Source organism: Stenotrophomonas sp. 05N423, assembly GCF_056397145.1.
On sequence record NZ_JBFTMV010000009.1, the window covers coordinates 56,325 to 112,664 of the forward strand.

At 68.7% G+C, this 56,340-nt stretch carries 48 protein-coding genes (1 of these 48 cut by a window edge); 28 read left to right on the top strand and 20 right to left on the bottom strand.

Going from position 1 to position 56,340, the window contains the following annotated elements; genetic code table 11:
• Nucleotides 1-911: the 3' portion of a hypothetical protein gene (locus AC1DGW_RS13860; protein ID WP_478023956.1), read on the top strand. It extends 568 nt beyond the left edge of the window; the window shows 911 of its 1,479 coding nt (coding positions 569-1,479); the start codon falls outside the window, past its left edge; its stop codon occupies nt 909-911.
• Nucleotides 912-1,104: 193 nt separating this feature from the next.
• Nucleotides 1,105-2,190: an acyltransferase family protein gene (locus AC1DGW_RS13865; protein ID WP_478023959.1), complete on the top strand. Its 1,086-nt coding sequence runs from the start codon at nt 1,105-1,107 to the stop codon at nt 2,188-2,190.
• A 112-nt stretch (nt 2,191-2,302) separates the two neighbouring features.
• On the opposite strand, the gene AC1DGW_RS13870 is transcribed toward AC1DGW_RS13865, so the two are convergent.
• Together AC1DGW_RS13870 and AC1DGW_RS13875 are read right to left on the bottom strand one after the other, a co-directional pair.
• Nucleotides 2,303-3,706: a mannose-1-phosphate guanylyltransferase/mannose-6-phosphate isomerase gene (locus AC1DGW_RS13870; RefSeq protein ID WP_478023961.1), complete on the bottom strand. Its 1,404-nt coding sequence runs from the start codon at nt 3,704-3,706 to the stop codon at nt 2,303-2,305.
• Nucleotides 3,707-3,714: 8 nt separating this feature from the next.
• On the bottom strand, nt 3,715-5,061 hold the full coding sequence (locus AC1DGW_RS13875) for a phosphohexomutase domain-containing protein (protein ID WP_478023963.1): 1,347 nt from the start codon (nt 5,059-5,061) through the stop codon (nt 3,715-3,717).
• A gap of 145 nt (nt 5,062-5,206) precedes the next feature.
• Between AC1DGW_RS13875 and AC1DGW_RS13880 the strand changes: the two genes are divergently transcribed.
• The 7 genes from AC1DGW_RS13880 (at nt 5,207) to hemC (ending at nt 12,567) form a co-directional block, all read left to right on the top strand.
• Entirely contained in the window at nt 5,207-5,941 is a 735-nt protein-coding gene (locus AC1DGW_RS13880; RefSeq protein ID WP_478023965.1) for a CoA transferase subunit A, read from the top strand.
• 1 nt (nt 5,942) lies between these two features.
• On the top strand, nt 5,943-6,569 hold the full coding sequence (locus AC1DGW_RS13885) for a CoA transferase subunit B (RefSeq protein ID WP_478023967.1): 627 nt from the start codon (nt 5,943-5,945) through the stop codon (nt 6,567-6,569).
• Between the two features lie 206 nt (nt 6,570-6,775).
• A complete protein-coding gene (locus tag AC1DGW_RS13890; RefSeq protein WP_478023969.1) occupies nt 6,776-7,081 on the top strand; it encodes a DUF3817 domain-containing protein in 306 nt (101 codons plus the stop codon).
• A 283-nt stretch (nt 7,082-7,364) separates the two neighbouring features.
• Entirely contained in the window at nt 7,365-9,275 is a 1,911-nt protein-coding gene (gene mdoH, locus AC1DGW_RS13895) for a glucans biosynthesis glucosyltransferase MdoH (protein ID WP_478023971.1), read from the top strand.
• An 870-nt stretch (nt 9,276-10,145) separates the two neighbouring features.
• Complete coding sequence (locus AC1DGW_RS13900) at nt 10,146-10,811, top strand: alpha/beta hydrolase (protein WP_478023973.1); 666 nt, start codon at nt 10,146-10,148, stop codon at nt 10,809-10,811.
• Between the two features lie 99 nt (nt 10,812-10,910).
• Entirely contained in the window at nt 10,911-11,636 is a 726-nt protein-coding gene (locus AC1DGW_RS13905; protein WP_478023975.1) for a LytR/AlgR family response regulator transcription factor, read from the top strand.
• Nucleotides 11,637-11,658: 22 nt separating this feature from the next.
• Nucleotides 11,659-12,567, top strand: a complete 909-nt coding sequence (hemC, locus tag AC1DGW_RS13910; RefSeq protein ID WP_478023977.1) for a hydroxymethylbilane synthase — start codon at nt 11,659-11,661, stop codon at nt 12,565-12,567.
• Between the two features lie 68 nt (nt 12,568-12,635).
• On the opposite strand, the gene AC1DGW_RS13915 is transcribed toward hemC, so the two are convergent.
• Complete coding sequence (locus AC1DGW_RS13915) at nt 12,636-13,412, bottom strand: DUF481 domain-containing protein (RefSeq protein WP_478023979.1); 777 nt, start codon at nt 13,410-13,412, stop codon at nt 12,636-12,638.
• A gap of 157 nt (nt 13,413-13,569) precedes the next feature.
• Here AC1DGW_RS13915 and AC1DGW_RS13920 point away from each other — a divergent pair, with 157 nt between their 5' ends.
• Together AC1DGW_RS13920 and AC1DGW_RS13925 are read left to right on the top strand one after the other, a co-directional pair.
• Nucleotides 13,570-14,535: a helix-turn-helix transcriptional regulator gene (locus tag AC1DGW_RS13920; RefSeq protein WP_478023981.1), complete on the top strand. Its 966-nt coding sequence runs from the start codon at nt 13,570-13,572 to the stop codon at nt 14,533-14,535.
• Between the two features lie 99 nt (nt 14,536-14,634).
• Nucleotides 14,635-16,101 carry a UbiD family decarboxylase gene (locus AC1DGW_RS13925; RefSeq protein ID WP_478023984.1) on the top strand — a complete coding sequence of 489 codons (1,467 nt, stop codon included), beginning with the start codon at nt 14,635-14,637 and terminating at the stop codon, nt 16,099-16,101.
• Here the strand turns inward: AC1DGW_RS13925 and AC1DGW_RS13930 are convergent, their stop codons facing one another.
• Nucleotides 16,102-16,584: a DnrO protein gene (locus AC1DGW_RS13930; RefSeq protein ID WP_478023987.1), complete on the bottom strand. Its 483-nt coding sequence runs from the start codon at nt 16,582-16,584 to the stop codon at nt 16,102-16,104.
• A gap of 172 nt (nt 16,585-16,756) precedes the next feature.
• Between AC1DGW_RS13930 and ubiU the strand changes: the two genes are divergently transcribed.
• Nucleotides 16,757-17,755: a ubiquinone anaerobic biosynthesis protein UbiU gene (ubiU, locus tag AC1DGW_RS13935; protein ID WP_478023989.1), complete on the top strand. Its 999-nt coding sequence runs from the start codon at nt 16,757-16,759 to the stop codon at nt 17,753-17,755.
• Between the two features lie 10 nt (nt 17,756-17,765).
• Complete coding sequence (locus AC1DGW_RS13940; protein WP_478023991.1) at nt 17,766-18,638, top strand: U32 family peptidase; 873 nt, start codon at nt 17,766-17,768, stop codon at nt 18,636-18,638.
• Between the two features lie 39 nt (nt 18,639-18,677).
• Here the strand turns inward: AC1DGW_RS13940 and ubiT are convergent, their stop codons facing one another.
• Together ubiT and AC1DGW_RS13950 are read right to left on the bottom strand one after the other, a co-directional pair.
• Nucleotides 18,678-19,508 (bottom strand): ubiquinone anaerobic biosynthesis accessory factor UbiT, encoded by an 831-nt coding sequence (gene ubiT / locus AC1DGW_RS13945; RefSeq protein ID WP_478023993.1) that lies wholly within the window; start codon nt 19,506-19,508, stop codon nt 18,678-18,680.
• A gap of 147 nt (nt 19,509-19,655) precedes the next feature.
• Complete coding sequence (locus tag AC1DGW_RS13950) at nt 19,656-20,255, bottom strand: lipocalin family protein (RefSeq protein ID WP_478023995.1); 600 nt, start codon at nt 20,253-20,255, stop codon at nt 19,656-19,658.
• Between the two features lie 131 nt (nt 20,256-20,386).
• Between AC1DGW_RS13950 and AC1DGW_RS13955 the strand changes: the two genes are divergently transcribed.
• Together AC1DGW_RS13955 and AC1DGW_RS13960 are read left to right on the top strand one after the other, a co-directional pair.
• On the top strand, nt 20,387-20,695 hold the full coding sequence (locus AC1DGW_RS13955) for a hypothetical protein (protein WP_478023998.1): 309 nt from the start codon (nt 20,387-20,389) through the stop codon (nt 20,693-20,695).
• Nucleotides 20,696-20,763: 68 nt separating this feature from the next.
• Nucleotides 20,764-22,863, top strand: a complete 2,100-nt coding sequence (locus AC1DGW_RS13960) for a prolyl oligopeptidase family serine peptidase (RefSeq protein WP_478024000.1) — start codon at nt 20,764-20,766, stop codon at nt 22,861-22,863.
• A gap of 309 nt (nt 22,864-23,172) precedes the next feature.
• Here AC1DGW_RS13960 and AC1DGW_RS13965 read toward each other — a convergent pair whose 3' ends face one another.
• The gene (locus tag AC1DGW_RS13965) at nt 23,173-24,378 is read right to left on the bottom strand and encodes a pyridoxal phosphate-dependent aminotransferase (protein ID WP_478024002.1); all 1,206 of its coding nucleotides are present in this window, start codon (nt 24,376-24,378) and stop codon (nt 23,173-23,175) included.
• A gap of 105 nt (nt 24,379-24,483) precedes the next feature.
• On the opposite strand from AC1DGW_RS13965, the gene AC1DGW_RS13970 reads away from it, so the two are divergent.
• The 7 genes from AC1DGW_RS13970 (at nt 24,484) to AC1DGW_RS14000 (ending at nt 30,299) form a co-directional block, all read left to right on the top strand.
• The gene (locus tag AC1DGW_RS13970) at nt 24,484-26,592 is read left to right on the top strand and encodes a S9 family peptidase (protein WP_478024005.1); all 2,109 of its coding nucleotides are present in this window, start codon (nt 24,484-24,486) and stop codon (nt 26,590-26,592) included.
• 11 nt (nt 26,593-26,603) lie between these two features.
• Nucleotides 26,604-27,008 (top strand): YbaN family protein, encoded by a 405-nt coding sequence (locus tag AC1DGW_RS13975; protein ID WP_478024008.1) that lies wholly within the window; start codon nt 26,604-26,606, stop codon nt 27,006-27,008.
• A 67-nt stretch (nt 27,009-27,075) separates the two neighbouring features.
• Nucleotides 27,076-27,291, top strand: a complete 216-nt coding sequence (gene lptM / locus AC1DGW_RS13980) for an LPS translocon maturation chaperone LptM (protein ID WP_478024010.1) — start codon at nt 27,076-27,078, stop codon at nt 27,289-27,291.
• Entirely contained in the window at nt 27,284-28,135 is an 852-nt protein-coding gene (gene dapF, locus AC1DGW_RS13985) for a diaminopimelate epimerase (protein ID WP_478024012.1), read from the top strand. Before lptM ends, dapF begins: the two co-directional genes overlap by 8 nt.
• Nucleotides 28,132-28,809: a DUF484 family protein gene (locus AC1DGW_RS13990; RefSeq protein ID WP_478024014.1), complete on the top strand. Its 678-nt coding sequence runs from the start codon at nt 28,132-28,134 to the stop codon at nt 28,807-28,809. Before dapF ends, AC1DGW_RS13990 begins: the two co-directional genes overlap by 4 nt.
• Before the next feature lie 13 nt (nt 28,810-28,822).
• Complete coding sequence (gene xerC / locus AC1DGW_RS13995) at nt 28,823-29,716, top strand: tyrosine recombinase XerC (RefSeq protein WP_478024017.1); 894 nt, start codon at nt 28,823-28,825, stop codon at nt 29,714-29,716.
• 109 nt (nt 29,717-29,825) lie between these two features.
• Nucleotides 29,826-30,299 (top strand): DUF1203 domain-containing protein, encoded by a 474-nt coding sequence (locus AC1DGW_RS14000; protein ID WP_478024018.1) that lies wholly within the window; start codon nt 29,826-29,828, stop codon nt 30,297-30,299.
• Between the two features lie 42 nt (nt 30,300-30,341).
• On the opposite strand, the gene AC1DGW_RS14005 is transcribed toward AC1DGW_RS14000, so the two are convergent.
• Complete coding sequence (locus tag AC1DGW_RS14005) at nt 30,342-30,785, bottom strand: CopD family copper resistance protein (RefSeq protein WP_478024020.1); 444 nt, start codon at nt 30,783-30,785, stop codon at nt 30,342-30,344.
• 150 nt (nt 30,786-30,935) lie between these two features.
• Here AC1DGW_RS14005 and hslV point away from each other — a divergent pair, with 150 nt between their 5' ends.
• Nucleotides 30,936-31,487 carry an ATP-dependent protease subunit HslV gene (gene hslV, locus AC1DGW_RS14010; RefSeq protein WP_055772387.1) on the top strand — a complete coding sequence of 184 codons (552 nt, stop codon included), beginning with the start codon at nt 30,936-30,938 and terminating at the stop codon, nt 31,485-31,487.
• A 29-nt stretch (nt 31,488-31,516) separates the two neighbouring features.
• The gene (gene hslU, locus AC1DGW_RS14015; protein WP_478024021.1) at nt 31,517-32,893 is read left to right on the top strand and encodes an ATP-dependent protease ATPase subunit HslU; all 1,377 of its coding nucleotides are present in this window, start codon (nt 31,517-31,519) and stop codon (nt 32,891-32,893) included.
• A gap of 81 nt (nt 32,894-32,974) precedes the next feature.
• Here hslU and AC1DGW_RS14020 read toward each other — a convergent pair whose 3' ends face one another.
• From AC1DGW_RS14020 to AC1DGW_RS14060, 9 genes are all read right to left on the bottom strand, one after another.
• Nucleotides 32,975-34,738 (bottom strand): serine hydrolase, encoded by a 1,764-nt coding sequence (locus AC1DGW_RS14020; protein ID WP_478024022.1) that lies wholly within the window; start codon nt 34,736-34,738, stop codon nt 32,975-32,977.
• A complete protein-coding gene (locus AC1DGW_RS14025; RefSeq protein WP_478024024.1) occupies nt 34,738-36,213 on the bottom strand; it encodes an NAD-dependent succinate-semialdehyde dehydrogenase in 1,476 nt (491 codons plus the stop codon). The genes AC1DGW_RS14020 and AC1DGW_RS14025 overlap by 1 nt, the downstream gene beginning before the upstream one ends.
• Entirely contained in the window at nt 36,210-37,394 is a 1,185-nt protein-coding gene (locus tag AC1DGW_RS14030) for an MFS transporter (RefSeq protein WP_478024026.1), read from the bottom strand. The genes AC1DGW_RS14025 and AC1DGW_RS14030 overlap by 4 nt, the downstream gene beginning before the upstream one ends.
• On the bottom strand, nt 37,391-38,806 hold the full coding sequence (locus AC1DGW_RS14035; RefSeq protein ID WP_478024028.1) for a sulfotransferase family protein: 1,416 nt from the start codon (nt 38,804-38,806) through the stop codon (nt 37,391-37,393). The genes AC1DGW_RS14030 and AC1DGW_RS14035 overlap by 4 nt, the downstream gene beginning before the upstream one ends.
• 1 nt (nt 38,807) lies before the next feature.
• Nucleotides 38,808-41,201, bottom strand: a complete 2,394-nt coding sequence (locus AC1DGW_RS14040; RefSeq protein ID WP_478024031.1) for a TonB-dependent receptor — start codon at nt 41,199-41,201, stop codon at nt 38,808-38,810.
• 58 nt (nt 41,202-41,259) lie between these two features.
• Nucleotides 41,260-42,141, bottom strand: a complete 882-nt coding sequence (locus AC1DGW_RS14045) for a carbon-nitrogen hydrolase family protein (protein WP_478024033.1) — start codon at nt 42,139-42,141, stop codon at nt 41,260-41,262.
• Between the two features lie 87 nt (nt 42,142-42,228).
• Nucleotides 42,229-44,025, bottom strand: coding sequence for an aminotransferase-like domain-containing protein (locus AC1DGW_RS14050; RefSeq protein WP_478024036.1), 1,797 nt, complete (start codon nt 44,023-44,025; stop codon nt 42,229-42,231).
• A 118-nt stretch (nt 44,026-44,143) separates the two neighbouring features.
• Nucleotides 44,144-45,427, bottom strand: coding sequence for a 4-aminobutyrate--2-oxoglutarate transaminase (gabT, locus tag AC1DGW_RS14055; RefSeq protein WP_478024038.1), 1,284 nt, complete (start codon nt 45,425-45,427; stop codon nt 44,144-44,146).
• 172 nt (nt 45,428-45,599) lie between these two features.
• Complete coding sequence (locus AC1DGW_RS14060; protein ID WP_478024041.1) at nt 45,600-46,271, bottom strand: TetR family transcriptional regulator; 672 nt, start codon at nt 46,269-46,271, stop codon at nt 45,600-45,602.
• A 218-nt stretch (nt 46,272-46,489) separates the two neighbouring features.
• Between AC1DGW_RS14060 and AC1DGW_RS14065 the strand changes: the two genes are divergently transcribed.
• Nucleotides 46,490-47,665, top strand: a complete 1,176-nt coding sequence (locus tag AC1DGW_RS14065; RefSeq protein WP_478024044.1) for an efflux RND transporter periplasmic adaptor subunit — start codon at nt 46,490-46,492, stop codon at nt 47,663-47,665.
• A 12-nt stretch (nt 47,666-47,677) separates the two neighbouring features.
• Entirely contained in the window at nt 47,678-50,824 is a 3,147-nt protein-coding gene (gene smeE / locus AC1DGW_RS14070; RefSeq protein ID WP_478024046.1) for a multidrug efflux RND transporter permease subunit SmeE, read from the top strand.
• A gap of 95 nt (nt 50,825-50,919) precedes the next feature.
• On the opposite strand, the gene AC1DGW_RS14075 is transcribed toward smeE, so the two are convergent.
• Together AC1DGW_RS14075 and AC1DGW_RS14080 are read right to left on the bottom strand one after the other, a co-directional pair.
• A complete protein-coding gene (locus AC1DGW_RS14075) occupies nt 50,920-51,171 on the bottom strand; it encodes a hypothetical protein (RefSeq protein ID WP_478024048.1) in 252 nt (83 codons plus the stop codon).
• A gap of 154 nt (nt 51,172-51,325) precedes the next feature.
• Nucleotides 51,326-51,778, bottom strand: coding sequence for a nucleoside deaminase (locus tag AC1DGW_RS14080; RefSeq protein ID WP_478024050.1), 453 nt, complete (start codon nt 51,776-51,778; stop codon nt 51,326-51,328).
• A 91-nt stretch (nt 51,779-51,869) separates the two neighbouring features.
• Between AC1DGW_RS14080 and ubiE the strand changes: the two genes are divergently transcribed.
• The gene (ubiE, locus tag AC1DGW_RS14085) at nt 51,870-52,634 is read left to right on the top strand and encodes a bifunctional demethylmenaquinone methyltransferase/2-methoxy-6-polyprenyl-1,4-benzoquinol methylase UbiE (RefSeq protein WP_153191062.1); all 765 of its coding nucleotides are present in this window, start codon (nt 51,870-51,872) and stop codon (nt 52,632-52,634) included.
• Between the two features lie 90 nt (nt 52,635-52,724).
• Nucleotides 52,725-54,677: a M1 family metallopeptidase gene (locus tag AC1DGW_RS14090; protein WP_478024053.1), complete on the top strand. Its 1,953-nt coding sequence runs from the start codon at nt 52,725-52,727 to the stop codon at nt 54,675-54,677.
• Between the two features lie 234 nt (nt 54,678-54,911).
• Here AC1DGW_RS14090 and AC1DGW_RS14095 read toward each other — a convergent pair whose 3' ends face one another.
• Nucleotides 54,912-56,225 (bottom strand): acetamidase/formamidase family protein, encoded by a 1,314-nt coding sequence (locus AC1DGW_RS14095; protein WP_478024055.1) that lies wholly within the window; start codon nt 56,223-56,225, stop codon nt 54,912-54,914.
• Between the last annotated feature and the right edge of the window lie 115 nt (nt 56,226-56,340).

Here is a 56,340-nt window from a genome sequence, read left to right on the forward strand (position 1 = left end):
ACAAGGCCGTTTCCACCGTTGCTGTTGATCCGTCCTACACCACCTTTGCGGCGGCCACTGGCGTCGTTGCTGCTGGCGTCGGTCCGGCCAAGCTGGTTGGTGGTACCGAGCTGGCTCTGGTGCCGGGCGGCATCCTGAAGGCTGATGGTACGCCGATCGCGCTGGCGGACATCTTCCCGACCGCCGCGGACCTGGCCATCGACGGTAACTTCTCCTCCGACTGGCTGGCTGCGACCACCTTCAACGCGACCGCACCGACGGCTGTTGCCACTGGCGAAGATTCGGCGACCTGGGCGATCGATCCGCTGGCTGAGCTGACCGGCACCGAGACCTTCGAAGTGACCGCCGACGGCGTTGGCGAGATCCCGGCTGGTATCTACACCGCGCACCTCACCGTGACCCCGAATGCCGGTTACGACCTCGGCGCGGGCGAGAACGAAGAAGTCACCCTGGCTCCGGAAATCGACGAGACTCTGGTTGCCGGCGACAACAGCGTGACCAACACCGCCGCGACTGCTGGTCAGATCGAGCAGGACGGCGTGAAGCTGATGACCCCGCTGGTGCAGCTGGCTGGTGGCAACTGGCTGGCCCGTCTGGCCATCAGCAACACCGGTACCAAGGACCGTACCTTCACCCTGAAGGTGCAGGGCTTCGACAGCGAAGGTGACAGCAGCACCGTCGCCGTCAATGGCACGAACAGCTTCGTCGTCAAGGCCGGCACCACCTACGTGTTCGACAACCTGGCCAACAACCTGACCTTCAACGGTCGCGCTCGTGGCACCGTCACCGCCATCGTCAATGCGCCGTCGGAAGAGATCAAGGGCGTTTACCAGCTGGTCAACACCGCTGCCAACACCATCAGCAACATCAACATGATCAACCCGAGCAACGCCACCGCGGGCGGCCACTAATCGCCCCTGTAGTTCGGTAGCAGTACCTGGAAAGGCCCGCTTCGGCGGGCCTTTCCTTTTACCGGAACCCAGTGGCGTGGAAGAGCGCCGGCATGTCTCCAGGCTACTGAAGAATGGCAGGCAGCAAGGTGTCGTCTACCTATACGTAGGTAAACGCGGCAGAATCGCTCTCTTGTTCTGGTGGGGGCGAAAGATGGGCGTTGAGCGCGAGGTGCTCGATGGCGGCCGCACGCGCAATGCGGCGCGGCTGGAAGTGTTGGACGGGCTGCGTGGGCTGGCAGTGCTGGTGGTGCTGGCTTCGCATTTCTCTGCCGCTGGATTGTTGCCGCGTCCGGCCCTGCATGGGGTTGGCAAGAGTGGCGTCTATCTGTTCTTCGTGCTGAGCGCCTATCTGCTGGCGCGCAATCTGTTGCGGCAGCCTCCGGGAGCGCTGCGGCAGGCACGGACGTGGCTGGACTACGCGCTGCGTCGCGTGCTGCGCATCTGGCCGCTGTATCTGGTGGTGCTGGGTGCGAGTTGGCTGGCGGTGCGCGCCGGCCATCCGGTGTTGTACGACATCGACACCCAAGCATTGTGGGGGCACCTGACCCTGCGTGAAGGGCGGAGCGTGCTCTGGAGCATCCCGGTGGAATTCACCTTCTATCTGTGGCTGCCGCTGCTGGTGTTGGCGCTGGCGGGCATGGCGCGCTGGCGCTGGCCGGCTTGGGTGCAGACAGGGCTGTTCGTGCTGGCGCTGATCGCGATGACATGGCGTTGGCCGCCTGCCGAGTCTGTCGAGAACGGAGTGCAGCTCGGACCGTATCTGGCGGTATTCCTTTGCGGTGCATTCGCCGCACGAGTGGACGAGTGGGCTGCGGCGCGGCCGTCGCCGTCGTGGTGGGGAACGGCCGGACTGCTGGCCATGGCGCTGTGGTGCGTGGCGATTCCCGTCATCTGGTGCCGCTTGCGCGGCATGCCTTTCGAGGCGACGGTGACGCGCACCTGGTATCTGTTCTTTGGCCTGTCGTGGGCGACGCTGCTGCTTGCGACCCTGCACGGGCCGGGTTGGCTGCGGCGGGCGTTCGCCTGGCGGGGCCTGCGCTGGGTAGGGCTGGTCAGTTTCAGCCTGTACCTATGGCATATGCCGGTAATGGAGGCGCTGCTGCGGGCGGGTGTGGTCGAGCACCTGTCGTGGGCTGCGGTGCTGGTTGTGCTCGCCGTCGCGCTTGCGGTGGCGGGGCTTTCCTGGCGACTGTTCGAGCGGCCGTTGCAGGGTATCCGCGTTCGCCGGAAGCGGTAGAGACCGGCCAAGGGCCGGCCTCCCGGGGGCGATTGAACATGCCGGATGGCTGTGCTCGTTCTCCCGGTTGCATCCGCGGCCGGGATGCCGCTCCGGTGCGTACCCTGGCAGCTCAGCTGCGCCCGTAGGTGTCCTCGAAACGCACGATGTCGTCCTCGCCGAGGTAGCTGCCGGACTGAACTTCGATCAGTTCCAGCGGCAGCTTCCCGGGGTTGCGCAGCCGATGCGTCACGCCCAGCGGGATGTAGGTGCTCTGGTTCTCGCTGAGCAGCAGCACCTCGTCGCCGCGGGTCACCTCGGCGGTGCCGCTGACCACGACCCAGTGCTCGGCGCGGTGGTGGTGCATCTGCAGGCTAAGCGTGCCTCCGGGCTTGACCGTGATGCGCTTGACCTGGAAGCGCTCGCCGTTGTCGATGGAGTCGTAGGCCCCCCATGGGCGATAGACCTTGCGGTGCCAGGCGGCCTCGCTGCGGCCTTCGGCCTTCAGTCGTGCGACCACATCCTTGACCTCCTGCATGCGATCGGCCCTGCCTACCAGAACCGCGTCATCGGTCTCGACCACGATGACATCGTCCAGCCCCACCAGCGCCACCAGCCGTTCGCTGTAGGCGTAGGTGTTGCGGCAGTCGATGGCGATCACGTCGCCATGGTGGGCATTGCCGTCGCCATCCTGGGGTGAGACATCGCGCAGCGCGGTCCACGAGCCGACATCGTTCCAGCCGGCGTCCAGTGCCACCACCACTGCATCGGCCGTCTTTTCCATCACCGCGTAATCGATCGAGTCGGACGGCACCGCCGCGAATGCGTCGGCATCGAGCCGGGTGAAATCAGCATCGCGGCGCGCGCCTTCCCAGGCGGTGCGACTGCGTTCGAGCATGGCCGGGTTGAAGCGGGCCAGTTCGTCGAGGTAGCGCGAAGCACGGAACAGGAACATGCCGCTGTTCCACAGGTACTGGCCACTGGCGACATATCCGGTGGCCGTGGCGAGGTCCGGCTTCTCGACGAAGCGCTCGACCGCACGCGCGCCCTCGCCGGGTACGGCCTTGATATAGCCGTAGCCGGTTTCAGGGCCGGTCGGGACGATGCCGAAAGTCACCAGCTTGCCTGAGCCTGCCGCCACCGCAGCCTGGCGCACGGCGGCGTGGAAGGCGGCCTCGTCGGCGATCACGTGGTCCGATGGCAGTACCAGCAGCAGCGGGTCATCGCCATTGCGCATGGCTTCAAGCGCGGCCACGGCGATCGCCGGTGCAGTATTGCGCCCCATCGGTTCGAGGATGATCGCCTGCGGTTCCACGCCGACCTGCTGCAACTGCTCGGCGGCAACGAAGCGGTGTGCCTCGTTGGCGATCACCAGCGGGCCGCGCGCGGCGACGGCCGCGACACGATGCCAGGTCGCCTGCAGCATGGTATGCGTGCCGGTCAGCGGCAGGAACTGCTTGGGATACGTCTCGCGCGAGAGCGGCCACAGGCGGGTGCCGGAGCCGCCGGACAGGATGACGGGAGTGATGTCGCTCATGATGGGTCTCAGGCCGAAAGCAGGGTGGAGATTTCGTCGGTGCGCGCCTGCAGCAAGGCTGCGTCGCCGCGCGTTTCGACATTGAGCCGCAGCAGCGGCTCGGTGTTGGAGCTGCGCAGGTTGAAGCGCCAGTCGCCGAAATCGGCGCTGATGCCATCGGTGTGGTCCAGCGCAGGCGAGTGCGCGGCGAAGTGCTGCATCACCCGCTCGACTGCGGTCCTGGCGTCGGCCACCTTGAAGTTGATCTCGCCGCTGCACGGATAGGCGGCCATGCGATCCTCGACCAGTTCGGCCAGCGACAGGCCGCTGGTCGAAACCAACTGTGCGATCAGCAGCCACGGGATCATGCCCGAGTCGGCATAGGCGAACTCGCGGAAATAGTGGTGGGCGCTCATCTCGCCGCCGTAGATCGCGTTCTCCGCGCGCATCTTCTCCTTGATGAAGGCGTGCCCGCTCTTGCACAGCACGGGCACGCCACCGGCCGCTTCCACCATTTCCACCGTGTTCCACACCAGGCGCGGGTCGTGCACGACCTTGCCGCCGGGATTGCGTGCCAGGATCGCCTTGGCGAGCAGGCCCACCAGGTAGTAACCCTCGATGAAGCGGCCGTCATGGTCGAAGAAGAAGCAGCGGTCGAAGTCGCCGTCCCAGGCGATGCCGAAATCGGCGCCATGCGCGCGCACCGCGTCGGCGGTGGCAGCGCGGTTTTCCGGCAGCAGCGGATTGGGGATGCCGTTGGGGAAGCTGCCATCGGGCTCGTGGCAGATGCGCACGAATTCCAGCGGCAGGTGCGGGGCGAGCAGATCGACGATGGCGCCCGCGCCACCGTTGCCGGCGTTGACCACCAGCTTCAGCGGCCGCAGCGCGGCCACGTCCACGTAGGACAGCACGTGCGCGATGTAGGCGCCCTTGTCGTGCCGTTCGACCTGCCCGGCGCGTGGCGCCTGCATCGGCGCGGCATCGGCGGCGACCGCATCGGAGATGGCGAACAGGCCGGTATCCGAACTGATCGGCCGCGCCTGTTCCTTGACCAGCTTCATGCCGTTGTAGTCCATCGGATTGTGGCTGGCGGTGACCATCACCCCGCCGGCCGCGCCCAGGTGGTCGGTCTGGAAATAGACTTCCTCGGTGCCGCACAGGCCGATGTCGATCACCTCGCGGCCCTCGCCGCGCAGTCCGGCGGCCAGTGCGTCCTGCAGGCTCGTGCTGGTCAGGCGTACGTCGTGGCCCAGCACCACGGGGCCGTCGCCGAGCCGGTCGGACAGGGCCTTGCCTATCTTTCGCGCGAGGTCCTCGTTGAGCTCCTCGGGCACGCGGCCGCGGATGTCGTAGGCCTTGAACGCGGGTAATGGCATGCGGGCAACCTGTCGATGCATGGAAAGATGCCCAGTTTAGTCGCTCGACGGTGAGTGGACCGTTCGCGGCTGGACGAAGGTCCAAGAGGGCAGGCGATGGACTGGGGCTAGAATGCGGCCATCCTTTGACTGTGGGCGTGATGCGATGAGCGATCCTTCAACCCTGGGCGGGCGGCGCGGCAAGGTGGTCGCCAGTGCGGCCCTGGCCCTGGACGGCGTTGTCGCCGATGGGCAGACCCTGGCGGTCGGCGGCTTCGGCCTGTGCGGCATTCCCGAAGCGCTGATCGCGGCTCTGCGCGATTCCGGCGTGACCGGCCTGACCGTGATCTCCAACAACGCCGGCGTCGATGGCTTCGGCCTGGGCCAGCTGCTGGCGACCCGACAGATCCGCAAGATGATTTCCTCCTATGTGGGCGAGAACAAGGAGTTCGAGCGGCAGTTCCTGGCCGGCGAACTGGAGCTGGAGTTCAACCCGCAGGGCACCCTGGCCGAGCGCCTGCGCGCCGGCGGCGCCGGCATCCCGGCGTTCTTCACCGCCACCGGCTACGGCACCGTGGTGGCCGAGGGCAAGGAAACCCGCGAATTCGACGGCAAGCATTATGTGATGGAGACCGCACTGAAGGCCGACGTCTCGCTGGTCAAGGCGTGGAAGGCCGATGAGGCCGGCAACCTGGTGTTCCGCAAGACCGCGCGCAACTTCAATCCGGCCTGCGCCATGGCCGGCAAGGTCTGCGTGGTGGAAGTTGAGGAAATCGTGCCGGTCGGTGCGATCGACCCGGACCAGGTGCACCTGCCGGGCATCTACGTGGACCGCATCGTGTTGAACGCGACGCCGGAAAAACGCATCGAACAACGCACCATCCGCGTGGAGGGCAACTGAAATGGCATGGACCCGTGACGAGATGGCGCAGCGCGCCGCGCGCGAACTGACCGATGGCGCCTACGTGAACCTGGGCATCGGCCTGCCGACGCTGGTGGCCAACCACATCCCCGAAGGCGTGGACGTGTGGCTGCAGTCGGAGAACGGCCTGCTCGGCATCGGCCCGTTCCCGACCGAAGCCGAGCTTGATGCCGACCTGATCAACGCCGGCAAGCAGACCGTGACCGCACGCGCCGGCGCCAGCTACTTCGGCAGCCACGATTCGTTCGCGATGATCCGCGGCGGCCACATCAACCTCGCCATCCTCGGCGCCATGCAGGTCACCGACAAGGGCGACCTGGCCAACTGGATGGTGCCGGGCAAGATGGTCAAGGGCATGGGCGGGGCGATGGACCTGGTGGCCGGCGTGCAGCGCGTGGTTGTGCTGATGGAGCACACCGCCAAGAACGGCGAGCACAAGATCCTGCCCGAATGCACCCTGCCGCTGACCGGTGTCGGCGTGGTCAGCCGCATCATCACCGACCTGGCGGTGTTCGACGTCACCGATGCCGGCCTGAAGCTGGTGGAAGCGGCGCCGGGCGTGGAGATGGAAGAGCTGAAGATCAAGACCGGCGTGCCGTTCAGCTGAGAGCGGCCATCCGGGTATCCAGAGGGACAGGGCCCGGCACCATGTTGCCTGGGACCCATGAGGTGGCACCTGGTTGGCTGAAGAGAGAGTCGGCCGCCAGGTGCCGCGCTTCGCATGGGATGTTCCTGGATCCGGTCCGGCCGATGAAGGTGGCCTTACAATCCGCGTCCCTAACGAATGACGACATGTCGATGCCCGCAAAGCCCATGTCCCCCGCTGGAAAGCTGTTCGCTGCCGCCGCCCTGATCGAGGGCGCGACCTGGGCCGGGCTGCTGGTCGGCATGCTGCTCAAGTACGGCACGCAGACGACCGAGCTGGGGGTGTGGCTGTTCGGGCGCCTGCATGGGCTGGCGTTCCTGTTCTACGTGGTGGCCAGCGTGTACGCCGGCGTGCGCCAGCGTTGGCCGTTGTGGGCGCTGTTGCTGGCCCTGCTGGCGGCGGTGCCACCGCTGGTCACCGTGCCGCTGGAAGTGTGGTTCCGCCGCCGCGGCCTGCTGTCGCCCGCGCGCTGAGCCGGGCGCCGCGATGCGGCGGCCATGTACCGATTGGCTGATGGCTATGATGATGGGGCTGGCGGGCCGGGCACGACCGGGAAATCCGGCATGGTGGACATGGTCGATCCGCTCCCATCCGGCGCGTTCGCAGCCTGTTTAGGTTCGATCTTCTAGCTTTGGCGCCTGTCAGCCTCTCGGAGAGCCCCGTGCACCACGGAAGCCCTGTTCCCGCCGTTCCCGTCCGCCTGTCGGCGGCGGCGCTTCCTTCCCGCCAGGCGCGTCCCGGTGCGCGGTGGGTGCCATGACCGATACGCCCAGCGCCGTGCGCGATGCAGGCGTCGCCGTGCTGCCGGCGGAAAGTCCGCTGCCCATGCCCGTGCAGTCGCTGCGGCAGGGGCACCTGCAGGGGCGGCGGCAGGACACGTCGCCGCCGAACATCGTGCTGCGCCGGTTGTACGTGTTCGGCACTACGGCGGCGATGACGGCGGTGGCCACCTGGATGATGGCGCAGGTCCTGGCCAATGGTGGCATCAACGTGCTCGAAGCCTGCCTGCTGGTGCTGTTCGTGCTGCTGTTCGCGTGGATCGCGTTCTCCTTCGTCAGCAGCCTGGCCGGTCTGCAGGCGCTGCTGCGCGGGCGGCGCAAGCTGGGCATCCACCCGGACGCGCCATTGCCGGAGCTGCACAGCCGCACCGCGCTGCTGATGCCTACCTACAACGAGGACCCGCGGCGGATGATGGCCGGGCTGCAGGCCATCTACGAATCGGTGGCGGCCACCGGCCAGCTCGACCGTTTCGATTTCTTCGTGCTCAGCGATACCACGCGCGAGGCCATCGGCCGCGCCGAGGAACAGGTGTTCGCGCGGCTGGTCGAGGCCACCGGCGGCCACGGCCGGCTGTTCTACCGGCGCCGCGCCGACAACGCCGGGCGCAAGGCCGGCAACATCGCCGACTGGGTGCGCCGTTTCGGCGGCGCTTATCCGCAGATGCTGATCCTGGACGCGGACAGCCTGATGACCGGCGAGGTGATCGTGCGCCTGGCCTCGGCGATGGAAAAACATCCCGGCGTCGGCCTGATCCAGTCGCTGCCGGCGGTGGTCGGCGGGCGCACGGCGTTCGCGCGCATGCAGCAGTTCGGCGGCCGCGTCTATGGCCCGGTGATGGCCTACGGCGTGGCCTGGTGGCATGGCGCCGAGAGCAACTACTGGGGCCACAACGCGGTGATCCGTACCCGCGCCTTCGCCGAGCAGGCCGGCCTGCCGGAACTGCCGGGGCGCAAGCCGTTCGGCGGGCACGTGCTCAGCCATGATTTCGTCGAGGCCGCGCTGATGCGCCGCGGTGGCTGGGCCGCGCACATGGTGCCCTACCTGCACGGCAGCTACGAGGAAGGCCCGCCGACGCTGACCGACCTGCTGATCCGCGACCGCCGTTGGTGCCAGGGCAACCTGCAGCACTCCAAGGTCGTCACCGCCGCCGGCCTGCACTGGATCAGCCGCGTGCACATGCTGGTCGGCATCGGCCATTACTTCACCGCACCGATGTGGGCGATGCTGATGCTGATCGGCATGGCCATCCCGCTGGTCCGCGGCGGCATCGACCTGGCCGAGGAACTGCACCTGCGCCTGTCGCCGGTGCATTACTGGCGTGGCCTGGACGAGCAGGGCGTGCTGTGGGTATTCGTCGTGACCATGGGCGTGCTGCTGGCGCCCAAGGCGATGGGCTACGTGGCCATGCTGAGCATGCGCAGCGAGCGGCGGGGCAGTGGCGGCGCCCTGCGCGCGCTGCTCAGCGTGCTGCTGGAAACGGTGCTGGCCGCGTTGATGGCGCCGGTAGTGATGTACGTGCAGTCGCGCGGCGTGGCCGAAGTGCTGGCCGGCAAGGACTCGGGCTGGGACGCGCAGCAGCGCGACGATGGTCGTGTCTCGTGGATCGCCTTGCTGCGCAGCTATGGCGGGCTGAGCGTGTTCGGCCTGGCGATGGGGGCGATGGCCTATGCGGTATCGCCGTCGCTGGCGGCATGGATGGCACCGGTGGTGATCGGCATGGCGCTGTCGGTGCCAGTGGTGGGCCTCACCTCTTCGCGCAAGATCGGCGACTGGCTGCGGCGGCATCGCCTGCTGTCCATTCCCGAGGAGAGTGCGCCGCCGCCGGTGCTGGTGCGGGCGGCCGAACTGCGCGCTGCGGCGATGCAGGCGCCGCTTTCCGTGGAGTAGCAGGGCGGGTCTCTATTCTGCTGACGGCCGGGGCGTCGGGTTTCGTGGCTGTAGAACGGGTCGGATGTGAAACGGGTCGAGGGGAAGGTGCCTGGCCTTCGCCGTTGCCGTTGCTGTTGATCGTGCTTTTGCTTCTGCGCTTTTGATTTCAGGGTCCCCTTCCGCAGCGACGGAGCCGACGGACAAGACCCCGCAGGGGCGACGTGCATGGATGCACGTCGTTTTTCAACGAGACAGGGATGTCTCGTCGAAAAATCCCGGCGGCGGAGTGGACCCGGAGTGCCGAAGGCACGGAGGGCGCGGAGGCAGGGGCGTGCTTTCTCTTGGTTACTTCTCTTTGCACGAGCAAAGAGAAGTAACTCGCTCCTGCGAAGCAGGGGCGAAAGCTCTGCTTTCAAGCTTTCGCTGTCATGCTTTGCCCCTGCCTTTGCCCTTTATCGCCTTGGCACAAACATCCAGGGGAAGCCAGAGCAAGGGCAGAAACAGGATCAAAGGCTTTCGCTCCCCTTCGGGGCGCGAGCCACCTTTCTTTGCTCGTGCAAAGAAACGTGGCCCAAAGAAAGCACGTCCTGCCTCCGCGCCCGACGCGCTGCGCGCGCCGGGTCCACTCCGCCAGCGGGATTTTTCTACGCGACATCCCTGTCGCGTAGAAAAACGGCGTGCATCCATGCACGCCGCCCTTCGGGTTCTTCCCGCTGGCTCCGTCGCTGCGGAAGGGGACGCTGAAGGCAAAAGCCAAGGCAGCAGCAGAATCACGAGCAACAGCAACAGCAACAGCAACAGCAACAGCAACAGCAACAGCAAATGACCGGCATCGGTGTGGTCCCGCCCGCAGGCATAATGCGCCCCGGTCCCTTGGAGTCGCATGCAATGCTGGAAACAGTGGAACAGGAAACCGGCGCGGCGCCGGAATGGTCGGTGATCTGGCTGCACGGGCTGGGCGCCGATGGCCATGACTTCGCGCCGATCGTGCCGGAGCTGGTGCGGCCGCACTGGCCGGCGATCCGCTTCGTGTTCCCGCATGCGCCCAAGCGTCCGGTCAGCATCAACAACGGCATGCCGATGCGCGCCTGGTACGACATCGTCAGCCTGGATTTCCGCAGCCGCGCCGACGCCACCGGCGTGGCCGGGTCGGTGGCGCAGGTGGAGGAGCTGATCGCGCGCGAACAGGCGCGCGGCATCCCGCGCGAACGCATCCTGCTGGCCGGGTTCTCGCAGGGGGGCGCCATCACCCTGTCCGCCGGTCTGCGGCAGGCGCAGCCGCTGGCCGGGCTGGTCGCGCTGTCCACCTATCTGCCGGAGGTGGATGCGGCCGCCGCGCAGCTGGCGGAAGGTGCCACTGCGCAGCCGGTGTTCATGGCCCACGGCAGCGGCGATCCGGTGATTCCGGTACAGATTGCCGAGCACAGCATGCAGGTGCTCAAGCAGATGGGCTTCGGCGTGGAATGGCATCGCTACCCGATGGCGCACCAGGTCTGCGCCGAGGAAATCCTGGCCCTTGGCGACTGGCTGCAGGCGCGGTTCGCGCAGGGCTGAGGCCATGAGCCGCCCCAGGGAACGGCCAGTAGCTGCCGGTCCGTGCCGGGGTTGGCTACCATGCGTCATCCGGGGAGGACCACAGGGCAGGGAATGGCGATGAAAGTGCTCATTGCCGATGACGAGCCGCTGGCGCGCGAGCGCCTGCGCATGCTGTTGTCCGTCCACGGCGACGTGGCGGTAGTGGCCGAGTCCGGCGACGGCCAGGCGACACTGGATGCCTGCGCGCGCTCGCAGCCGGACGTGGTGCTGCTGGACATCGCCATGCCCGGCATCGACGGGCTGGACGTGGCGCGCCACCTGGCGCAACTCGAACCGCGCCCGGCGGTGGTGTTCTGCACCGCCTACGATTCGCATGCGCTGTCAGCGTTCGAGGCTGCCGCCATCGACTACCTGATGAAGCCCGTGCGCGGCGAGCGGCTGGCGGCCGCACTGGAACGGGCCCGCACCTTCCTCGCCGGACGGATCGGCACGACGGCCCCCGCCGCGGCCGGGCGCCGCGTGCTGTGCGCGCGCCTGCGCGGCAACCTGCGGCTGATCCCGCTGGAGGATGTGTTCTACCTGCAGGCCGAGGAAAAGTACGTGGTGGTTCATCACGTGCACGGTGAGGACCTGATCGAGGAGTCGCTGCGCTCGCTGGAGGAAGAGTTCGGCGCGCGCTTCGTGCGCATCCACCGCAACTGCCTGGTTTCCCGGGAACGCCTGCAGGAACTGCGGCGGACCGCGGCCGGGCAGGTGCAGGCGGTGCTGCGCGGCGTGGCGCAGCCGCTGGAGGTCAGCCGCCGCTGCGTGGCGGCGTTGAAGGCGGAACTGGCCCGCACGTGAGCACTGCGCCGATAATGGCGCCATGAACATGCTGCGCATCGCCACCCGCAAGAGCCCGCTCGCCCTGTGGCAGAGCGAACACGTCGCCGCCCGCCTGCGCCAGGCGCACCCGGGCCTGTCGGTCGAACTGGTGCCGATGAGCACGCGCGGCGACGAGGTACTGGACCGCTCGCTGGCCGCCATCGGCGGCAAGGGCCTGTTCCTCAAGGAGCTGGAACTGGCGATGCTGCGCGGCGACGCCGACTGCGCGGTGCATTCGCTCAAGGACGTGCCGATGGAACTGGACGCGCCGTTCGCGCTGCCGGCGATCCTGGAGCGCGCCGATCCGGCCGATGCCTTCGTCTCCAACCGCTATGCCACGCTGGACGCGCTGCCGCATGGCGCCGTCGTCGGCACCTCCTCGCTGCGCCGCCAGGCCCAGCTGCGCGCGCTGCGCCCGGACCTGCAGTCGCGCGACCTGCGCGGCAACGTCAACACCCGCCTGGCCAAGCTCGATGCCGGCGACTACGACGCCATCATCCTGGCCTGCGCCGGGCTGGAGCGCCTGGAACTGGGCGGACGCATCCGCGACCGCCTGCGCGCCCCGCAATGGCTGCCGGCACCGGCGCAGGCGGCCGTGGCGGTGGAATGCCGTGCCGATGCCACCGACGTGATCGCGTTGCTGGCGGTGCTGGACGATGTGGGCACGCGCGCCTGCGTGGAAGCCGAGCGGGCGATGAACCGCGCGCTGGACGGCAGCTGCCACGTGCCGGTGGCCGGGCTGGCGCAGTGGCGCGGCGATGACCTGTGGCTGCAGGGGCTGGTCGGCGGCGTCGCCGACGGGCGCAGCGTCCGCGCCGAGGCACAGGGGCCCGGCCGCGATCCGGAGACGCTGGGCCGCGCGGTGGCGCGGCAGCTGCTGGATGCCGGTGCCGGCGAACTGTTGCGGTAAGCAGTCCCGGAAACGGCGCAGGAGCGCACCGGGGGGCGCTCCTGCGGGTATCGCGTCGGGAAAACGGCTTACTTGAAGCTGTAGACCACGTTCATCGTGGTCAGCGTATCGGTCTTGCGCTTGTCCTCGGCCACGTCGCTGTTGTAGCGGGCCTGCCAGCCGGCCTTCAGCGCGAAGTGGCTGTTCATCGCCACTGAAACGCCGAAATCGTTCTGCGCGAAGGTGTTGTACGAGCCCGACTCGACCAGCAGGGTGTTGACCAGGTCGGTGTTCTCGGTGAGGCCGAACTTCAGGTCGAACAGGCCGCGGCCGATCAGGCCGGTGCGGTTCTCGTCGGTCTCGGAATTGTGCGAGCGGCGCACACCCGGGCCGATCTGGGTATCCAGGACCAGGCGCTGCCCATCGATCAGACGGGTGCCGTAGCCCAGACCGAAGCTGCCCTGGCGGTCGTAGGTGGCGAAATCGTCGCTTTCATAGCGCACCGTGGCGGTCAGCTGGCGGTGCTCGCCCAGCTGCAGGGCGCTGCCGGCGCTGGCGGTATAGCGGTTGGCGGTAGTCTGGCGCTTGCGGTAGGTGCTGCCGTCGTCGGCGGTCTGCTTGTACTCGGCGCTCGAGCGCAGGCCGAACAGGTCCATGCTGTGCACCCAGTCGTCGTCGGTGTAGCGCAGCTTCAGGCGGCCGTTGAAGCTCTCGGTGGTGCTGTTGCCGTGGGCCGAGGCGAAGCCGAGTTCGCCACCGCTGCCGCTCCAGGGCGAGGTCATCGCGGCAGGGTCGGAGGCATCGTCCGCCCACGCCATAGGGGCGCACAACAGCAACGGCAGGAACAGGGAAACACGCAGGGACATCGGGAGATCTCCGGGAGAAGTCAGAACGGGAACCGTTTTCATGATACCGGATGGTCCCGCCCCGCCAGCCGCCCCCTCCGGGCCGCTTCGCCCCCGGTTAAGCCTGGCGGTGCGCCTGCCGCGCGCCATTCAGCGCCGAGTCGGACATAATCGGGCCATGGACCGCTACGAACGCATCAACGCACTGCATCGCCTGCTCAAGTCCGCCCGCTACCCGATCACGGTGGCGCGCCTGCAGGAAGAACTGGGCTGTTCACGTGCCACGGTCTACCGCGACCTGGCCTTCCTGCGCGACGCCCTGATGGCGCCGGTGGAGGGCGACGGCGAGGCCGGCTTCCGCTACCAAAGCGGGGAGAACGACCGCTTCGAGCTGCCCGGGCTGTGGCTCAGCTCGGAGGAACTGCATGCGCTGCTGGCCTCGCAACACCTGCTGGCGCGTACCGGCGGCGGCGTGCTGTCCTCGGTGCTGGCGCCGCTGCAGCAGCGCATCGAAAGCCTGCTGGCGGCCCAGGCCGGCGCCTCGTCGTGGCCGGTGGAGCGGGTGCGGGTGATCCCGCACCGCGGCCGCAAGCTCGACGAGGCCAGCTTCCGTACCGTGGCCTCGGGCGTGCTCGAGCGCAGGCAGCTGTCCTTCGACTACCGCGCGCGCTCGACCGACGAAATCACCCGGCGCACGGTCTCGCCGCAGCGCATCACCCATTACCGCGACAACTGGTACCTGGATGCCTGGGACCATGGCCGCGAGGCGCTGCGCAGCTTCGCGGTGGACCGCATCCACAAGGCGCGGGTGATCGACCAGGTCGCGCGCGACATTCCCGACAGCGAGCTGGACGAGCAGCTGGGTGCCGGCTACGGCATCTTCTCCGGCGCACCCAAGGGCTGGGCGACCATCGTGTTCAGCGCCAAGGCCGCGCGCTGGGTGGCTGACGAGCACTGGCACTCGAAGCAGCAGGGCCGCTTCCTGGCCGACGGCCGCTACGAGTTGAAGGTGCCGTACAGCGTCTCGCGCGAACTGCTGATGGATGTGCTGCATTACGGCTCGGATGCGGAGATCGTCGAACCGCAGTCGCTGCGCGAGCAGGCCAAGGCGCTGCTGTCGCTGGCGCTGAGCAACTACGACTGACGCTGCCCGCGCCGCAAAGCCGGCCGGCTTGACCCAGGTCATGGGTCGGCGGCGGCGCCCCCGCCAGAATCGGTGGCCCCGATGGCACCGAGCCGCTGCATGGCCTTCCACGATCTGCGCGGGTTCCTTCAGCACCTGGGCGCACGCGGCCAGCTGCGCAAACTCGACGTGCCGGTGGACCCGGAGCTGGAAAGCACGGCGCTGTGCCTGCGTGCGCTGCAGGCGCAGGGGCCGGCGCTGCTGATGCCGGCCGGTGACTCGGCGCATCCGCTGCTGGGCAACCTGTTCGGCCACCGCCACCGCATCGAGCTGGCGCTGGCCGGGCGGCCATTGGCGTCGCTGCGCGAACTCGGCGAGCTGCTGGCTGCGGTCAAGGAGCCGCGCTGGCCGGGCAACCTGCGCCAGGCGCTCGCACAGTGGCCGGAACTGGCGCAGCTGGCGCATGTGGCGCCGCGTCGGGTGGACGAGGCCGCGTTCAACGAAGAGGTGCGCAGCGGCGAGGACGTCGATCTTGGCGTGCTGCCGGTGCAGCGTTGCTGGCCGGAGGACGCCGGCCGGCTGATCACCTTCGGCCTGGTCGTCACCCGCGGCACGCGCCAGCAGCGGCAGAACGTGGCGATCTACCGGCAGCAGGTGATCGGCCGCAACCGGGTGATCATGCGCTGGCTGCCGCACCGCGGCGGCGCGCTGGATTTCGCCGACTGGCAGGCCGCACACCCCGGCCGGCCGTTCCCGGTGCTGGTGGCGATCGGCGCCGATCCGGCGACCCTGCTGGCCGCCGTTGCGCCGTTGCCCGACACGCTGTCCGAATACGAATTCGCCGGCCTGCTGCGCGCCTCGCGCACCCGCGTCTGGCGCAGCAGCCTGACCGGCCTGGACGCGCCGGCCGGCGCGGAGATCCTGCTGGAAGGTTTCATCCAGCCGGGCGACACCGCGCTGGAAGGTCCGTTCGGCGACCACACCGGCTACTACAACGCGCAGGGCACCTTTCCTGTGCTCACCATCGAGCGCATGCGCCTGCGCGCCGGTGCGATCTACCACGGCAGCTACATGGGGCGTGCGCCGCACGACGAACCCTCGGTGCTGTCGATGGCGCTGAACGACGTGTTCGTGCCGATCCTGCGCAAGGTGTTCCCCGAGATCGTGGATTTCTACCTGCCGCCGGAAGCGTGCTCGTACCGCGTCGCGGTGGTGAGCATCCACAAGCAGTACCCCGGCCATGCGCGCCGGATCATGATGGGTGTCTGGTCCTACCTGCGCCAGTTCACCTACACCAAGTTCGTGATCGTCACCGACGAGGACATCGACGTGCGCGACTGGTCGCAGGTGATCTGGGCGATCTCCACGCGGGTGGACCCGGCGCGCGACAGCATGCTGGTGGAGAACACCCCGATCGACTACCTGGATTTCTCCAGTCCGACGCCGAACCTCGGATCCAAGCTCGGGCTGGATGCCACCCACAAATGGCCCGCGGAAACCAGCCGCACCTGGAGCCGGCCGATCCGGCTCGACCCGGAAGTGGAGCGGCGCGTGGATGCGCTGTGGCGCACGGCGATGGCGGACTGATCAGTCCGCCGCGGCATTCCACGCAGGATCGTCGAACAGCTGCGGATAGCGCGCCAGCGCCGAGCGCATGTCTGCGATCTCCTGCACCGGCACCTGTTGCGATGTACGCACCGCTTCGGCACCGGCCAGGAACTGCGCCAGCAGGCCGTGCAGCGCCACGTCGGCATCGGGTTCCAGCCTGCAGTTGGCGAAGATGTCGTTGACCGAGGTGTCGATCAGCGTCACGGTGCTGCTGGCCTGGGCGATGCCCATGTGGCCGTGCTCGTAGTGTTCCAGCGCCTGCACCGCGACGCGGATGCCGCGCATGCCCTCGCGCAGCGGCGCATCGGTGGCCCAGCGCTGCGCGGGTGCAGGCGTCGCGGCGGCTGGCGCATGTGCGTGCGCCGCATGCGCTTCATGCGCCGACTGCGCGGCGGCAGGCTGCGCGGAAAGCGCGCCGGCAAGGATGAGCGTGGAGGCGGAAAACAGGATCGTGCGTCGCATCGTTTTCTCCGGGGCGATGGGCGGATGCCCACCTGCGGCGCAGCATCACACGCGCCCGGCATGGCGCCCATGATCCACGTCAACGCCGTACGCGGATGCAGCTTGACCCATGTCAAGGACGCGTGCGGCCGCCGGCGGGATCATGCCGGCTCGATCGGGCAGGAGTCACCGCATGCAACTGGTATGTCCCGCCGGCAACCTGCCGGCCCTGCAGGCAGCGGTGGATGCAGGAGCCAACGCGGTCTATGCCGGTTTCCGCGACCAGACCAACGCACGCGCCTTCCCCGGCCTGAATTTCTCCGACGACGAACTGCGCGCCGGCATCCGCTACGCGCACGCGAACAACGCCAGGGTCTACCTGGCACTGAACACCTATCCCGACAGCGCGCGCCTGAAGGACTGGCACGCCGCCGTGGACAAGGCTGCGGCACTGGGTGCCGACGCCATCATCGCCGCCGAGATGGCGGTGCTGGATTATGCCGCGCGTACCCATCCGCAGTTGCCGCGCCACCTTTCCGTGCAGGGCTCGGCGACCACCGTGCCGGCCCTGCGCTATGCGTACGAGCGCTTCGGAATCAGCCGCGCGGTGCTGCCGCGGGTGCTGTCGCTGCAGCAGGTGGAGCGATTGTGCGAGAAATCGCCGGTGGCGCTGGAAGTGTTCGCCTTCGGCAGCCTGTGCATCATGGTGGAAGGCCGCTGCCAGCTCTCCAGCTACGTCACCGGCGCCTCGCCCAACCGGCACGGCGTGTGCTCGCCGGCCAAGTTCGTGCGCTGGGACGAACAGGACGACGGCAGCCGCAGCGTACGCCTCAACGACGTGCTGATCGACGAGTTCAGGCCCGAAGAACCGGCGGGCTACCCGACCGTCTGCAAGGGCCGCTTCGAGGTCGGCAACGAGGTCTTCCACGCGCTGGAGGAGCCCACCAGCCTCAATACGATGGAGCTGTTGCCGCGATTGAAGCAGATCGGCGTGGCCGCGCTGAAGATCGAGGGTCGCCAGCGCGGCGTGGCCTACGTCGGTTCGGTCACGCGCACCTGGCGCAGGGCGATCGACCAGGTCATGGCCGACGAAGCGCGCTGGCAGCTCCGGCCGGAATGGCAGGCTGAGCTGTCGCGCCACGCCGAAGGCCACCAGACCACGCTGGGCCCGTACCACCGCGCCTGGCATTGAAGGAACGCCGATGAAACTCAGCCTGGGTCCGCTGCAATACTTCTGGCCGCGCGAACGCATGCTCGCGTTCTACCGCGAGGCGATCCACTGGCCGGTCGACATCGTCTACCTCGGCGAAACCGTGTGCAGCAAGCGCCGCGAACTGCGCACCGCGGACTGGCTGGCGCTGGCCGAGGAGCTGGCCGCATCCGGCAAGCAGATCGTGCTGTCCACGCTGGCGCTGATCGAGGCCGAATCCGAACTCAGCGTGCTCGACCGGCAGGTGTCGCACGGCGGCTTCTGGATCGAGGCCAACGATCTGTCCGCGGTGCAGCTGTGCCGCGAGAAGGGCCGTCCGTTCGTGGGCGGACCCTCGCTCAACGTCTACAACCACCGCGCGCTGGCGATGTTGGCCGAGGACGGCCTGCGCCGCTGGGTGCCGGGCGTGGAGCAGGGCCGCGCGCTGATCGGCGAACTGGCCGATGCCTGCATCGCCGGGGGCGGCACGATGCCGGAGCTGGAAGTGACGGCGTGGGGGCGCCTGCCGCTGTCGTACTCGGCGCGCTGTTTCACCGCCCGCGCGCTGGACGTGCCCAAGGACCAGTGCGGCTTCCGCTGCATCGAACATCCCGATGGCATACCGCTGGCCACCCGCGAAGGACGCCCATTCCTGCGCATCAACGGTATCTCGGTACAGGGTGAGGAAATCACCGACCTTGGCCCGGAGCTGCCGGAACTACGCGCGCTGGGCGTGGACATCCTCCGCCTGTACCCGCAGGCCGCGGGCATGGAGGCGGTGGTGCGGCATTTCGATGCCGCATGCGCCAGCGTGGTGGCGCCTGCCCGCATCGGCCAGCGCAATGGCTACTGGCATGGCGAACCGGGCATGCGCATGACTGCGTGAGCCCGGGCATCCCGCCCGAGGGGCGGGATGCGCTTGCGCTCAATGCCGCCGCGCATGGGCCTCGCGCGCGGCCTGCAGCAGCTGGCTGCCGCGCTGCAGGGCGATCCGCTGCGCCAGCGGTATCGCTTCCCAGGGCATGCGGTCGAGCAGGTTGCGCAACAGCAGGCCCAGTTCGGTGTCGCCGGTCAGTTCCAGCCGGCGCTGGAAGAACAGGGTATCGGCGTCCTCCTGGCGGCTGGCCAGCAGCGACAGGTCGGTGGCGCTGCCGCGGATCGTGGCTTCCGCATCGCCATCGGCCACGCGCAGGCGGCCATTGGCCAGCTCGATCACCCAGCGCAGGCCGAGGTCGCGCACGTCGATGCCGATCCGTCGGCCCTCGATGGCCTCCAGACTGCGCAGCACCTCCGGCGCGGAGACGGCGCGTTCGAGTACGCGCGGAACCACCCGGGCATGCACGGATGCCGGTATCCGCGACAGCAGCGGGCGCCAGTAGCGTGGTGGCGGCAGCCAGCGCAGCAGGCGGGCAGCGAGAGCGGATGGGGAGGGAATGGACATGGCGATGCCTCCGGGAGCGGGCGGGGAAGCGGCTGGTGCGAGCTGGCGGTGGTGGGCCTGGGCGATCAGGGTCTGCATCACCGGCACCACGCTCTCGCCCTCCAGGCCGCGAAGGCGCGCACGCCGTCGCGCGCGCTCGAGCACGGCGCGCTCGCGTTCTGGATCCAGCCGGCACAGGCCGGCGTGCGCCTTGGCGCGGCCGGCGATGGCCGCCAGCCGCTGGCGACCGGCGAACAGTTCCACCACGCCGTCGTCGACCCGGTCGATCGCATGGCGCGCGCAGGCCAGTACCAGGCGGTCGAACCAGGCATTCATGGTTGCCGGCCCGGTCGAGGACCGGGTGTCGCGATGGAGTCGATGCGCATGGTGGTGTCCTGCTGGAGACCGCCATGCTAGGGCGCCGCCGGTGGGCGGGGATTGATGCAGGTCAAGCCCGCCCTGTTCCGCGGGGCGGGGCGACGGTCACTTCTGGTTGGGAACCTCGAAGCCCAGCCTGCCGACCTGCTCCGGGTGCTGCGGCACGCGCTTGAGCTTGTCGGTATTGACCTCGTAGCGGTCGCGCAGGCGCAGCGCCAGTTGCCGGTACAGCGTGGCGTCCATGTCCGGCTCGCGGGCGAAGATCCACGCCATCTCGCGGCCCGGGTAGCCGATCAGCGCCCAGGAATAGTCCGGCGCCACTTCCAGGATGCGCGAGTGGGTCGGCACCACCTTGTAGAACCAGGTGCGCCAGCGGCGGTTGCCGCTGTCCTCGTCCACGCGCGCGCGCAGGTCGATCTCCTCTTCCGGTGCATTGAAGCCGTCGCGGTACTGGTAGCGGATGGATACGCGGTCGCCGCCGCGCAGGCTGTAGGTGTTGACGCTGGCGACGTGGCCGCGCTCGACGAAATTCGGCACCCGTCCGATCACGTACCAGCGCCCCATGAAGCGTTGCAGGTCGATCGGGCCTTCGGCGACGCCCTTGGCTTCGGCGGCTGCCGGTGCGGCGTCCTGCGCGAGGGCCGGCGCCAGCGGCAGGGTCAGGCTCAGCAACAAAGCGGACAGGAACGCAGGGATGGGTCGCATTGCGGGGTGGAGCGCCTTGGTGGGTGACGCCAGCATGTTCGATGGGCGGCGAGGGATGCGTCAATGCCCGGTCGCAACCTCTGAGATGGGCAGGCGCCAGCATGCGCCTGAACCCGTTACCGGAGCGTGTCATGGCCGAGTCGTCCCGTCGCAATACCGTCGAACATCCCGATCCGCGCGTGCTGCGCTGCGTCAGGCAGGCCGCGCTTGCCGGGCTGGCCCTGGTGCTGGTGTGGCCGGCCATGCGCGGCAGCAGCGTCTGGATCGGCTGGCTGCCGCTGTGGCTGCTGGGCATGCCGCTGAGCGCATGGTGGGCGCTGTACCGGTTCCGTCTGCCGGCGGCCTGGCGCACGCGGCCACGGGCGGTTGGCAACCGGCAACGGCCGCAGGCCCGGCGCCTGCAGCGTCCGCGCCGCGGTACGGCGGTGCGGGCGGCCTGACCTTCGACAGGGGAAGGCGGCACCGGCGCTGTGCTAGCGTTCGCGGCTTATGACCGCATGGAGCCATCATGTCCCGATTCACTTCCGCCTGCCTCGCCGCGGGCCTGATTTCCGCAAGCCTGTCCGGAGCCGTCATGGCCGCCGATGACGGCCAGGACAAGTACGCCTGGCTGGAAGACGTCACCGGCGACAAACCGCTGGCCTGGGTGAAGGAGCAGAACGCCAAGGCCGAGGCCCGGCTGGCGCAGAGCCCGCAGTTCAAGCAGATGGAAGCCGGCATCCGGCAGGTGCTGGATTCGGACGCCAAGATCCCCGGCGTCGAGAAAATCGGCGACTACTACTACAACTTCTGGAAGGACAAGCAGCACGAGCGCGGCGTCTGGCGCCGCACCACGCTGGTGGAGTACCGCAAGGCCGAGCCGCTGTGGGAAACCGTGCTGGACCTGGACGCGCTGAACAAGGCCGAGGGCGAGAACTGGGTGTGGCACGGCGCCAACTGCCTGCGCCCGGAATACACCCGCTGCCTGATCGCGCTGTCGCGCGGCGGCGCCGACGCCGACGTCACCCGCGAATTCGACATCTCGAAGAAGGACTGGATCAAGGACGGCTTCTTCCGTCCGGAGGCCAAGGGCGGCCTGGGCTGGATCGACCAGGACAACGTGTTCGTCTACACCGATTTCGGCGACGGCACGATGACCACCTCCGGCTATCCGCGCGTGGTCAAGCGCTGGAAGCGCGGCACGCCGATGTCGGCGGCCACCCCGGTGTATGAAGGCACGCCGGAGGACATGTACATCGCGGCGATGCATGACGACACGCCGGGCTTCGAGCACGACTTCGTCAGCCGCACCATCGCCTTCTACAACAATGAACTGTTCCTGATCGGTGCAGATGGCGCGTTGACGAAAATCGACGCACCGAACTCGGCCGAGAAGGGCGTGCGCCGCGAGTGGCTGACCCTGGAGCTGCGCGAGCCGTGGACCGTGGGCGGCAAGACCTATGCCGCCGGCTCGCTGCTGGCGACGAAGTTCGACGACTTCATGGCCGGCAAGCGCGAGTTCGACGTGCTGTTCGCGCCGACCGACACCACCTCGCTGGCCGGTGCGGTGTGGACGAAGAACCATGTCGTGCTGAACGTGCTGGACGACGTGAAGAACCGCCTGCAGGTGCTGACGCGCGGTGCTGATGGCTGGATCCGCAGCGACTTCACCGGCGCCCCGGCGTTCGGCACCATCGGTGTCGGTGCGGTGGATCCGGACGAAAGCGATGCGGTGTGGATGACCGTCACCGACTACCTGACCCCGACCACGCTGGCCCTGGCGCAGATCGGCCAGCAGCCGGAAGTGCTCAAGACCATGCCGGCGTTCTTCGACGCCAGCGGCAAGGTGATCGAGCAGCACTTCGCCACCAGCAAGGACGGCACCCGCGTGCCGTACTTCGTGGTGCACGGCAAGGACATGAAGCTGGACGGTTCCAATCCGACCCTGCTGTACGGCTACGGCGGCTTCGAGATCTCGCTGACCCCGTCCTACTCCGGTGGCATGGGCCGCGCGTGGCTGGACAAGGGCGGCGTGTATGTCGTGGCCAACATCCGTGGCGGCGGCGAGTACGGCCCGCGCTGGCACCAGGCGGCGCTGAAGCAGAACCGCCACAAGGCCTATGAGGACATGGCGGCGGTGGCGCAGGATCTGGTCAGCCGCAGGATCACCACGGCCAGGCACCTGGGCGTGCAGGGCGGCAGCAACGGCGGCCTGCTGACCGGCAACATGCTCACCCAGTATCCGGAACTGTTCGGTGCGGTGGTGGTGCAGGTGCCGTTGCTGGACATGAAGCGCTACAGCCACCTGCTGGCCGGTGCCTCGTGGATGGCCGAGTACGGCAACCCGGACACCAGTGACTGGGAGTTCATCAGGACCTTCTCGCCGTACCACCTGTTCGATGCGAAGAAGACCTACCCGCCGGTGCTGTTCACCACCTCCACCCGCGATGATCGCGTGCATCCGGGTCATGCCCGCAAGATGGCGGCCAAGATGATCGACGCCGGCAAGGACGTGACCTACTACGAGAACATCGAAGGTGGCCACGGCGGTGCGGCGAACAATGCGCAGGCCGCGCACATGTCTGCGCTGGCGTACAGCTTCCTGTGGGAGCAGCTCAGCAGGAAGTGATAGCAGCAGAATGCAAACGACAACGCCGCCGCAAGGCGGCGTTGTTGTTTGGAGGGAGAAAATCTCCTCACTCCTAAAAAACTGCAGGCACTACCAGGATGTATCTGGAGGAAAGCCCCCTGAGTCAGGGGGCGCGCCGAAGGCGCAGGGTGTGGCAAGCGAAAGACGGGGCCCGCGGTCTGCAGCGCAGACCGTGGGGCGACAGCGCGAAGCGATGGCGTGTCCCCCTGAGTCAGGGGGCGCGCCGAAGGCGCAGGRTGTGGCAAGCGAAAGACGGGGCCCGCGGTYTGCAGCGCAAGTCGTGGGGCGTCAGCGCGAAGCGATGACGTGTCTCCAGCTCTCCAGCCCACGCCCGATCCGCGCCACCGCTTCCTGCAGCCGCGCCACGTCCTGCGTATAGGCGATGCGTACATGCTGGTGGGCGCGGTGGTGGCCGAAGTCCAGTCCCGGCGTGAACGCCACGTGCTCAGTCTCCAGGAAGTGCGCGCAGAAGGCCTGCGCGTCGTCGGTGAACGCGCTCACGTCGCAGTACAGGTAGAACGCGCCCTGCGGCTCCACGTCGATGCGGAAGCCGAGCCCGCGCAGCGCCGGCAGCAGGTAGTCGCGGCGCTGGCGGAACTGTTCGCGGCGCTGTTCGAAGATGGCGATGGTTTCCGGCTCGAAACAGGCCAGCGCCGCGTGTTGGGCCATCGACGGTGCGCTGATGTACAGGTTCTGCGCCAGCTTCTCCAGCTCGGGCACCGCCGCCGGGGGCGCGACCAGCCAGCCCAGGCGCCAGCCGGTCATGCCGAAGTACTTGGAGAAGCTGTTCAGCACGAAGGCGTCGTCGTCCACCTCCAGCACGCTGGGCGCGTCGAAGCCGTAGGTCAGGCCGTGGTAGATCTCGTCCACCACCAGATGCCCGCCGCGCGCCTTCAATGCGTTCGACAGCGCGGCCAGTTGCGCGGCATCGAGCGTGGTGCCGGTGGGATTGGCGGGCGAAGCGACCAGCGCGCCGACGCTGTCGGCGTTCCAATGCCGGTCGATCAGCCCAGGGGTGAGCTGGTAACCGCTGTCCGGGCCGACCGGCACCAGCTGCGCGGCGCCTTCCACCAGCCGCAGGAAATGGCGGTTGCAGGGATAGCCGGGATCGGCCAGCAACCAATGCCGGCCGGGATCGACCAGCAGGCTGGACGCCAGCAGCAGCGCGCCCGAGCCGCCGGGCGTGACCAGGATGCGGTCGGGGTCGATGTCGCGCCGGTAGCGGCTGCGGTAGAAGCCGGCGATGGCCTCGCGCAGCGCCGGCAGTCCGCGCGCGGCGGTGTAGCGGGTGTGGCCAGCGGCCAGCGCGGCCTGGCCGGCGCGCACGATGGGCGCGGCGGTGGTGAAATCGGGCTCACCGATCTCCAGGTGGATCACGTCGAAGCCGGCCTGTTCCAGTGCGTTGGCGCGCGCCAGCAGCGACATGACGTGGAACGGGGCGATCTCGTGGCTGCGCCGGCTGTAACCGGACGGCGTGGGGGCGGGGGCGTTCATCGGCGACATCATAGGCCGCCGGCTGGAGCCGGGTGGCCTCCGCTCCCATGGCACACTGTCGGCCATCTCCCGGGCGGTTGCCTGTCCGTCCATGGAGCCCGCGCCATGAAACCCGCCCTTTGCCTGTTGGTCGCAAGCCTGATGATGAATACCGCCGTCGCCTCCACGCTCGTTCCGCCCGATGCCGAAAAGCGTCCCCACACGATCAAGGCGCCGTTCGGCGCGGTCCGCGAGGACGCGTACTACTGGCTGCGCGACGACGAGCGCAAGGACCCGGCGATGCTGGCCTATCTCACCGCCGAGAACGCCTATGCCGACGCGCTGATGGCGCCGCTCAAGCCGCTGGAGGACACGCTCTACGCCGAGATCGTCGGCCGCATCAAGCAGGACGACGCCAGTGTGCCGTACCGCGAGCGCGGCTACTGGTATTACACCCGCTACGAGACCGGCAAGGACTACCCGGTCCACGCGCGCCGCAAGGGCGACATGCAGGCGCCGGAAGAAGTGCTGCTGGACCTGAACGCCATGGCCGAGGGCAAGGGCTATTTCGCCGTCGACGACATGGAAGTGAGCCAGGACAACCGCCTGCTGGCCTGGGCCGAGGACGATGTCGGCCGCCGCCAGTACGTGATCCGCTTCAAGGACCTGGTCACCGGCCAACTGCTGCCGGACGTGGTCGAAGGCGTATCGCCGAACGTGGTGTGGGCCGACGACAACCGCACCCTGTTCTATGTCGAGAACGACCCGGAGACCCTGCTCACCGTGCGGGTGAAGAAGCACGTGCTGGGCACGCCGGCCAGCAGCGATGCGCTGGTCTACGAGGAAGACGACGACAGCTTCTACATGGGCGTGGGCCGCACCCGCGACGACCGCTACATCACCATCGGCGTGGACAGCACGGTGTCCTCGGAACTGCGCTATGCGCCGGCCGCCGACCCGGCGGTGTTCACCGTGCTGGCGCCGCGCGCGCGCGACGTGGAATACGACGCCGACCATTTCGACGGTCGCTGGGTGATCCGCACCAATGCCGATGGTGCGAAGAACTTCAAGCTGGTCACCGCGGCGGAAGGCGCCACCACGCGCGCGCAGTGGCAGGACTGGGTGAAGCACGATCCGCAGGTGCTGGTGGAAGGCTTCGAGCTGTTCGACGGCTACACCGCCATCGCCGAACGTGCCGAGGCGCTGGAGCGCGTGCGCCTGCTGTTCGCCGACGGCCACAGCGAACTGGTCAAGGCCGACGAGCCGGCGTACTCGATGGGCCTGTCGGTCAACGCCGAGCCGGACACCGACTGGCTGCGCTACAGCTATACCTCGCTGACCACGCCGGCCACCACCTACGAGTTGAACGTGAAGACCGGCGAGCGCCGCCAGCTCAAGCAGCAGCCGGTGATCGGCTACGACCCGTCGCTGTACCAGACCGAACGCGTGTGGGTGGATGCGCGCGATGGCGCCAGGGTGCCGGTATCGCTGGTCTACAAGAAGGGTTTCAGGAAGGACGGCAGTGCCGCGCTGTACCAGTACGCCTACGGCAGCTACGGCATGTCGATGGATCCGGGCTTCAACCAGAGCGTGGTCAGCCTGCTCGATCGCGGCATGGTCTATGCCATCGCCCACATCCGCGGCGGCGAGGAAATGGGCCGCAGCTGGTACGAGGACGGCAAGCTGCTGCACAAGCAGAACACCTTCAACGACTTCGTCGACGTCACCCGCGCGCTGGTGGCGCAGGGCTGGGCGGCGAAGGACCGCGTGGCCGCGTCCGGCGGCAGCGCCGGCGGCCTGCTGATGGGCGCGGTCGCCAACCAGGCGCCGGACGACTACCGGGTGATGGTGGCGCAGGTGCCGTTCGTGGACGTGGTCACCACCATGCTCGACGCCAGCATTCCGCTGACCACCAACGAATACGACGAGTGGGGCAACCCGGAGCAGAAGCGCTACTACGATTACATGCTCGGCTATTCGCCCTACGACAACGTGCGTGCGCAGGCCTATCCGGCGCTGTTCGTCGGCACCGGCCTGTGGGATTCGCAGGTGCAGTACTGGGAGCCGGCCAAGTGGGTGGCGCGCCTGCGCGACGTCAATACCGGCAAGCATCCCATCCTGTTCCGCACCAACATGGAAGCCGGCCATGGCGGCAAGTCCGGCCGCTTCCAGCGCTACCACGAGCTGGCCGAGTCCTATGCGTTCGTGCTGTCGCAGCTGGACGTGGCGCACTGACGGCGCCGCTCATGCCGGAATCTTCCACGCCCCCCGAGCGACGCCGGGTACGCCTGCGCTGGGCCTGGTGGCTGCTGGCCTATGCCAGCCTCGGCGTGGGCATCGTCGGCATCTTCGTGCCGGGACTGCCGACCACGGTGTTCGTGCTGATCGCGGCCTGGGCGGCCTCGCGCGGCTCCGAGCGCCTGCACCGCTGGCTGCTGACCCATCCGCGCTTCGGCAAGGCCATTGCCGACTGGCAGGCGCATGGCGCGGTCAGCCGCAAGGGCAAGTGGATGGCCACCGCGACCATGCTGGTCTGCGCGTTGATCATGCTGTGGTGCGTGCCGCTGGCCTGGGTGAAGTGGTTCTCGATCGGCAGCATGGCCTGCGTCTGCGCCTGGCTGTGGACGCGCCCGCTGCCGCCGACGGAATGACTGAATGGACACGCCTGGTGGTGCGGCGGCGCGGCAGCGTTGACGTACGAGTGGATATACTCGGGCCATGAACAAGACGTCCCGCCTTCCGATGCTCGTTGCAGCCGCATGCGCGCTGCTGGTCCTCACCGCCTGCGGCAACAAGGGACCGCTGGTGATGCCGCAGAAGCCGGTGCCGGTGGAAGAGCAGGAAGTGAAACCGGCCGAGGCGCCGCCCGCCGATCATTCCCAGGCTGACAGCCAGGCGCAGGACACGAAGGCCGACGGCCACGACCATGAATAGGCCGGCGACGCCGCGCCTGCGTTTCACCAAGATGCATGGCGCCGGCAACGATTTCGTGGTGCTGGACCTGCGCGACGGCACGCCGCCGCCCGACGCCGGCCTGGCCGCGCGCATCGCCGACCGCCACCGTGGCGTCGGCTGCGACCAGATCCTGACCATCGAGCCGCCGCGCGGCGCCGGCTCGGTCGCCTCGTACCGCATCTGGAATTCCGACGGCTCCACCTCGCAGCAGTGCGGCAACGGCGCGCGCTGCGTGGCGGCATGGCTGGTGCGCGACGGTGCGGCGCAGGGCGATGAATTCCCGATCGACAGCCCGCTACGCACGCATACGGTGCGCCGGCTGGATGAAGACCACTACGCAGTGGCGATGGGCCTGCCCGAATTCGAGCCGGCGCGGATTCCGTTGATCGGCTTCCCGCGCGCGCGCGAGGAATACGCGGTGCCGCTGCAGGGCGAGAACGTGCGCTTCGGCGCGGTATCGATGGGCAACCCGCATGCGGTGCTGGAAGTCGGCCTTATCGACGCGGCACCGGTGGAGCGGATCGGGCCGCTGCTGCAGCAGCATGCCTCGTTCCCGGAATCGGTGAACGTCGGCTTCGCCCAGGTGCTGGACAGCGGTCATGCGCGCCTGCGCGTGTTCGAGCGCGGCGTCGGCGAAACCCTGGCCTGCGGCAGCGGCGCCTGTGCTGCGGCGGTGGTGCTGATGCAGCGCGGCCGGCTGGCGCGCGACGCGGTGGTGTCGCTGCCCGGCGGCGACCTGCGCATCCAGTGGCCGGCCGACGACGCGCAGATCGTGATGTCCGGCCCGGCGGCCTTCGTATTCGATGGAGAGTGGATGGGATGAACGACACCCTGGAGAAAATCGGCGCCCATGAAGTCGCGGCTTGGCTGCGGCGCCATCCCGGCTTCCTCAAGCAGTTCCCCGACCTGGCGCTGACCCTGGTGGTGCCGCGCGACGACGGCCCGACCGCATCGCTGGCCAGCTACCAGCTGGAAGTGCTGCGCGACAAGAACCGCGAGCTGTCGCGGCGGTTGGCCGACCTGGGCGCCAACGCGCAGGTCAATGAGCGTCTGGCGGTACGCACCCACCAGCTGACCCTGGCGCTGATGCGCCAGACCAGCGCGGCCGACACGCTGCGCGCGATGGCCGCCTCGCTGGAAGAGGATTTCGCCGGCGACCTGGTGCGCATCGTCAGCCTGCAGCCGGTGCCGGAGCTGGAACAGGCACCGTGGCTGCAGATCATCGCTTCCGGCGATGCGCGGCTGGCGCCGTTCCACGACTGCCTGCAGGATGGCGAACCGATCTGCGGCCGCCTGCAGCCGGAGAAGAACGACGTGCTGTACGGCGAGCGTGTCGGCGAGGTGCTGTCCACCGCGCTGCTGCCGCTGCCGGGCGTCGGCCTGATCGCGGTCGGCAGCCACGATCCGAACCGCTTCTATCCCGGCATGGGTACGCTGTTCCTGCGCATGATGGGCGAGTCGCTAGTGGTGGCGCTGCAGCGCTTCCGCGCCGGCTGAGGCGGTTGCGGCGATGGATGCCGTCGAAGCATTCCTCTCCTACCTGCAGGTCGAGCGGCGCATGTCGGCGCATACGCTCGATGCCTACCGGCGCGATCTCACCGCGCTGGCGCAGTGGTGCGACGCACAGGGCGCCGGCGAGCCGCGCGCGCTGCTTGCCGACCAGCTCCGCGAGTTCATCGCCGCCGGGCACAGGCGCGGCCTGTCGCCGCGCAGCCTGCAGCGGCGCCTGTCGGCGATCCGCAGCTTCTATGCCTGGCTGCTGAAGAATGGCGCGATCGACAGCAGCCCCGCGGCCGGGCTGCGTGCGCCGAAGGCGCCGCGCAAGTTGCCGCAGGTGCTCGACGCCGACGAAGCGGTGCAGCTGGTCGAGCTGCCGACCGACGCGCCGCTGGGCCTGCGCGACCGCGCGCTGCTGGAGCTGTTCTATTCTTCCGGCCTGCGCCTGAGCGAACTGTGCGCGCTGCGCTGGCGCGACCTTGATCTGGCCAGCGCGATGGTGCTGGTGCACGGCAAGGGCAACCGCGAGCGCACCGTGCCGGTCGGTTCGCACGCCATGGCGGCGCTGCAGGCCTGGCGCAGGGACAGCGGCGGCGGTGCCGACAAACCGGTGTTCCCGGGGCGCGGCGGCGGCGCGATCAGCCAGCGCGCGGTGCAGATCCGCATCCGGCAGCTGGCGCAGCGGCAGGGGCTGTTCAAGCACGTGCATCCGCACATGCTGCGGCACAGCTTCGCCAGCCATATCCTGGAATCTTCCGGTGACCTGCGCGGTGTGCAGGAACTGCTCGGCCATGCCGACATCGCCACCACCCAGATCTACACGCATCTGGATTTCCAGCACCTGGCCAAGGTCTACGACGCCGCGCACCCGCGCGCGAAGCGGCGCAGCCCGGCCGAGCCGGACTGAGCGCCGGCGTTTCCGCAGGCACGGGACGGAATGCGATGTCCGGATACGGCCGGCAGGCGCGCCATGCCGGCGGCATGCTGCATGCCTGTTCCGCCTCCATCGCCTCGACATGGCCGACTTTCTGCTTTCCGGCATCGATCCCGCACCGCTGCAACCCCTGTTCGATCTCGACGCCGCCGGACTGGCCGAACATGGTGCGGTGCGCCGCATCGCCGACAGCGCGCGCGGCTTCCCGTGCCGCATCAGCCTGCGCAATGCCGCCGTCGGCGAGGAGCTGCTGCTGTTGCCCTACTGGCACCAGCCGGCGGCTTCGCCGTACCGCGCCTGCGGGCCGGTCTTCATCCGCCGCGACGCGTTGCCGGCGCGGCTGACGGTCAACGAGGTGCCGCCCTATGTCGTGCAGCGGCTGGTTTCCCTGCGCGCCTACGACCACGACGACTGCATCGTGGCTGCCGAGGTGATGGAAGGCGGACAGGCCAGTGTCTGGCTGCACTCGCAGCTGGACGATCCGTGCGTTGCCTACGTGCACCTGCACAGCGCCCGTCATGGCTGCTATCTCTGCCGGGCCGACCGGGCGGAATGATGCGTGCAGGTGGCCGCTCCTGGCCGGTATGGGCGGCAGGGATCAGCCGGTGAAGTAGAACATCCCCTTGGCCAGCAGCACGATGCCGAGCATGTGGCAGAACACGCTGATGTGGATGCGCTGGAAGCGGCGGGCGATGCGCTCGCCATGGCCGCGCGTGAGTACCGCCACGATGAAATGGCCGAGCACGCTCAGCGCCAGTGTGATCTTGAGCGTCAGCATCAGCGCGAAGCTGCTGGCCAGCGGCTGCGCCAGCGCCGCGCGGTAATGCCAGGCCATGCCCAGGCCGCTGGCGTACAGCACCGCCAGCACCCACGGCATCAGCCGGCGCGCGCGCTGGGCGACGGCCGATTCGACGCGGCGCTTCGTTCCACCCGGTACGCGCTCCAGCGCGCTGCCGAGTATCAGCACTTCAAAGAACACCGCACCGACGAACATCAGCGCGGCGAACAGGTGGGCGATGAGCAGCAGCGGGTAGGGAAACACGGGGTTCCTCGCGTGGCTGGGCCACGCCGCCATGATCGGCCCGCCGGCCGGCCCGCTGTTTGACCTGAATCAAGCCGCCGCGGCTTCGCCGGGGATGCTTGAACCGCCCGGCGCTGCCCCCATTGTTGCCGGGACACCCCGGAGGCCCCAATGGATCCCAGCCAGAACCCGAATGTTTTCCATGCCACCACCATCTGCTGCGTCCGCCGCGGCGAGCACGTGGCGATCGCCGGCGACGGCCAGGTCACGCTGGGCCACACGGTGATGAAAGGCAACGCGCGCAAGGTGCGCCGGCTCGGCCGCGACGGCCAGGTGCTGGCCGGTTTCGCCGGCGCGGCGGCCGATGCCTTCACCCTGTTCGAACTGTTCGAGGCCAAGCTCGAGAAGCACGGCCAGCTGACCCGCGCGGCGGTGGAACTGGCCAAGGACTGGCGCACCGACCGCCGCTACGGAAAGCTCGAAGCGCTGCTGGCGGTGGCCGACAGGGAGACCTCGCTGATCATCAGCGGCACGGGCGACGTGATCGAGCCGGAGGACGGCATCATCGCGATCGGTTCCGGCGGTTCCTACGCGCTGAGTGCGGCGCGTGCGCTGCTCAAGCACACCGATCTGGATGCGCGTGGCGTGGCCACCGAGGCGATCAACATCGCCGGTGGCATCTGCATCTACACCAACACCAACGTGGTGGTTGAAGAGCTCTGAGCCCTTCGACCAACGATTGCGAGTACTCCATGAACCACAAGATCGAAGTTTCCTCCGCCACCATGACCCCGCGCGAGATCGTGCAGGAGCTGGACCGGCACATCGTCGGCCAGCACGATGCCAAGCGCGCGGTCGCCATCGCCCTGCGCAACCGCTGGCGGCGCATGCAGCTGGTGCCTGAGCTGCGCAACGAGGTGATGCCCAAGAACATCCTGATGATCGGTCCGACCGGCGTCGGCAAGACCGAGATCGCGCGCCGCCTGGCCACGCTGGCCAACGCGCCGTTCGTGAAGGTCGAGGCCACGCGCTTCACCGAGGTCGGCTACGTCGGCAAAGACGTGGAGCAGATCGTCCGCGACCTGGCCGATACCGCGGTCAAGCTGTACCGCGAGCAGGCCAAGGTGCGCGTGCGCACCCAGGCCGAGGAAAAGGCCGAGGACCGCATCCTCGACGCGCTGCTGCCGCGCCGCAGCGTCGGCATCGGGTTCGACCCGGAGGCCGCGCGCAACGAACCGTCGGCGCAGGACAACGAAACCCGTATCAAGTTCCGGCGCATGCTGCGCAACGGCGAGCTGGACGAGCGCGAGATCGAACTGGAAGTGGCGGCCAACGTCAGCATGGACATCATGACCCCGCCGGGCATGGAGGAAATGGGCCAGCAGCTGCGCTCGATGTTCGCCAACCTGGGCAACGGCAAGTCGAACAAGCGCACGCTGACCATCAAGGCCGCGCGCCCGCTGCTGGTGGAAGAGGAAGCCGGCAAGCTGGTCAACGAGGACGATATCCGCAGCGCCGCCATCGAGGCCTGCGAGCAGCACGGCATCGTGTTCATCGACGAGATCGACAAGGTCGCCAAGCGCGGCGATTCGAACTCGTCTGGCGGCGATGTCTCGCGCGAAGGCGTGCAGCGCGACCTGCTGCCGCTGGTGGAAGGCTCCAACGTGTCCACCAAGTACGGCACGGTCAAGACCGACCACATCCTGTTCATCGCCTCCGGCGCGTTCCACCTGGCCAAGCCCAGCGACCTGATCCCGGAACTGCAGGGCCGCTTCCCGATCCGCGTGGAGCTGGGCGCGCTCAGCAAGAACGACTTCGTGCGCATCCTCACCGAACCGAAGGCGGCGCTGACCAAGCAGTACGAGGCGCTGCTGGCCACCGAGGGCGTCAAGGTGAGCTTCACCGCCGATGCCATCGAGCGCCTGGCCGAGATCGCCTTCCAGGTCAACGAGCGCCAGGAGAACATCGGCGCCCGCCGCCTGCACACGGTGCTGGAGCGGCTGCTGGATACGCTCAGCTACGAGGCGCCGGACCGCGACGGGGAGACCCTCGCCATCGACACCGCCTATGTGGACAGTCACCTGGGCGAGCTGGTGCAGGACCCGGACCTGAGCCGCTACATCCTGTAACCCGCAGCGCTGTTTTCCGTAGGAGCGCTGCAGTCGCGATGGGACTTTCTTCGCTGAAGCCCTTCGCGACTGAAGCCGCTGCTACGGTGTTTTTGATTCCGTCACTTCCACTGGTTCTGCGGAACAGATCGGCCCCAGCTTCGCCGCTTCGCGCGCGGGCGCGGCGAAATCGATCGAGGCCAGCTGGCCGTCGTCGGCGACGCTGTACCAGGCCACGCCGTTGGCGAACATCGCCACGGTGATGCCGCCGAAGCCGGACATGAACGGCGTCCACGCCGGGCGCTCGCAGCCGAGTTCGGCCTGCAGGTCGCGCGCCCAGAAACCGTGCTGGTAGCGGAAGCGTTCGAGCGTGGCGACCTGCAGGCCGCGATGCGCGGGATCGCGCTGCATCGCCGCCTCGAACAGCGCGGGAGCGAACACGTCGCGGCCGTCGATGCGGCCCTGCCACTCGCCGAGGAAGCGCGCCAGCCTGGCGACATCGTCGCCCAGCAGGGTCAGTCCCCAGCCGAAGAACGGTTGCCGCGCCTCGTCGTGGCTGCGGCGGGTGGCGCGCGCGGTGGGGCTCAGGCCGAGCGGGCCGAACACGTCGGCCCACAGCACGTCGTCGAACACGTCGTCGCGTTCGCGGCCGGGCAGGCGGCGCAGCGCGTCCTGCATGACCGTGCCGAGCAGGTAGGTGTCGGAGGTGTGGTAGACCCAGCGCGTGCCGGGCGGGTCATGGCGCGGATAGGCCTCGCAGGCGAAGGCCAGCCGTGGCGCATGGGTATCGGGGGCGAAGAAATCGCGCACGCGCGCGTCGTCCTCGTCGGCCATGTAGGCCGGCGAGTCGTACTGGCCAGTGGCCATGTCCAGCAGATCCAGGAAGGTCACGCCCTGCCAGCGCCGGTCCAGGCAGCCGCTGGCGCGCGCATGCGCGGCGACCGGCTGGGCGGCGATGCCGGGATGAAGGCGTTCCAGCCGCATCAGCGCCAGCCCGGCCACCGCCGATTTGGCGACCGAGTACGACGGCAGCAGCAGCGCGTCGCAATAGGGATACGCGCCGTGGCGGGTGTCGCAATCGCCACGATAGTGGATGCCGTTCACCACCACACCATGGGTACTGCGCGCGCGTGGTGCGCCAATGGCGAATCCGTCGGGATCGATGCCGGGATGCTCCTGCGCCAGCGACGACAGCGGCCGCACCGGCAGGCGCGCGGCGACTTCGCGCCTGTGCCCGGCAATCAGCGCATCGCGCGCGGCGACCGGTCCGGGCAGGTAGCCGGCGTCCAGCATTCCCCACATGTCCAGCTGCAGGTAGTGGCAGGTTTCGCTGCTTACCTGCATGGCCGCGTGCGATACCGCGCCGTCGCTGCGGAACAACACCATCAATACGCCGTTGTGGGTGCAGTTTGCGTTGCGCTGCACCAGCGCGAACGGGATCGCGGCGCGGCTGTAGCCGCCGTCGCCGGGTTCGTCCCAGACCCGACCCGGTTCGACCGCGAATTCCCACCATGGGTGGTTGCCCGGCTGCGGGCCGCGCCTGGCTGGGATCAGCGTGTCGCCGTCCTGGACGAAAGACAGTTCGAAATCCTGCGGCAGCGTGCGCGCCTGCGCGATGTCGCCGCGGCCAAGGAAATCGTCCAGCGCGAGCAGGGTGCGGGTGGCCGCTTGCCCGCGCAGGCGCAGGCGGCCTTCGAAATGCTGCGTGGCCGGCTGGGCGTCGGGTGTTGGCGCGTAGGCGGCCAGATCGACGGGCTGGCGGTAGCTGCCCGACAGCAGGGCATCGCGATCGAGCAGGTCGCGCGCGCCGGTGCTGCCGGCGGCGAGCAGCGCCAGCAGGCCTGCGAACGCGCGCGCCACGGCCATCAGATGCCCCCGAGGCAGACGTACTTCAGCTCCGTGTAATCGTGCAGGCCGTGCCGTGAGCCTTCGCGGCCGACGCCGGACTGCTTGATGCCACCGAATGGCGCGACTTCGGTGGAGATCAGCCCGGTGTTGATGCCGACGATGCCGCATTCCAGCGCCTCGGCGACGCGGAAGGCGCGGGCGAGGTCGTGGGTATAGAAGTAGCCGGCCAGTCCGGCTTCGGTGTCGTTGGCGAGCGCGATGGCCTGCTGTTCGCTGCCGAAGCGGAACAGGGGCGCGACCGGACCGAAGGTTTCCTCCTGGGCGATGCGCATGCCGGCGGTCACGTCCAGCAGCACGGTCGGCTCGTAGAAGGTGCCGCCCAGCGCATGCGGTTTACCGCCCAGCGCCACGCGCGCGCCCCTGGCCTGCGCGTCGGCGACGTGTTCCTGCACCTTTTCCAGCGCCTTGCCGTCGATCAGCGGGCCCTGGTCGGTCGCACCAGCGAGGCCATCGCCGACGCGCAGCTTCTTCACCGCCTCGCACAGCTTGTCGGCGAAGGTGTCGTAGACGGCCTCGTGCACGAACAGCCGGTTGGCGCAGACGCAGGTCTGCCCGGTGTTGCGGAACTTGCTGGCGATGGCGCCTTCCACCGCGGCGTCGAGGTCGGCGTCGTCGAACACGATGAACGGCGCGTTGCCGCCCAGTTCCAGTGAGACCCGCTTCATGCCTTCGGCGCACTGCGCCATCAGTTTCTTGCCGACGCCGGTGGAGCCGGTGAAGCTGAGCTTGCGCACCTGCGGGTTGCCGGTCATCTCGGTGCCGATGGCGGCCGCGTCGCAGCCGGTGACGATGTTGAGCACACCCGCAGGCAGCCCGGCGCGCTCGGCCAGCACCGCCAGCGCCAGCGCCGAGTACGGTGTCTGCAATGCCGGCTTGCACACCACGGTGCAGCCGGCGGCCAGCGCCGGACCGAGCTTGCGGCCGAGCATGGCCGACGGGAAGTTCCACGGGGTGATCGCCGCGACCACGCCCAGCGGCTGGCGCAGCACCATGATCCGCTTGTCGGCGGCATGGCCGGGGATGGTCTCGCCGTACATGCGCTTGGCCTCCTCGCCGAACCACTCGATGAAGCTGGCCGAGTACGCCACTTCGCCCCTGGCCTCGGCCAATGGCTTGCCCTGTTCGGCGGTCATCAGGATGGCGAGGTCATCCTGATGGTCCATCATCAGCTGGTAGAGCCGGCGCAGCACCTGCGCGCGTTCCTTCGCGGTCTTCTTCGACCAGGCGGGGAAGGCAGCGTGCGCGGCGGCGATGGCGCGGCGGGTCTCGGCCGCGCCCATGTCCGGTACGGTGCCGAGCACGGCGCCGGTGGCGGGGTTGGCGACCTCGCAGGTGGCGCCACTGTCGGCGGCCTGCCATTGCCCGTCGATCGGGCAGTGCGTGCGCAGCAGGCCGGGATCGGCCAGCGGAAGCGGTGAGGCGGTGGCATTCATGCGTGGGTTTCCAGGGTGTCGATGCGCCGCGCGGCGGCCAGCGTCGCCACACCGGACAGCGCCAGCGCAACGATCGCCACCGCGATCAGCAGGTTGAAGTCGTCATGGGCCAGCAGTCCCCCGGCCAGCATCGGGCCGGAGGCCAGCCCCAGCTTGGAGACGAAGCCGCCGAGCGTGGCCAGCCGGCCGGAACCGTCCAGCCGCGAGAGCATGCCGAACAGGTAGGGCACCACGAACGACCAGGTGATGGCGGTGCCGACGTTGGCGATGAAGTACACCGGCGCGGCCGCGCTCCAGAAGAACCCGGCGGTGCCGGCCAGGGTGAGCAGCAGCGCCACCAGCAGCGGCCGCAGGCGGCCGAAGCGCGTGCCCATGACGATCACCAGCCCGGCGCCGGCCGCGCCGATCCAGGTCGCCCAGCCCAGCGCCTGGCCAATGAAGTCGCGGTGCAGCTGCACGTGTTCGCCGAGGCGGATGATGAAGGCCGACAGCGCCATGTTGCCGCCCTGGAACAGGAACAATGCCAGCAGCGTGAACAAGGCGGTGGTGCGCGCCGATGCGGACAGGCGGGTGCCCGCGCTTGCCTGCGTCGATTGCGCCGGGTCCAGCCGCGGGAGCGCCGCCAGCGCCACCAGTGCGCAGGCGGTCAACGCGGCCAGCGACAGGAACAGGATGCGCGCGCCGTACTCGGGCACCAGCGTCGGCAGGAACATTACTCCCAGTCCGCCGAGGCCGAACTGCACCAGCAGCAGCATGCCGAAGGCGCGGTCAGGCGAGCGGGTGCGGGCGATGACCGAATAGGCCACGCCCACCGCCATGCCGCCGACGAAACCGTGCAGCGCGCGCAGCGCGGTGAGCACGGCGGGGTCGCGCACCGGGGTGGAGCCAAGGTCAAGCAGCAGCAACAGCGACAGCAGCGCGAACAGCGCCGGCCGCCAGGCGATGCGCCGTACCAGCAGCACCGCGGCGAAGCTGCCGGCGCTGGCGCCGTAGATGTTGGCGGCGCCGACCGTGCCGGCCTGCGGGTTGCTGAAGCCCAGCGCGGTGACCAGGCCATCGACGATGGCGGCCATGATGTTGACGTAGAAGAAACCGGCAGTGGCAACCAGCGCCAGCAGGGCGTACAGCCACAGCCGGTCGCTGGCCGCGGCGGGGACGGCGTCGCGTGGCGCGGTGTTCATGCCGCCGATCCCGCGCAGGCCGCAGCCGGCGCGTCGTCGATGCGTACGCCGGCGTTCTCGAAATGTCGGCGCAGCGATGCCAGTTCGTGTTCGTAGCGTCGCCACAGGCCGACCGAGGAGCGGTAGATCGGCTGCCGCACCTGCGCCGCGCTGGCAGTCAGGGTCGGCTGCGGATTGCGCTCGAAATGCAGGCAGGCTTCGTCCCAGGCCAGCCCGGTGTGCGCGAGCAGGTGCTGGCTCACCGCTTCCTGGTCATCGACCAGCGCTTCGTAGTCGATCTCGAGGAAACGGTCCGGCGGCAGCAGCGCACGCCAGTGCGCCATCAGCGCGTCGTAGCCCAGCCAGTAGCGCGCCAGGTCTTCCAGGTCGTAGGAGAACGGGTAGGCCATGCGGAACAGCGTCTTGTACATGGCATAGCAGGCGTCCATGGGATTGCGCCGCAGGTGCACGATGCGCGCCTGCGGCAGCGCGGCGGCGACCAGCGCCAGGTACAGGAAGTTGCCGGGCGTCTTGTCGATCACCCGTGCCGGCGCGCCGGCTGGCAGCGTGGACGAGTAGTCGCGGCCTAGCGCGGCGAAATCGGCCTGCGCCGAGCGTCGCACCAGTTCGGCCTTGCTGGCGGCCGGACTGGCGGCGCGCACCACCGCCTGGGCCAGATCGGCGCTTTCGCCGCGGCTGACCACCGCCGGGTGCGCGCCGAGGATGCGGTCCACCAGCGTGGTGCCGCTGCGCGGCAGGCCGACGACGAACAGCGGGCGCGCGTCGTCGTGGCCGGCGTGTGTTTGTGCGAAGAAACCGGTGTCGAAGGTAGCGGCGATCAGCTGCATCGTTTCCAGATCGTCCTCGACCCGGTACTGCATGCGTTGCCGGCGTGCATCGGCGCCACGCCGGAGTGCGGCGAAGGCGGCGGCGTGTTCGCCGAGGTCTTCCTGCTCCTTGGACAGCGCGTAGTTCAACGCGATCTGCGCTTCGTCGTTGGCGGTCACCTGCGCCAGCCGTCCTTCGATCTGCGCCACATGGTTGCGCTGCGGCGCCTGCCTGCGCAGCGTGGCGCGGTTGTACCAGGCGTCGGCGTCCTGCGGCGCCAGTTCGATCACCCGGTCCAGCGTCGCCTCCGCCTCGTCCAGCCGCCCCAGCGCGGTCAGCGCGGTGGCGTGGTTGTAGAGGCTGGGCGGATCGTCCGGCTGCAGGGTGCGCGCCTGCGCATAGCACTGCTCGGCCTCGTGGTGCAGGCCGAGCAGGGTGTAGCGCAGTCCCAGTTCCTGCAGCAGCGCCGGTTGCCCGGCGGCGTCGCCGGACAGGGCGCGCATCGCGGCGATGCAGGCCTCGCGCTGGCCCGAACGGTGGTGCTGGTCGATCCGCCGCAGGGCATCGGCGGCGGTCGAAGGAGCAGTCGGGTGCGCGCTGGGCATGTCAGAAACGGTAGCTGAAACTGACGCCGACGGTGCGCGGCAACGCCACCAGCGCCTTGGAACCGTTGCCGTAGTAGCCCTCGGCTGGCGCGGTGCCCATGTACTGCTCGGTGTAGACGCCGCTGATGCCCTGCTCGTTGGTCAGGTTCTTCAGCCACAGCGTGGTGTCCCAGTTGCCCTGGCTCCAGGTCGCCGAGGCGTTGAAGATCGGGAAGCCATCGAGCGTGCGCCGGTACTTGGGGTTGAGGCTGAGCGCGTTCTGCGATTCGGACTGGTAGTAGGCGTCCGCGCGCAGAGTCAGCAGGCCGCCGCCGATGGGAATGCCGTAGTTGCCGGCGGCGTTGTAGCGGTGCTTCGGAACGCCGGGCAGTACGTCGCCCTTGTGTCCGTAGAGGTAGCTGCCATCCACGGCCATGGCGTCGGCTTCCAGCTGCGCCTTGGTCCAGGTGTAGCCGAGGTTGTAGCCGAAACCGGTGCCGATGCCGCCGGCCAGTTCCAGCTCGACACCGCGGGTGCTGGCCTTGGGCGCGTTCTGCACCGCGAAGAAGCCCCAGTTGGTTGTCGAGCTGTTGACCTGCGGGTCCTTCCAGTCGACGTAGAACAGGTTGGCGTTGTAGGTGTGGCGGCCGACGCGGCCCTTCACGCCCAGCTCGTGGTTGCGCACGGTGTCGGAGCGGTAGGTGGTCCAGGCCCGGCTCTCGGCGAAGTTGCCGGTGGTCGGCGTGCCGTTGGTGCCGCCGCGCCGATAGCCTTCGGAGACCGTGGCGTAGAGCTGGTTGTCGGCGTCGAAGGACCAGGACAGGTTGCCCTTGAACAGGGTGCGGGTGTCGCGCTCGCTGCCGTGCGACTGCGAGCTGTCCACGATCGACGCCCAGTTGCTGGTGGTCTGCGCCACCGCGGTGTCGGCGTCGTGGCGGAAATGGCGGAAGCCGCCGGTGAACTGCAGGCGTTCGCTGGCGTGCCAGGTCAGTTCGCCGTACAGCGCGGTTTCCTTGAAGCGCTCGTCCTGGCGGTAGTCGAAGTCCACGTCGCCGATCACCGCCGCCTTCGCGCCGGGGAAGGCCGCGTCCCACCAGCGCTTGAAGCCGCGCAGGTAGCTGACCTGCGTGGCGAAGCGCTTCTGGTCCTGGTAGTAGGCGCCGAGCACGTAGTCGAAGGCGCCGCCGGTCTGCGAAGTCAGTCGCAGTTCCTGGGTGAAGGCCTTCTCGCCGTAGCCGCGTACCGCCGAAGCCATCGGCCGCGGGTAGTTGTAGTAGAAGCCGAGCCAGCCGTTCTGCGCGTAGAAGCCGGTGTTCTCGCTGGTGATGTCGCCTTCGTGGTTGTAGTGCGAGGTGCTGGAGGTCAGGGTGGCGAAGCCGAGGTCGATGTTGGCTTCCAGGCTGGTCAGGTTGACGTGACGCGCGGCTGGCTCCAGCTGCACCGAGCCGACTTCCAGGTCGCGGTAGGGCACGCCCCAGCCGTCCTTGCCCAGGCTGGTGGCGCGGCGGCCGCCGAAGCGGTCGGCCTGCGCCATGTAGCTCAGGGTCAGGTCGAAGCGGTCGCTGGGCTTGAACAGCAGCGAGGCGCGGCCGTAGTTCTGGCGTACGAAATCGGCGTCGCGGCGGTTCTCGTATTCGGCGGTATCGGCAAGTACGCCGTCCGGTGCGGTCGGCAGGCCGTTGCTGTCGAGCTTGTAGACGTTGCGGTAGTCGGTGGCGCCGGGGAAATCGTTGCGGGTGACGTTCAGGCGCATCGCGACGGTGTCCGACAGCGGCACATTGACCATCGCCGAGCCGGCGTGGCCGATGCCGCTGGAGCCGTCGACGCTGGAGGCGCTGTAGCTCACGCGCGCATCGAAGCCGCCCAGGTCCGGCTGGCGCAGCAGGAAGCGCACCGCGCCGCCCAGCGCGCCCGAGCCGTACAGCGTGCCCTGCGGGCCGCGCAGCACTTCCACCCGGTCGATGTCCGAGAGCAGGAAATTGGCGAACAGCGGGGTCTTGTCCACGTAGGTCGCCACGGTGGACATCGCCGACACGGCGTAGTCGCCCAATGCGGAGCTGTCCACGTTGAGGCCGCGGATGCGGATGCCGCTGACCACGCTGGAGTTGCGCGCGCCGCGGTCCACCACCGCCACGCCGGCCACGCCGCGCATCAGCTCGGCGGTGTCGAGGATGTTCTGCTGCTCGATGGCTTCGCCGGACACGGCGCTGATGTTGTACGGCACCGCGACGATGTCCTGCTCGCGGCCCTGCGCGGTGACGACGATGCGGTCCAGGTCGGTCGCCTGCTCTCCCGCCCTGGCGCCGGCCTGCTGGGCGAAGGCCGGGGCGTGCGCGAGCAGGCCGGCGAAGATCGCGGCGGCCAGCGGCCGGACGCGCGGTGGACGACGGGTGCTGCGTGCGTGTTCGTGGTTCATTTTCTCGGCCTCCCCGGCAAAAGAAAGAATCGTGGAACGTGGCGGAAGTGCAAGGCGGTCAGTCGTGGCCGGGCAGCCGCAGCGGCCCGAGCGCATCGAGTGCGGCCGACGGCGCGCGCGCGGCGCCATAGGCGGGAAATGCCAGCCGATGGTCGCGGAAGCTCTTCAGCGGCTGCCCCAGCCCCTGCCAGCCGTGCTCGCGGCAGTGCTGCAGGTGGGCGAAGTCCACTTCGAAGGCGATCACCTCGCGGCCACTGCCGGCCTGGTGCAGCACTTCGCCGCCCGGGCCGCAGACCACCGAGCGGCCCACGCCCAGCTCGCCGGCGACGTTGATGTCCACGAAGTAGCACTGGTTGGTGGCGGCGCTGGCGCGGGCGATGGCGATCTCCACCTCGCGGTCGATGGTGTTGGTCATGGTCGGGTGCAGGATCACCTCCGCGCCCAGCGTCACCAGCGAGCGCGTGGTTTCCGGGAACCACATGTCGTAGCAGATCGACACGCCGAAGCGGCCGGCGCCGGGCACGTCGAACACCACGAACCCGTCACCGGAGGCGATGCCGCGCTCGTAGGGCTCGAACGGATACAGCTTGCGGTGGCGCGCGACCACGCGGCCCTGCGGGTCGATCACTGGCGTGGTGTTGAACACCGCCTCGCCGTGCTGTTCGTACAGCGAACCGGGCACCAGCCACAGCCCATGCTCGCGCGCCAGGTTGCTGAAGAACTGCTCGGCGTCGCCGGGCAGCGGTTGCGCGAAGCAGGGGTTGGCGCCATAGCCGCACAGTTCGCCGAGCAGCACCATGCGTACCCAGGGAAAGCGCCGTGCGACCGCGCCGACCTCGGCGGCGATGCGCGGCAGGTTGTCGCCCGGCGCCATGGCCAGTTGCAACCCGGCGATGCCGAACGTGCCGCGGTGGCTGCCGGTATGTGCTGATGCCTGCAAGGTGGTTCCCCGTTGGTATGGCCGACGCTTCGACGGTAGGGGCTGCAGGCGGGCGCGCTTAGAGCCAGTCCGGGGAAATCGATGGGGTCAGTCGCGGGGGCGCGGGCGGCCCGGGCGTGTCAGCACCGCGGTGTCGGCGAGCAGGCCGTCCTCGCCGTACAGGCGCAGCTGGTCGCCATCGAGCACCAGCGCGTAGCCGGCGGCTTCGCCGTAGGCCCATTGCCGCCACTGCCGGTACCAGCGGTCGTCCTCGATCCACCAGTGGCCGTTGTCGCAGTCCTCGCCGGCGTAGCCGGCGGTGCCGGCCAGGGTGCCGTCGGCGCGGATCTCCAGCGTGCACGGCTCGCCGTAGACGGTGTTGTAGAGCCAGTGCGCGCCGTTCATGGCACGGCGCAGCGCCTTGCCGCGCAGCGGCGGCAGGTCGTCCTCGATGCGCCGCGTGGCCGGGGCCAGGTCGCCGCGCACCAGCCGCGACAGGGTGCGCACGCCTTCGCGGATCTGCGCCGCGGCGATGCCGGTCACACCCATGCGCAGGACCTGGCGGCCGTCGCCCAGCTGCAGCGGTTCCACCAGCACGCCGATGCCGGCCGCATGCCGCGCCAGCTCGCGCGCGTCGGTGCCAGCCGGCACGCTGACGTCATAGGCGCTGGCGCCGGGCGTGGTGTCGATGGCGACGAATTCGTGCAGGTAGTGGTTCAGCGCGTCGCGCAGGGCGATGCGGCGCTCTGCCAGGCGTCGCCCGGCGCGCACCAGCGCGGCCGAGTAATGGCCCATGCCGATGAAGTAGGCCCAACTGCGCTGCACGAGCCAGGGCAGGGTGGTGCCGCGGTTGCGCCGCAGCTGGCGCGCGCGCTCGATGAAGGCATTGGTCGCCACCAGCACCGCCGGCGGCTCGCCGCAGGCCACCACCGGCGACAGGCTGGCGATGTGGATCACCCGTCCGTCCTGGTCGAAGGCGCGCAGCGCCGGCGCCACGCGCTCTGCGCCGGGTACGTCGGGCGGCACGTCGTGTTCGATCAGCACCGCGTCGGCGGCGGCCAGCGCGTCGAGCAGCTGTCGCGGCCGCGGCGAGCCGGCGGCGAACGCGCGGCGGCCGCTGCCGACCACCACCGCGCCGGGCGGCAGCGGCTGGCGCAGCGCCGGGTCCAGCGTGGAGATGTCGGCATGGCGTTCGCGCATGCGCCGCTCGAACTCGGGGTCGGCCGGCTGCTCCAGCACCACCGGGGTGCCGCGCCGTACCAGCAGTTCGCCGGCCAGCTGCAGCGCATGGCGGCAGGACAGCGCCATCAGCAGTTCGTCGGCGCCGGCCTGGATGCCGCGCATCGGCAGTACCTTGCCGCGGATTTCCTCGGTGAGCGCCGGGTCGTCGCCATCGCCGGCGTCCTGGTTCCACTGCTGCAGCTCATGGCGCGAACCGGCCAGCCGCAATGCCTCGCGCCATTCGACCACTGGCGTGAGTTCGGCATCGACGCGGCCGTCGATGAAGGGAAACGGGTAGCGGTGCCAGTGCTGCGGACAGCGGAAGCCATTGTCCTCGGCGACGGCCGGCAGGCGCGTGGCCAGCGCCGAGGTCGGTTCGCCGCCGCGCTGGCGGGTGCCGATGCGGCCGGCGGCGACGTCCGGGGCGATGAAAATGCCGCTGCGCGGACGGCTGACCAGGTGGCCTTCGGCCAGCAGCGCGTCGTAGGTGAGGCTGACGGTGTTGCGCGACACGCCGATGCGCGCGGCCAGGTGGCGCGAGGACGGCAGCCGCTGGTCCGGGCGCAGCACGCCGCAATGGATGGCATCGACCAGCTTCTGCCGCAGTTGCAGTTGCAGGCTCAACGGCGCGGCCGGGTCCAGGGCCAGGTTGAGCAGATCGAGACTGCGTGTTTCGGATTTCATCTGCGGCATGCTCCGGAGGCCGCTGCCGGTCATCGGGCGGGGCGGGCGGGTTTCACCGAGGGTAGCCGCGCCGCCGCCATGGATGCGAGCCCGGCCATGGCGGCGGCCGGTTCGCGGATCACGCCTGCGGCTGCAGCGCCTGCTCCAGCAGGTCCAGGCCTTCGTCCAGCACCGCCTCGGGAATGGTCAGCGGGAACAGCAGGCGGATGGCCTCGCCGCGGCTGCCGCAACCCAGCAGCACCAACCCCAGCGCGTGCGCGCGGCGCAGCACCGCCTGGGCGGCGGCCGGATCGGGTTCGTCGCCTCCCTGCGTGGCGAGCAGGTCGAAAGCAATCATCGCGCCGCGGCCACGCACGTTGCCGATCGGGCGCAGGTCCGCGCGCGCGGCGAAGCCCTGCAGGCGTTCGAGGGTGCGTGCGCCGATGGCGCGGGCGCGCTCGGCCAGCCGCTCCTCGGCGATCACGTCCAGTACCGCCAGCGCGGCGGCGCAGGCCACCGGCGAGCCGGCGTAGGTACCGCCCAGCCCACCCGGGTCGACCGCATCCATCACGTCGGCGCGGCCGATCACCCCGGACAGCGGAAAGCCGCCGGCCAGCGACTTGGCGACGGTGATCAGGTCGGGTTTCACCCCGGAATGCTCGATGCCGAACAGGCGCCCGGTACGGGCGAAGCCGGTCTGCACCTCGTCGGCGATCAGCACGATGCCGTGGAGGTCGGCGATCCCGCGCAGCGCCTGCAGCAGCTCGGTCGGCGCGGCGTGGAACCCGCCTTCGCCCTGCACCGGCTCGATGATGATCGCGGCTACCTCGTCGGCGGCGACGTCGGCGCGGAACAGTTGTTCCAGCGCCTGCAGGCTGTCGGCCACGCCAATGCCGTGGTGTTCGACCGGGAACGGCAGGTGGTACACCTCGCCCGGCAGCGGGCCGAAGCCGCGCTTGTACGGCGCGGTCTTGCCGGTCAGCGCCATCGCCATGAAGCTGCGGCCGTGGAAGCCGCCGGCGAACGCCACCACGGCGCGGCGGCCGGTGGCGGCACGGGCGATCTTGATCGCGTTCTCCACCGCCTCGGCGCCGGTGGACAGCAGCAGGGTCTTGGCCGGGCCGGCGATGGGGGCGATGGCGTTCAGGCGCTCGGCCAGCGCGATGTAGGACTCGTAGGCCGACACCTGGAACGCGGTATGGGTGAACCGCTCCAGCTGCGCCTGCACCGCGGCCATGATCCGCGGATGGCGGTGGCCGGTGTTGGTGACGGCGATGCCGGCGGCGAAGTCGATGTAGCGCCGGCCTTCCACGTCCCACAGTTCCGCGTTCTCCGCGCGCGCGGCGAAGACGCCCATGGCCGAGCCTATGCCGCGCGGCACGCTGGCCGCACGGCGCTGCAGTAGATCCGAATTCGTCGTCATGTCTTCCTCCTGGTGGCCGCAGCGTGCGGCGGCGCACAGGAGGCGCATAGCGCCAGTTGCATGGGAGGGGTGGGGCCAGTGGCAGCCGCGCTGCTGGCGCATCGAGCGGCGGAAGGGGGGCGAGTCGCATCGGCCCGGGACGATGGTGCGGCGTGCTGGCCGTTCCGCCGGATCAGGCGTCCCAGCCAGCGCTGTCGGCTTCTTCCGGGAACACGCCCGGCTGGAAGACTTCATCGCGGGCATAGGCCTGCAGCACCACGTCCATCACCATCAGGCCATCGCGCTCGAGGTCGTATTCCTCCGGCTGCGCCATGGCGTTGTACAGCGCGCCGGTCAGGCTGATGTGCAGCATGCGGCTGGCGGTGGCGGCATCGACGCCGGGGCGGAGCTGCCCCAGTTCGCGCGCCCGCTCCAGCGCGCGGGTGACCATGTCCAGTTCTTCCTGCGAGTTCTGGCGCTGCATGGCCTGGATGCTCTGGCTCTCGCTGGACTGTTCGCAGCGCAGCAGGATCTCCATCAGGCTGCGCTGGCGCGGGTCGCCGGCCAGTTCCGCCAGCGAGACGCGGATGACGGTGCGCAGGTCCTGGATCGGCGTCTGCCGCTGCGGCGCATAGGTGCGCTGCAGGCGCTGCACGAACGGCATGCGGTCGCGCTCGATCATCGCTTCCAGCACTTCGGTCTTGTTCTTGAAGTGCCAGTACACCGCGCCGCGGGTATAGCCGGCGCGCGCGGCGATCATCGCCAGCGTGGTGCCGACCACGCCGTGTTCGTGGAAACAGGCGACCGCCGCGTCGAGGATGCCCTCGCGGGTTGCCTGTGCGTCTTCTTTGCTCTTGCGCGCCATCGCACCGCTGTTGTGCACAGCTCATGTGAAACACGTCTGAATTCTAGCAATTTACAAACAGACATGCATGTATGTATCCTTCCGCGCTCTTTTTCCGTCATCCGATCGCGGTAATGTGCGCGGGTTTCCCCCGTGCGCCGCCGCTGGCCGCCCGCTTCCTTCCGGACGCGGAACCGGCCGGGTCGCATGGCTTCTCCCCCTCAGCGAGTCTTCCTGCCATGAGCCGATCGATTCTCCGCCCTGTCCTCCTGTCACTGCTGGTCGCCGGCGCCCTGGCCGCCTGTGGGGGACAGCCGCCGCAGCAGGCCGGCGGCCCCGGGCAGGTCACCGTGGTCACCCTGAAGGCCGAGCCGGTCACCCTGACCCGCGAACTGGCCGGTCGCGCCACCGGCTACCAGGTGGCCGAGGTGCGCCCGCAGGTCAACGGCATCGTGGCCAAGCGCCTGTTCACCGAAGGCAGCCTGGTCAAGCAGGGCCAGCCGCTGTACCAGCTCGACGATGCCGCCTACCGCGCCCAGGCCAACAACGCCCGCGCGCAGCTGGCCCGCGCCGAGGCCAGCGCCAGCGCCGCGCGCCTGGCCGCGCGCCGCAGCAGCGAACTGGTCAAGAGCCGGGTCATCAGTGTGCAGGACGACGAGAACACGCAGGCCGCGTGGAAGCAGGCCGAGGCCGACGTCGGCGCCGCCCGCGCCGCGCTGGACGCGGCCAACGTGACCCTGGGCTACGCCCGCATCACCGCGCCGATCAGCGGCCAGATCGGCAAGTCCAGCGTCACCCAGGGCGCGCTGGTCAGCGCCGGCCAGGCCGAAGCGCTGGCCACGATCAACCAGCTCGACCCGATCTACATCGACGTCAGCCAGTCCTCGGCCGAGCTGCTGCAGCTGCGCCGCGAACTGGCCGCCGGCCGCCTGCAGGGCGCGTCCGAACTGCCGGTGGACATCGTGCTGGAGGACGGCAGCACCTTCGCCCACAAGGGCACGCTGGAGTTCTCCGAGGTCAGCGTCGACCCGGGCACCGGCAGCTACGGCCTGCGCGTGCGCGTGGAGAACCCCGACCAGGTGCTGATGCCGGGCATGTTCGTGCGCGCGGTGCTGGGCAGCGGCGTGCGCCAGGATGCGCTGCTGGTGCCGATGCAGGGCATCGCCCGCGATCCCCGGGGCAACACCAGCGCGATGGTGGTCGACGGCGAAGGCAAGGTCGCGCTGCGCCAGGTCACCGTCAGCCGCGCCATCGGCGACAAGTGGCTGGTCGAGGACGGCCTGAAGGCCGGCGACAAGGTCATCGTCGAGGGCCTGCAGAAGATCGGCCCAGGCATGCCGGTGCAGGCCACCGAGAAGGGGGCCGACGCCGCCAAGCCCGCCGCCGCTCCGGCGGCACCGGCCGCAAAGCAGTAAGCGGAGAACCACATGGCTCGCTTCTTTATCGACCGGCCCATCTTCGCGTGGGTCATCGCCATCATCATCATGCTCGCCGGCGCGCTGGCGATGCTCAAGCTGCCGATCTCGATGTACCCGGAGGTCGCGCCGCCCGCGGTATCGATCTCGGCCAACTATCCGGGCGCTTCGGCCAAGGTGGTCGAGGACTCGGTGACGCAGATCATCGAGCAGAACATGAAGGGCCTGGACGGGCTGATCTACTTCTCGTCCAACAGCTCCTCCAACGGCCAGGCCAGCATCACCCTGACCTTCGAGAGCGGCACCAACCCGGATATCGCCCAGGTGCAGGTGCAGAACAAGCTGCAGTTGGCCATGCCGCTGCTGCCGCAGGAAGTGCAGCGCCAGGGCATCAACGTCGCCAAGTCCAGCTCGGGCTTCCTCAACGTCGTCGGCTTCGTGTCCGAGGACGGCAGCATGGACGAGCACGACATCTCCGACTACGTCGGCTCCAACGTCCTGGACCCGCTCAGCCGCGTGCCGGGCGTGGGCTCGATCCAGGTGTTCGGCGGCAAGTACGCCATGCGCATCTGGCTGGACCCGAACAAGCTGCAGACCTACCGCGTCTCGGTGGACGAGGTGACCGCGGCGGTGCGCGCGCAGAACGCGCAGGTGGCCGTGGGCCAGCTGGGCGGCGCGCCGGCGGTGAAGGGCCAGCAGCTCAACGCCACCATCAACGCGCAGGACCGCCTGCAGACCCCGCAGCAGTTCCGCGACATCGTGCTGCGCACCGAGGCCGACGGCTCGACGCTGAAGCTGGGTGACATCGCACGCGTGGAACTGGGCGCGGAAACCTACGACTTCGTGACCCGCTACAACGGCAAGCCCGCTTCGGGCCTGGCCGTCACCCTGGCCACCGGCGCCAACGCGCTGGATACCTCCGAGGGCGTGCGCAGGACCCTGGACGAACTGGCGGCCAACTTCCCGCGCGGCCTGAAGGCAGTGATCCCGTACGACACCACGCCGTTCGTGAAGGTGTCGATCAAGGGCGTGGTCAAGACCCTGCTCGAGGCGATCGTGCTGGTGTTCCTGGTGATGTACCTGTTCCTGCAGAACTTCCGCGCCACGCTGATCCCGACGATCGCGGTGCCGGTGGTGCTGCTGGGCACGTTCGGCATCCTCGCCGCGCTGGGCTTCTCGATCAACATGCTGACCATGTTCGCCATGGTGCTGGCGATCGGCCTGCTGGTGGACGACGCCATCGTGGTGGTGGAGAACGTCGAGCGCATCATGTCCGAGGAAGGACTGTCGCCGCTGGAAGCCACGCGCAAGTCGATGGGCCAGATCACCGGCGCGCTGGTCGGCATCGGCCTGGTGCTGTCGGCGGTGTTCGTGCCGATGGCGTTCATGAGCGGCTCCACCGGCGTGATCTACCGCCAGTTCTCGGCGACCATCGTCTCGGCGATGGCGCTGTCGGTGCTGGTGGCGATCGTGCTGACCCCGGCGCTGTGCGCGACCATGCTCAAGCCGCTGAAGAAGGGCGAGCACCACGTTGCCCACCGCGGCCTGGCCGGACGTTTCTTCAATGGCTTCAACAACGGCTTTGATCGCACCAGCGGCAGCTACCAGCGCGGCGTGCGCGGCATCCTGGCCCGGCCGTGGCGGTTCATGGCGGTGTTCCTGGTGCTGGCGGTCGCGATGGGCCTGCTGTTCGTGCGCCTGCCCAGTTCGTTCCTGCCCAACGAGGACCAGGGCATCCTGATGGCGCTGGTGCAGGCGCCGGTGGGCGCCACCCAGGAGCGCACGCTGGAGTCGATCTACAAGCTGGAAGACCACTTCCTGCAGAACGAGAAGGACGCCGTGGAATCGGTGTTCTCGGTGCAGGGCTTCAGCTTCTCCGGCATGGGCCAGAACTCGGGCATGGCCTTCGTCAAGCTCAAGGACTGGAAGGACCGCGGTGCCAAGGATGGAGTGGGGCCGATCACCGGCCGCGCGATGGCCGCGCTGGGGCAGATCAAGGACGCCTTCATCTTCGCCTTCCCGCCGCCGGCGATGCCGGAACTGGGTACCGCCTCGGGTTACACCTTCTTCCTGAAGGACAACACCGGGCAGGGCCACGATGCGCTCGTCAACGCGCGCAACCAGCTGCTGGGCATGGCGGGCAAGAGCGGCAAGCTGGCCAACGTCCGCCCCAATGGCCTGGACGACACCCCGCAGCTGCGCCTGGACATCGACGTGGCCAAGGCCGGCGCGCACGGACTGTCGCTGGACGCGATCAACAGCACCCTGGCCACCGCGTGGGGTTCGAGCTACGTCGACGACTTCATCGACCGTGGCCGGGTCAAGCGCGTCTACATGCAGGCCGACGATGGCTTCCGCATGAATCCGGAAGACTTCAACCTGTGGACGGTGAAGAACAGCGCCGGGCAGATGGTGCCGTTCTCGGCCTTCGCCAGCCAGCGCTGGGACTACGGTTCGCCGCGCCTGGAACGCTACAACGGCGTCTCCGCGCTGGAGATCCAGGGCGAGGCCGCGCCGGGCGTGGCCTCGGGCGATGCGATGCGGGAAGTGGAAAAGCTGGCCAGCCAGCTGCCGCCGGGCTTCAGCATCGAGTGGACCGCGGTGTCCTACCAGGAACGCGAGGCCGGTTCGCAGACGCCGCTGCTGTACACGCTGTCGCTGCTGATCGTGTTCCTGTGCCTGGCCGCGCTGTACGAAAGCTGGAGCGTGCCCACCGCGGTGCTGATGGTGGCGCCGCTGGGCATCCTCGGCGCGGTGCTGGCCAATACCTTCCGCGGCATGGAGCGCGATGTCTACTTCCAGGTGGCGATGCTGACCACGGTGGGCCTGACCTCGAAGAACGCGATCCTGATCGTCGAGTTCGCCAAGGAGAACCTGGAGAAGGGCGCGGGCGTGATCGAGGCGACGATGCACGCGGTGCGCGACCGCCTGCGGCCGATCGTGATGACCTCGCTGGCGTTCGGCCTGGGCGTGCTGCCGCTGGCCATCGCCTCGGGCGCCGGTTCGGGCGCGCAGCGCGCCATCGGTACCGGCGTGCTGGGCGGCATGATCGCCGGCACCCTGCTGGGCCTGTTCTTCATCCCGCTGTTCTTCGTGGTGGTGCAGCGCCTGTTCAACCGCCGGCGCCTTGCCGGGAACGGGGAATCGCCGCGGGCGTGATGACCGGCATGGGGCCGGCAATGCGCCGGTTCCCTCTCGCTGAAACGACAACGCCGGGGCATGCCCCGGCGTTGTCGTTTCCATGGCCTGGCTGGTCAGTCGTGATGGACGGCCGCATCCAGCAGCTGCGCTTCCTCCACCGCGCCCAACCGCTGCGCGAAGGCGGCCATGCGGTTGCACAGTTCGGCGCGGTGCTCGGGGAATTCGTCGGCCAGTTCGTTCTGGATCTGCTGATAGGCATCCCAGAACGCGGCGGAGCGGTGGTGGCGGGCATAGTAGGCGCGCAGCCGTTCGCCGGCCTGGCGCAGCGATTGCCGATGGCGTCCATGTACGGGCGGAAGATGCATCGCGTCACCTCGATGGCAGTGCCCCCCTGCACGACCGAGCATAGCCCGGATCGATGACAGGCAGGTGGCGGGCGCGCGATTGCGGCCAGTCGAGTGTGCGTTGCGTCACGCCCTGCGCCCCCGTCGAAAGTGAGGGTCCATGGCGCCGCGATGCTTATTCGCCGATGTCCTCGTTCCAGACCTCGGGGTTCGCTGCGATGTAGCTGCTCATCATCTCGATGCAGCCGGCATCGTTCAGGTCGATGACCTTGACCCCGTTCTCGCGCAGCCAGTCGATGCCGCCGCCGAAGGTCACCGATTCGCCGACCACCACGGTGCCGATGTTGAACTGGCGCACCAGCCCGGAGCAGTACCAGCACGGCGCCAGGGTGGTGACCATGAGGGTGTCGCGGTAGCCGCGCTGGCGGCCGGCCTTGCGGAAGGCGTCGGTTTCGCCGTGGATCGACGGGTCGCCTTCCTGCACGCGGCGGTTGTGGCCGCAGCCGAGCAGGCGGCCATCGTTGTGGTACAGCGCCGCGCCGATCGGGATGCCGCCCTCGGCCAGGCCCTGGCGGGCCTCGGCGATGGCGGTGTCGAGCAGGGCGCGGTAGTCGGGCGTGGCGATCATCGGGCGGGCATCCGTCGGGTGGCCGGCCATGATAGCGGCCCGTCCCCGGGCGCCGGCGCGCCGCTGGCGCGGGAGTGCGATAATCGGGCGTATGAGCGAATCCCCCTACAAGAGCGGCACCACCCACTTCGGCTTCCGCGACGTGCCGGCCAAGGACAAGCAGAAGCTTGTCGGCCAGGTGTTCACGTCGGTGGCCGACAACTACGACCTGATGAACGACCTGATGAGCCTGGGCATCCATCGGTTGTGGAAGCGCTACTTCGTTGCCACCGCGCAGGTGAAGCCGGGCGACCGCGTGCTCGACCTGGCCGGCGGCACCGGCGACATCGCCGTGCTGCTCAAGGAGCGCATCGGCGATGAAGGCAGCGTGGTGCTGGGCGACATCAACGCCGGCATGCTGTCGGTGGGCCGCGACCGCCTGACCAACCGCGGCCAGGTGTCGGGGTTCGAGTGGGTGCAGCTCAACGCCGAGGCGCTGCCGTTCCCGGACCAGAGCTTCGACCTGGTGACCATTTCCTTCGGCCTGCGCAACGTCACCGACAAGGACGCCGCGCTGCGCGAGATGTACCGCGTGCTCAAGGTCGGCGGCCAGGCGCGCGTGCTGGAGTTCTCCGAGGTCACCGCCGACTGGTTCAAGCCGATCTACGATTTCCACTCGTTCAAGGTGCTGCCGAAGCTGGGCAGGCTGTTCGCGCGCGGCGACGGCGACAGCTACCAGTACCTGGCCGAGAGCATCCGCAAGCATCCGCCGCAGGAAGAACTCAAGGCGATGATGGGCGAGGCCGGCTTCGCCCGCTGCCACTACAAGAACCTCAGCGCCGGCATCGTTGCCATCCATTCCGGCTACAAGATCTAGGCGAAGGGCGTGGGGCGGCGGCCGCCGGCTCCCACTGTCTTTCTCGCTCCCACGTTCCTTTCCACCGTTTTCCGCCGCAAAGGTAATCCCATGCGTTCACCCTTCCTGATGCTGCCCCTGGCCGTCGCGCTCGTCGCCGGCTGCGCCAAGGACCCCGCCGCTCCCGTTGCCGATCCCGTCGCCGAGAAGCCCGCCGCCGCCGTGAACACCGTCAGCCGCAGCCACGATGAAAGCTCCTACGCCGAGCCGGACAAGGTCGTCATCAAGGACCTGGCGCTGGACCTGAAGGTCGATTTCGACCAGAAGCAGATCGGCGGCACCGCCACCTACGCGCTGGAGTGGAAGGACAAGAGTGCGAAGCAGTTGGTGCTGGACACCCGCGAACTGACCATCGCCAAGGTCGAGGCGATGGCCGCCGACGGCGCCGCCACGCCGCTGCAGTTCGAGCTGGCGCCGGTGGACAAGGTGTTCGGCAGCAAGCTGACCATCCAGGCGCCGGAGCAGCCGGCCAGCGTGCGCATCACCTACCACACCGCGCCGACCGCCTCCGGCCTGCAGTGGCTGGATCCGGCCATGACCGAGGGCAAGAAGCTGCCCTTCATGTTCAGCCAGTCGCAGGCCATCCACGCCCGTTCGTGGGTGCCGCTGCAGGACACCCCGAGCGTGCGCTTCACCTACAGCGCGCACGTCACCAGCCGCCCGGACGTGATGGTGCTGATGAGCGCCGACAACGACCCGAAGGCCGCGCGCGACGGCGACTACACGTTCAAGATGCCGCAGCCGATCCCGTCCTACCTGCTGGCGATCGCCGCCGGCGACCTGGTGTTCGAGCCGATCTCGCCGCGTTCGGGCGTGTGGGCCGAGCCGGCCATGGTCAACAAGGCCGCCAAGGAGTTCGAGGACACCGAGAAGATGATCGGCGCCGCCGAAAAGCTGTACGGCGAGTACCGTTGGGGCCGCTACGACATGCTGGTGCTGCCGCCGTCGTTCCCGTTCGGCGGCATGGAGAATCCGCGCCTGACCTTCGCCACTCCGACCGTGATCGTCGGCGACAAGTCGCTGGTCTCGCTGGTCGCCCATGAGCTGGCGCACAGCTGGTCGGGCAACCTGGTGACCAACGCCAGCTGGAAGGACATCTGGCTCAACGAAGGTTTCACCACCTACGTGCAGGCGCGCATCACCGAGGCGCTGTACGGCCAGGAAGCGGCCGAGATGGAGCGCGAGATCGATCAGACCGACCTGCTCAACGAAGTGAAGGACATGAGCCCGGCCGACCAGGCGCTGGCGCTGCCGCCGCTGACCGAGCGCGACCCGGACGACGCGCTGAGCCAGGTGGCCTACGTCAAGGGCGCGTGGTTCCTGCAGTTCCTGGAGCAGCGGTTCGGCCGCGAGGTGTTCGATCCGTTCCTGCGCGGCTGGTTCGACGACCACGCCTTCCAGAGCGCCAACACCGACCAGTTCGTCGAATACCTGAAGAAGAACCTGCTGCCGAAGAACCCGACCGCGGTGACCGAGGCCGAACTGCACGCATGGCTGGACGAGCCGGGCATTCCGTCGTTCGCGCCGAAGGCGCGTTCGCGCAGCTTCGCCGTGGTCGATACCGCGCGCATCGCCTGGCTGGGCAGCGAGCAGTTGCCGAGCAACCAGGTGACCGGCCAGTGGACCACCCAGGAATGGGTGCGCTTCATCGACGGCCTCGGCAAGACCGTGCCGGTGGCCAAGCTCGAGCAGCTGGACAAGGCCTACCACTTCACCGGTACGGCGAATGGCGAGATCGCCATGCGCTGGTATCCGCTGGCCATCCGCAGCGGCTATGCCCAGGCCCAGCCGGCTGCCGGCGAGTTCATCCAGAAGGTCGGCCGCCGCAAGCTGATCCTGCCGATCTACACCGAGCTGCTGAAGACGCCGGAAGGCCTGGCCTTCGCCAAGGATGTGTTCGCCAGGGCCAAGCCGGGCTATCACCCGATCACCACCGCCTCGGTGGAAGCGATGATCGCCAAGGCTGAAGCGACGCCGCAGCAGGACGCGACGCCGAAGCAGTAATCGGCTGAATCGCGCTTCAATGCAGACGGCGGGCTTCGGCTCGCCGTTTGTTTTTCCATCCCGGCGACGGCAAGGGCTCTGCAGCCCGGGCAAGTGTGGCGTACCGGGAACAGGCAGATTGGGCAGGGCAGGTGGCTGGCATGGAGTGGCAACACGGGCGCTTTGCGATGGCGAGCCAACGCGCTGCGCCTGCCCGGGTCATGCATGCCGGAGTCCAACTCCGATCACGGCACTTCAGTCGCCAGCCTTTCCCGCAGCGACCGGCAGACCCTTCAATACCGATTTATCGATCTTCGCCGCCACGCCAACGCTGCGGCCAGCAAGATTGACCACGTTGTACTGCGCTGCCACCCCCAGTACCTGGGTGGCCTGCGACATATCCAGGCCATGGGACTGGCGCAGCCACTGCAGCATCCCTGATGTCGCCAGGCGCAGCGCATCGTCGCTGGAGCCGGCCTGTCCCAGGGTCATGATCTGGGTGGGTGATTCAACGCGTGGCGTGGCGATGGACTGCTTCTTGATCAGTTCTACTTTCAGCACCACGTCCAGTGATGTTTCCAGCGCCCATTGGCTGGTCTCGCCATCGCCCTGCAGCGCATGGCCGTCGCCTGCGTACAGCAAGGCACCGGGCTGCTGCACCTCCAGGTAAACCGTATTGCCCTGGACAACGGCGTTGAAATCCATGTTGCCGCCGAAGTCGCTGGTGTCGCCGGTGGAGAAGGGCGGATAGCCAAAGCCGGGTGCAACGGCGAGGCCGCCGAGCATCGGTTTGACCGGGATCTCGAAGTTCTTCAATGCGCCGCTCGCGCCTTGCGGGCGTGCCATGCCGCGTATGCGATCCAACTGCCAGCGGACCGGATTGCCCAGCGTCGCGGTCTCGGTGGCGATGCGCGGCGTCTTCAGGCGGCCGACGATGCCATCGAGGCTGTCGGCGTAGTCGCGGTTGAGTTTGAGCGAGCTGATGGTGATCGCCAGCGTATCGCCGGGTTCGGCGCCAGCGACGAAGAACGGCCCCACCTGCGGGTTGCCGAACAAGGCGCGGGTGATGCCGTTCTCGTCGACGCCACCGGAATCCAGGGTTTTGGTCTGCACCGAATCGCCGGGCCAGATCACCAGTACCGGAGCGCGATCGGCACTGAAGGTGTTGGAATAATCGGTGGGCGTGAAGTCATGCAGGCGTGGTGCAGCGTCCGGTCGCGCCGGCACCCGCCACGCACTGAAGGCATGTGCCACGCGCGCGCTGCGGTTGTTGGTATCGGGCTCGTCGCTGCGGCCCTGCATGTGGTCGCCATCGATGCGGCCATCGTAGTGATAGACCTGCCCGTCACTGCCGGTTGCGGTGAACTTCAGCTGCGCGCCGTTCACGCTGCCGGTGATCGGGTCACCGCCCAGTGTTCCGCGGACACGCGTGCCTTGCACGTCCAGATCCAGGGTCTGCCGGGCGGTGTTGCCCCATAGATCGGTGGCGAGGATCCATTGGTCGGCGGCGAAGGAGGTGAACGGGAATGCGGACAACAACAGCGATGACAATTTCAGGGAAGTGCGCACGTTGCGTATGTCTGCGAAGGGCCTGGCGGGCGTGTTCGCGGAGTGTACGAACGACGATCTTGCCATCGCAGTGTCAAACGTAACGACACCTGTAGTCAGCTCGGTCGCCGTATAG

Bases quoted from the DNA above. Each gene is read 5' to 3' on its own strand.
- hemC (WP_478023977.1), top strand. From the start codon at position 11,659: ATGAACATGCTGCGCATCGCCACCCGCAAGAGCCCGCTCGCCCTGTGG.
- AC1DGW_RS13920 (WP_478023981.1), top strand. From the start codon at position 13,570: ATGGACCGCTACGAACGCATCAACGCACTGCATCGCCTGCTCAAGTCC.
- ubiE (WP_153191062.1), top strand. From the start codon at position 51,870: ATGAGCGAATCCCCCTACAAGAGCGGCACCACCCACTTCGGCTTCCGC.
- AC1DGW_RS13965 (WP_478024002.1), bottom strand. From the start codon at position 24,378: ATGAACGCCCCCGCCCCCACGCCGTCCGGTTACAGCCGGCGCAGCCAC.
- hslU (WP_478024021.1), top strand. From the start codon at position 31,517: ATGAACCACAAGATCGAAGTTTCCTCCGCCACCATGACCCCGCGCGAG.
- AC1DGW_RS13880 (WP_478023965.1), top strand. From the start codon at position 5,207: ATGAGCGATCCTTCAACCCTGGGCGGGCGGCGCGGCAAGGTGGTCGCC.
- AC1DGW_RS14080 (WP_478024050.1), bottom strand. From the start codon at position 51,778: ATGATCGCCACGCCCGACTACCGCGCCCTGCTCGACACCGCCATCGCC.
- AC1DGW_RS13885 (WP_478023967.1), top strand. From the start codon at position 5,943: ATGGCATGGACCCGTGACGAGATGGCGCAGCGCGCCGCGCGCGAACTG.
- AC1DGW_RS14075 (WP_478024048.1), bottom strand. From the start codon at position 51,171: ATGCATCTTCCGCCCGTACATGGACGCCATCGGCAATCGCTGCGCCAG.
- AC1DGW_RS14035 (WP_478024028.1), bottom strand. From the start codon at position 38,806: ATGCCCAGCGCGCACCCGACTGCTCCTTCGACCGCCGCCGATGCCCTG.
- AC1DGW_RS13905 (WP_478023975.1), top strand. From the start codon at position 10,911: ATGAAAGTGCTCATTGCCGATGACGAGCCGCTGGCGCGCGAGCGCCTG.
- AC1DGW_RS14020 (WP_478024022.1), bottom strand. From the start codon at position 34,738: ATGGCCGTGGCGCGCGCGTTCGCAGGCCTGCTGGCGCTGCTCGCCGCC.
- xerC (WP_478024017.1), top strand. From the start codon at position 28,823: ATGGATGCCGTCGAAGCATTCCTCTCCTACCTGCAGGTCGAGCGGCGC.
- dapF (WP_478024012.1), top strand. From the start codon at position 27,284: ATGAATAGGCCGGCGACGCCGCGCCTGCGTTTCACCAAGATGCATGGC.
- AC1DGW_RS13890 (WP_478023969.1), top strand. From the start codon at position 6,776: ATGTCCCCCGCTGGAAAGCTGTTCGCTGCCGCCGCCCTGATCGAGGGC.
- AC1DGW_RS14090 (WP_478024053.1), top strand. From the start codon at position 52,725: ATGCGTTCACCCTTCCTGATGCTGCCCCTGGCCGTCGCGCTCGTCGCC.
- AC1DGW_RS13955 (WP_478023998.1), top strand. From the start codon at position 20,387: ATGGCCGAGTCGTCCCGTCGCAATACCGTCGAACATCCCGATCCGCGC.
- AC1DGW_RS13900 (WP_478023973.1), top strand. From the start codon at position 10,146: ATGCTGGAAACAGTGGAACAGGAAACCGGCGCGGCGCCGGAATGGTCG.
- AC1DGW_RS13990 (WP_478024014.1), top strand. From the start codon at position 28,132: ATGAACGACACCCTGGAGAAAATCGGCGCCCATGAAGTCGCGGCTTGG.
- AC1DGW_RS13875 (WP_478023963.1), bottom strand. From the start codon at position 5,061: ATGCCATTACCCGCGTTCAAGGCCTACGACATCCGCGGCCGCGTGCCC.
- AC1DGW_RS14060 (WP_478024041.1), bottom strand. From the start codon at position 46,271: ATGGCGCGCAAGAGCAAAGAAGACGCACAGGCAACCCGCGAGGGCATC.
- AC1DGW_RS13925 (WP_478023984.1), top strand. From the start codon at position 14,635: ATGGCCTTCCACGATCTGCGCGGGTTCCTTCAGCACCTGGGCGCACGC.
- AC1DGW_RS14030 (WP_478024026.1), bottom strand. From the start codon at position 37,394: ATGAACACCGCGCCACGCGACGCCGTCCCCGCCGCGGCCAGCGACCGG.
- AC1DGW_RS13970 (WP_478024005.1), top strand. From the start codon at position 24,484: ATGAAACCCGCCCTTTGCCTGTTGGTCGCAAGCCTGATGATGAATACC.
- AC1DGW_RS13870 (WP_478023961.1), bottom strand. From the start codon at position 3,706: ATGAGCGACATCACTCCCGTCATCCTGTCCGGCGGCTCCGGCACCCGC.
- ubiT (WP_478023993.1), bottom strand. From the start codon at position 19,508: ATGAATGCCTGGTTCGACCGCCTGGTACTGGCCTGCGCGCGCCATGCG.
- AC1DGW_RS13960 (WP_478024000.1), top strand. From the start codon at position 20,764: ATGTCCCGATTCACTTCCGCCTGCCTCGCCGCGGGCCTGATTTCCGCA.
- AC1DGW_RS14050 (WP_478024036.1), bottom strand. From the start codon at position 44,025: ATGAAATCCGAAACACGCAGTCTCGATCTGCTCAACCTGGCCCTGGAC.
- lptM (WP_478024010.1), top strand. From the start codon at position 27,076: ATGAACAAGACGTCCCGCCTTCCGATGCTCGTTGCAGCCGCATGCGCG.
- AC1DGW_RS14040 (WP_478024031.1), bottom strand. From the start codon at position 41,201: ATGAACCACGAACACGCACGCAGCACCCGTCGTCCACCGCGCGTCCGG.
- gabT (WP_478024038.1), bottom strand. From the start codon at position 45,427: ATGACGACGAATTCGGATCTACTGCAGCGCCGTGCGGCCAGCGTGCCG.
- AC1DGW_RS13975 (WP_478024008.1), top strand. From the start codon at position 26,604: ATGCCGGAATCTTCCACGCCCCCCGAGCGACGCCGGGTACGCCTGCGC.
- AC1DGW_RS13865 (WP_478023959.1), top strand. From the start codon at position 1,105: ATGGGCGTTGAGCGCGAGGTGCTCGATGGCGGCCGCACGCGCAATGCG.
- AC1DGW_RS14025 (WP_478024024.1), bottom strand. From the start codon at position 36,213: ATGAATGCCACCGCCTCACCGCTTCCGCTGGCCGATCCCGGCCTGCTG.
- AC1DGW_RS14065 (WP_478024044.1), top strand. From the start codon at position 46,490: ATGAGCCGATCGATTCTCCGCCCTGTCCTCCTGTCACTGCTGGTCGCC.
- AC1DGW_RS13940 (WP_478023991.1), top strand. From the start codon at position 17,766: ATGAAACTCAGCCTGGGTCCGCTGCAATACTTCTGGCCGCGCGAACGC.
- ubiU (WP_478023989.1), top strand. From the start codon at position 16,757: ATGCAACTGGTATGTCCCGCCGGCAACCTGCCGGCCCTGCAGGCAGCG.
- AC1DGW_RS13915 (WP_478023979.1), bottom strand. From the start codon at position 13,412: ATGTCCCTGCGTGTTTCCCTGTTCCTGCCGTTGCTGTTGTGCGCCCCT.
- AC1DGW_RS13950 (WP_478023995.1), bottom strand. From the start codon at position 20,255: ATGCGACCCATCCCTGCGTTCCTGTCCGCTTTGTTGCTGAGCCTGACC.
- AC1DGW_RS13930 (WP_478023987.1), bottom strand. From the start codon at position 16,584: ATGCGACGCACGATCCTGTTTTCCGCCTCCACGCTCATCCTTGCCGGC.
- AC1DGW_RS14000 (WP_478024018.1), top strand. From the start codon at position 29,826: ATGGCCGACTTTCTGCTTTCCGGCATCGATCCCGCACCGCTGCAACCC.
- mdoH (WP_478023971.1), top strand. From the start codon at position 7,365: ATGACCGATACGCCCAGCGCCGTGCGCGATGCAGGCGTCGCCGTGCTG.
- smeE (WP_478024046.1), top strand. From the start codon at position 47,678: ATGGCTCGCTTCTTTATCGACCGGCCCATCTTCGCGTGGGTCATCGCC.
- hslV (WP_055772387.1), top strand. From the start codon at position 30,936: ATGGATCCCAGCCAGAACCCGAATGTTTTCCATGCCACCACCATCTGC.